Origin of the sequence: Nocardia coffeae (genome assembly GCF_019890715.1) — a bacterium.
Classification (GTDB): Bacteria; Actinomycetota; Actinomycetes; order Mycobacteriales; family Mycobacteriaceae; genus Nocardia; species Nocardia jiangxiensis.
Window position 1 is genome coordinate 1 of the sequence record NZ_JAINZY010000023.1, and the last position, 57,671, is coordinate 57,671.

At 67.7% G+C, this 57,671-nt stretch carries 44 protein-coding genes and 1 pseudogene (1 of these 45 running past the window's edge); 26 read left to right on the forward strand and 19 right to left on the reverse strand.

The genetic code is table 11. The features are described from left to right. The coding region (locus K7711_RS43880) for a hypothetical protein (protein ID WP_222978527.1) at positions 1-202 on the forward strand (202 nt) is incomplete at its 5' end. A 33-nt stretch (positions 203-235) separates the two neighbouring features. On the opposite strand, the gene K7711_RS43885 is transcribed toward K7711_RS43880, so the two are convergent. Continuing rightward, the gene (locus K7711_RS43885) at positions 236-1,837 is read right to left on the reverse strand and encodes a dolichyl-phosphate-mannose--protein mannosyltransferase (RefSeq protein WP_222978532.1); all 1,602 of its coding nucleotides are present in this window, start codon (positions 1,835-1,837) and stop codon (positions 236-238) included. 78 nt (positions 1,838-1,915) lie between these two features. Then, entirely contained in the window at positions 1,916-2,479 is a 564-nt protein-coding gene (locus tag K7711_RS43890; protein ID WP_222978537.1) for a peptide deformylase, read from the reverse strand. A 47-nt stretch (positions 2,480-2,526) separates the two neighbouring features. Here K7711_RS43890 and K7711_RS43895 point away from each other — a divergent pair, with 47 nt between their 5' ends. Further along, on the forward strand, positions 2,527-3,072 hold the full coding sequence (locus K7711_RS43895; RefSeq protein ID WP_222978538.1) for a PadR family transcriptional regulator: 546 nt from the start codon (positions 2,527-2,529) through the stop codon (positions 3,070-3,072). Positions 3,073-3,179: 107 nt separating this feature from the next. Here the strand turns inward: K7711_RS43895 and K7711_RS43900 are convergent, their stop codons facing one another. After that, positions 3,180-4,097 carry a LysR family transcriptional regulator gene (locus tag K7711_RS43900; RefSeq protein ID WP_222978540.1) on the reverse strand — a complete coding sequence of 306 codons (918 nt, stop codon included), beginning with the start codon at positions 4,095-4,097 and terminating at the stop codon, positions 3,180-3,182. Positions 4,098-4,172: 75 nt separating this feature from the next. On the opposite strand from K7711_RS43900, the gene K7711_RS43905 reads away from it, so the two are divergent. The 4 genes from K7711_RS43905 to K7711_RS43920 all read left to right on the forward strand — a co-directional run bounded on the left by K7711_RS43905 (position 4,173) and on the right by K7711_RS43920 (position 8,199). Then, positions 4,173-5,705 carry an MFS transporter gene (locus K7711_RS43905; protein ID WP_235748743.1) on the forward strand — a complete coding sequence of 511 codons (1,533 nt, stop codon included), beginning with the start codon at positions 4,173-4,175 and terminating at the stop codon, positions 5,703-5,705. A gap of 61 nt (positions 5,706-5,766) precedes the next feature. Next, on the forward strand, positions 5,767-6,666 hold the full coding sequence (locus tag K7711_RS43910; RefSeq protein WP_222978542.1) for an SDR family oxidoreductase: 900 nt from the start codon (positions 5,767-5,769) through the stop codon (positions 6,664-6,666). A gap of 34 nt (positions 6,667-6,700) precedes the next feature. After that, positions 6,701-7,066 carry a darcynin family protein gene (locus K7711_RS43915; protein WP_235748744.1) on the forward strand — a complete coding sequence of 122 codons (366 nt, stop codon included), beginning with the start codon at positions 6,701-6,703 and terminating at the stop codon, positions 7,064-7,066. A 182-nt stretch (positions 7,067-7,248) separates the two neighbouring features. Beyond that, a complete protein-coding gene (locus K7711_RS43920) occupies positions 7,249-8,199 on the forward strand; it encodes an FAD-dependent oxidoreductase (RefSeq protein ID WP_222978544.1) in 951 nt (316 codons plus the stop codon). Positions 8,200-8,227: 28 nt separating this feature from the next. Here the strand turns inward: K7711_RS43920 and K7711_RS43925 are convergent, their stop codons facing one another. Further along, positions 8,228-8,545, reverse strand: coding sequence for a hypothetical protein (locus tag K7711_RS43925; RefSeq protein WP_222978546.1), 318 nt, complete (start codon positions 8,543-8,545; stop codon positions 8,228-8,230). A gap of 306 nt (positions 8,546-8,851) precedes the next feature. Here K7711_RS43925 and K7711_RS43930 point away from each other — a divergent pair, with 306 nt between their 5' ends. Then, positions 8,852-9,655, forward strand: a complete 804-nt coding sequence (locus K7711_RS43930) for a helix-turn-helix domain-containing protein (RefSeq protein ID WP_222978548.1) — start codon at positions 8,852-8,854, stop codon at positions 9,653-9,655. Then, positions 9,652-9,852 carry a DUF397 domain-containing protein gene (locus K7711_RS43935; RefSeq protein ID WP_040830786.1) on the forward strand — a complete coding sequence of 67 codons (201 nt, stop codon included), beginning with the start codon at positions 9,652-9,654 and terminating at the stop codon, positions 9,850-9,852. The genes K7711_RS43930 and K7711_RS43935 overlap by 4 nt, the downstream gene beginning before the upstream one ends. A 211-nt stretch (positions 9,853-10,063) precedes the next feature. Here the strand turns inward: K7711_RS43935 and K7711_RS43940 are convergent, their stop codons facing one another. Continuing rightward, positions 10,064-10,555, reverse strand: a complete 492-nt coding sequence (locus K7711_RS43940; RefSeq protein ID WP_222978549.1) for a beta-class carbonic anhydrase — start codon at positions 10,553-10,555, stop codon at positions 10,064-10,066. 320 nt (positions 10,556-10,875) lie between these two features. Between K7711_RS43940 and K7711_RS43945 the strand changes: the two genes are divergently transcribed. After that, positions 10,876-12,186, forward strand: a complete 1,311-nt coding sequence (locus K7711_RS43945) for a DUF3089 domain-containing protein (protein ID WP_222978551.1) — start codon at positions 10,876-10,878, stop codon at positions 12,184-12,186. Between the two features lie 47 nt (positions 12,187-12,233). Here K7711_RS43945 and K7711_RS43950 read toward each other — a convergent pair whose 3' ends face one another. Further along, positions 12,234-12,863, reverse strand: coding sequence for a VOC family protein (locus K7711_RS43950; RefSeq protein WP_222978553.1), 630 nt, complete (start codon positions 12,861-12,863; stop codon positions 12,234-12,236). A 141-nt stretch (positions 12,864-13,004) separates the two neighbouring features. Between K7711_RS43950 and K7711_RS43955 the strand changes: the two genes are divergently transcribed. From K7711_RS43955 to K7711_RS43985, 7 genes are all read left to right on the forward strand, one after another. Then, positions 13,005-14,072 (forward strand): magnesium and cobalt transport protein CorA, encoded by a 1,068-nt coding sequence (locus K7711_RS43955; protein WP_222978688.1) that lies wholly within the window; start codon positions 13,005-13,007, stop codon positions 14,070-14,072. 16 nt (positions 14,073-14,088) lie between these two features. Further along, complete coding sequence (locus K7711_RS43960; protein WP_222978559.1) at positions 14,089-14,652, forward strand: TetR/AcrR family transcriptional regulator; 564 nt, start codon at positions 14,089-14,091, stop codon at positions 14,650-14,652. Positions 14,653-14,770: 118 nt separating this feature from the next. Beyond that, on the forward strand, positions 14,771-15,226 hold the full coding sequence (locus K7711_RS43965; protein ID WP_222978560.1) for an acyl-CoA synthetase family protein: 456 nt from the start codon (positions 14,771-14,773) through the stop codon (positions 15,224-15,226). A gap of 171 nt (positions 15,227-15,397) precedes the next feature. After that, the gene (locus K7711_RS43970) at positions 15,398-28,573 is read left to right on the forward strand and encodes a non-ribosomal peptide synthetase (protein ID WP_222978561.1); all 13,176 of its coding nucleotides are present in this window, start codon (positions 15,398-15,400) and stop codon (positions 28,571-28,573) included. Next, positions 28,570-29,550 (forward strand): ATP-binding cassette domain-containing protein, encoded by a 981-nt coding sequence (locus K7711_RS43975; RefSeq protein WP_222978562.1) that lies wholly within the window; start codon positions 28,570-28,572, stop codon positions 29,548-29,550. The genes K7711_RS43970 and K7711_RS43975 overlap by 4 nt, the downstream gene beginning before the upstream one ends. Further along, positions 29,547-30,365, forward strand: a complete 819-nt coding sequence (locus K7711_RS43980; protein WP_222978563.1) for an ABC transporter permease — start codon at positions 29,547-29,549, stop codon at positions 30,363-30,365. The genes K7711_RS43975 and K7711_RS43980 overlap by 4 nt, the downstream gene beginning before the upstream one ends. After that, complete coding sequence (locus K7711_RS43985) at positions 30,362-31,183, forward strand: ABC transporter permease (protein ID WP_222978565.1); 822 nt, start codon at positions 30,362-30,364, stop codon at positions 31,181-31,183. Before K7711_RS43980 ends, K7711_RS43985 begins: the two co-directional genes overlap by 4 nt. A gap of 12 nt (positions 31,184-31,195) precedes the next feature. On the opposite strand, the gene K7711_RS43990 is transcribed toward K7711_RS43985, so the two are convergent. Together K7711_RS43990 and K7711_RS43995 are read right to left on the reverse strand one after the other, a co-directional pair. After that, positions 31,196-32,824: a serine/threonine-protein kinase gene (locus K7711_RS43990; protein ID WP_222978566.1), complete on the reverse strand. Its 1,629-nt coding sequence runs from the start codon at positions 32,822-32,824 to the stop codon at positions 31,196-31,198. Positions 32,825-33,102: 278 nt separating this feature from the next. Continuing rightward, positions 33,103-33,300 (reverse strand): hypothetical protein, encoded by a 198-nt coding sequence (locus K7711_RS43995; protein WP_222978567.1) that lies wholly within the window; start codon positions 33,298-33,300, stop codon positions 33,103-33,105. A 189-nt stretch (positions 33,301-33,489) separates the two neighbouring features. On the opposite strand from K7711_RS43995, the gene K7711_RS44000 reads away from it, so the two are divergent. From K7711_RS44000 to K7711_RS44010, 3 genes are all read left to right on the forward strand, one after another. Further along, on the forward strand, positions 33,490-36,249 hold the full coding sequence (locus tag K7711_RS44000; RefSeq protein WP_222978568.1) for a tetratricopeptide repeat protein: 2,760 nt from the start codon (positions 33,490-33,492) through the stop codon (positions 36,247-36,249). Positions 36,250-36,274: 25 nt separating this feature from the next. After that, on the forward strand, positions 36,275-36,637 hold the full coding sequence (locus K7711_RS44005; RefSeq protein WP_222978569.1) for a hypothetical protein: 363 nt from the start codon (positions 36,275-36,277) through the stop codon (positions 36,635-36,637). Positions 36,638-36,700: 63 nt separating this feature from the next. After that, positions 36,701-39,193 carry an Hsp70 family protein gene (locus tag K7711_RS44010; protein WP_222978570.1) on the forward strand — a complete coding sequence of 831 codons (2,493 nt, stop codon included), beginning with the start codon at positions 36,701-36,703 and terminating at the stop codon, positions 39,191-39,193. A gap of 125 nt (positions 39,194-39,318) precedes the next feature. Here the strand turns inward: K7711_RS44010 and K7711_RS49585 are convergent. The 4 genes and pseudogenes from K7711_RS49585 to K7711_RS44025 form a co-directional block, all read right to left on the reverse strand. After that, positions 39,319-40,110, reverse strand: a pseudogene (locus K7711_RS49585) (LppU/SCO3897 family protein); the annotation flags it as partial. 276 nt (positions 40,111-40,386) lie between these two features. Beyond that, entirely contained in the window at positions 40,387-41,358 is a 972-nt protein-coding gene (locus K7711_RS44015) for a fumarylacetoacetate hydrolase family protein (RefSeq protein ID WP_222978571.1), read from the reverse strand. Positions 41,359-41,403: 45 nt separating this feature from the next. Next, a complete protein-coding gene (locus K7711_RS44020) occupies positions 41,404-42,969 on the reverse strand; it encodes a DUF6924 domain-containing protein (RefSeq protein ID WP_222978572.1) in 1,566 nt (521 codons plus the stop codon). A 61-nt stretch (positions 42,970-43,030) separates the two neighbouring features. After that, on the reverse strand, positions 43,031-43,927 hold the full coding sequence (locus K7711_RS44025) for an alpha/beta hydrolase (protein ID WP_222978573.1): 897 nt from the start codon (positions 43,925-43,927) through the stop codon (positions 43,031-43,033). A gap of 41 nt (positions 43,928-43,968) precedes the next feature. Between K7711_RS44025 and K7711_RS44030 the strand changes: the two genes are divergently transcribed. After that, a complete protein-coding gene (locus tag K7711_RS44030; protein ID WP_222978575.1) occupies positions 43,969-44,445 on the forward strand; it encodes a MarR family winged helix-turn-helix transcriptional regulator in 477 nt (158 codons plus the stop codon). Positions 44,446-44,521: 76 nt separating this feature from the next. Here K7711_RS44030 and K7711_RS44035 read toward each other — a convergent pair whose 3' ends face one another. Continuing rightward, positions 44,522-45,349, reverse strand: coding sequence for a helix-turn-helix transcriptional regulator (locus K7711_RS44035; protein ID WP_222978576.1), 828 nt, complete (start codon positions 45,347-45,349; stop codon positions 44,522-44,524). Between the two features lie 102 nt (positions 45,350-45,451). On the opposite strand from K7711_RS44035, the gene K7711_RS44040 reads away from it, so the two are divergent. Beyond that, positions 45,452-46,309 (forward strand): SDR family oxidoreductase, encoded by an 858-nt coding sequence (locus tag K7711_RS44040; protein ID WP_222978578.1) that lies wholly within the window; start codon positions 45,452-45,454, stop codon positions 46,307-46,309. Between the two features lie 16 nt (positions 46,310-46,325). Here K7711_RS44040 and K7711_RS44045 read toward each other — a convergent pair whose 3' ends face one another. Then, positions 46,326-47,375, reverse strand: coding sequence for a phosphotransferase family protein (locus K7711_RS44045; protein WP_222978580.1), 1,050 nt, complete (start codon positions 47,373-47,375; stop codon positions 46,326-46,328). A gap of 121 nt (positions 47,376-47,496) precedes the next feature. On the opposite strand from K7711_RS44045, the gene K7711_RS44050 reads away from it, so the two are divergent. Further along, positions 47,497-48,339: a DoxX family membrane protein gene (locus K7711_RS44050; protein WP_222978582.1), complete on the forward strand. Its 843-nt coding sequence runs from the start codon at positions 47,497-47,499 to the stop codon at positions 48,337-48,339. Positions 48,340-48,565: 226 nt separating this feature from the next. Here K7711_RS44050 and mbp1 read toward each other — a convergent pair whose 3' ends face one another. Beyond that, positions 48,566-48,817: a microaggregate-binding protein 1 gene (mbp1, locus tag K7711_RS44055; protein ID WP_222978584.1), complete on the reverse strand. Its 252-nt coding sequence runs from the start codon at positions 48,815-48,817 to the stop codon at positions 48,566-48,568. Positions 48,818-48,967: 150 nt separating this feature from the next. Here mbp1 and K7711_RS44060 point away from each other — a divergent pair, with 150 nt between their 5' ends. Beyond that, positions 48,968-49,780, forward strand: coding sequence for a SigB/SigF/SigG family RNA polymerase sigma factor (locus K7711_RS44060; RefSeq protein ID WP_222978586.1), 813 nt, complete (start codon positions 48,968-48,970; stop codon positions 49,778-49,780). Positions 49,781-49,842: 62 nt separating this feature from the next. Here the strand turns inward: K7711_RS44060 and K7711_RS44065 are convergent, their stop codons facing one another. The 4 genes from K7711_RS44065 to K7711_RS44080 form a co-directional block, all read right to left on the reverse strand. Beyond that, complete coding sequence (locus K7711_RS44065; RefSeq protein WP_222978690.1) at positions 49,843-51,072, reverse strand: hypothetical protein; 1,230 nt, start codon at positions 51,070-51,072, stop codon at positions 49,843-49,845. A 32-nt stretch (positions 51,073-51,104) separates the two neighbouring features. Further along, a complete protein-coding gene (locus K7711_RS44070) occupies positions 51,105-52,604 on the reverse strand; it encodes a tetratricopeptide repeat protein (RefSeq protein ID WP_222978588.1) in 1,500 nt (499 codons plus the stop codon). 83 nt (positions 52,605-52,687) lie between these two features. After that, positions 52,688-53,704, reverse strand: a complete 1,017-nt coding sequence (locus tag K7711_RS44075; RefSeq protein WP_222978590.1) for a hypothetical protein — start codon at positions 53,702-53,704, stop codon at positions 52,688-52,690. After that, positions 53,704-55,017, reverse strand: coding sequence for a hypothetical protein (locus tag K7711_RS44080; RefSeq protein WP_222978692.1), 1,314 nt, complete (start codon positions 55,015-55,017; stop codon positions 53,704-53,706). The genes K7711_RS44075 and K7711_RS44080 overlap by 1 nt, the downstream gene beginning before the upstream one ends. A gap of 179 nt (positions 55,018-55,196) precedes the next feature. Between K7711_RS44080 and K7711_RS44085 the strand changes: the two genes are divergently transcribed. The 3 genes from K7711_RS44085 to K7711_RS44095 form a co-directional block, all read left to right on the forward strand. After that, the gene (locus tag K7711_RS44085) at positions 55,197-55,736 is read left to right on the forward strand and encodes a lipoprotein LpqH (RefSeq protein WP_222978592.1); all 540 of its coding nucleotides are present in this window, start codon (positions 55,197-55,199) and stop codon (positions 55,734-55,736) included. Position 55,737: 1 nt separating this feature from the next. Then, a complete protein-coding gene (locus tag K7711_RS44090) occupies positions 55,738-56,538 on the forward strand; it encodes a hypothetical protein (RefSeq protein ID WP_222978594.1) in 801 nt (266 codons plus the stop codon). A gap of 258 nt (positions 56,539-56,796) precedes the next feature. Next, a protein-coding gene (locus tag K7711_RS44095) for an Rpn family recombination-promoting nuclease/putative transposase (protein ID WP_222978596.1) crosses the window boundary here: on the forward strand, positions 56,797-57,671 show its 5' portion. 115 nt of this gene lie beyond the right edge of the window; the window shows 875 of its 990 coding nt (coding positions 1-875); the start codon lies at positions 56,797-56,799; the stop codon falls past the right edge of the window.

Consider the following 57,671-nt stretch of genomic DNA (forward strand, 5'->3'; position numbering starts at 1 on the left):
AGAACTCGAAACCGCCATGGCCCGCCACATCGACGGCTACCGCGACGAATGGGCCGCGGTCCTCGCGGACGAGCAAATCCTTTCCCGGTTCGTCTCTTTCGTCAACGCGCCGCAGGAAACGGACGCGACCATCTCGTTCGACGACACCGGGGAACGCAAAGTACCGGTCCTGCTCGGCGTGCCCGGCGTACCGGCACACTGAAAAGCCTTGCAAGGCAACGCTTTCCGCCCGCGATCAGCGCCAACTCGGCAGCATCAGACGCGCATGCCAGTCGTCCACGCTGATCGGCATCCCGGTCAGAATCGGCCACAACCACACGAAATTCGCCACCACCGCCGCGAGATACAGACATACGACCGTCAGGCTCAACGTTCGCCGCTCACTGTGCGCCAGGAACCGATCCCCACCGGCCTCGCGCACGATCGGCGCGGGTCCGAGAATGTCACCGAGCACCAGAGCGACACCCATCGCGAGGAACGGCGCCATCGGAACCGCGTAGAAGAAGTACATCTCGCGATCCAGATCCAGGAACCACGGCAGGAATCCGGCGCAGTAGCCGACGAGCACTGCGGCATAACGCCAATCGCGACGTGTCACGCTGCGCCAGAGCGCCCAGGCCAGCATCGGCAGCGACACCCACCACAGCACGGGAGTGCCCACCAGCATCACCGCATCGACACAGTACGACTTACCGCAGCCGGTGACCCCGCCGTCCTCGTAGTGGTAGAGCATCGGCCGCAGGCCCATCGGCCACGTCCAGGGCTTGGACTCCCAGGGGTGATGGTATCCGGCCGAATTCGTCAGTGCCGTATGGAAATTCAGTGATTCGGCCTGGTTGTGCCAGAGCGACCGCAACGCGTCGGGCACCCAGGACCACGGGCCGCCCGAGCCCACCGGATGCTTTCCGGCATACGGGTTGCCGACCGAATACCGGTCGTAGCCGTCCTCACTGGCGATCCAGGCTCCGTAGCTGCCCAGGTAGACCAGCAACGGGATGATCAACAGCGCGTACAGCGCCGGTCCGATATCGCGCAGTGCGGTACCCCACCACGGCCGCGGCACCCGGTACGCGCGCCTGGCAGCCAGATCGAAACAGACGGACAGCACCCCGAACGCCGCGATGAAATACAGACCCGACCACTTGGTCCCACAAGCCAATCCGAGCAGCACGCCCCCCGCGAACCGCCACCAGCGCACCCCCAGCCGGGGCCCGTAACGACTCGTCGCGATCCGTCCCTCGGCGTCCGCTCGCGCCAGCCGGGCACGTACCTGATCCCGATCGACCACCAGACAGCCGAAGGCCGCCACCACGAACAGCGCCTGGAAGATGTCCAGCATGCCGATGCGCGACTGCACCATGCTCGTGCCGTCGCAGATCACCAGCAGACCCGCGATACCCCCGATCATGGTCGAGCGCGTCATGCGCCGGGTGATGCGAACGACCAACAGCACCAACAGCGTTCCGACCACCGCCGCACTGAACCGCCACCCCAGCGGGGTGTACCCGAACAGCATCTCCCCCAGCGCGATCATCTGTTTGCCGACCGGCGGATGCACGATGTACCCGTAGGCCGGATTGTCCTCGATCCCGCCGCCGGTGAGCATCTCCCAGCCCTGATGGGCGTAGTACTTCTCGTCGAAAGTCGGTGTGCCGCCGTCGGTCGGATAGCCCAGATTCCGGAACCGGGTGATCGCGGCGATCGCCGTCAGGACCAGGGTGACCACCCATCCGCGCAGCCGATCGGCCGGGCCGGGATCGGGCGAGGGACGCAGCGGAGCCGGGGTGGACAGGGCCGGGCGCGCGCCACCCACCGGGCGCTCGGTCAACTGGTTCACCGCGCCGATCGTATGCGGTCGTGGCGGCGGCCGTTCGGGCGGCCGTGGGTCACGCCCGATCTCCCACTGCGGCAACGACTATCGCGGATCCTCGGTGCCCGGCAGCCAGCTGCCGCCGGGCTCGGTCCAGCCCCGCTGCTTGATCATCTTGCGCGCCGCACGCTGATTGCGCCCGATCAGCCGGGACAGATACAGCCGGCCGGCGAGATGGTCGGTCTCATGTTGCAGGCAGCGGGCGAGGAAGCCGGTGGTCGCCTCCACATCGACCGGCGCGCCGGAGGTGTCCACGCCGGTGACCTTCGCCCAACTCGCCCGGCCGGTCGGGAACCACTCGCCCGGCACCGACAGGCAACCCTCCAGATCATCGTCCGGATCCGGCATGGTCTCGGGCAGCTCGGAGGTCTCCAGCACCGGGTTCACCACGTGACCGCGATGACGCACCCCGGTATCGACCAGGTCGTAGACGAAGACCGACCGCGGATCACCGACCTGATTCGCGGCCAGACCCGCGCCGTTGGCAGCGGTATTGGTCTCGAACAGATCCTCGACGAACGCGGCGAGGTCGTCGTCGAACTCGGTCACCGGAAGCGCCGGGGTTGCCAATCGGGGATCACCCGCGATGAGAATCGGTCGTATCGCCACTCGGCAGAGAGTACTCAAATCCGAGTAGTTGTGCCAGACTCGCAGGGATGAACGAGACCCGGCTGTTCGTCCTGGCGGCTCTGGCCAGACGGGGCCCGATGCACGGCCATCAGATTCGGCGCGACGCGCGGGTGGATCGGGCCGATCTGTGGTCCAGGGTGAAACCCGGTTCGCTCTACAGCGCCCTGCACCGGATGGCGGACGAGGGTCTGATCCGGCCGATCCGCACCGAACAGGAGGGCGCCCTGCCCGCGCGGACCGTCTACGAGATCACCACCGAGGGCCTGCGCGAACTGCGCGCCCTGCGCGACGAGGCGCTCACCGAGGTCGACATCCGCCCCGACCCGGTCGACCTGGCCCTGGCCGCGGCCGCCGACCTGGACCGCGACCTGCTGCGCGGCTACCTGGAAGACCGGATTACCACCCTGCGCGCCCGCACCGCTCGGATCGGCCACCAACTCGACCGTCAGTGGCCCGACCAGAGCCCGGCCGACGACCTCATCGCCGACCATGCCCGCATCCGAATTCAAGCCGAAATAGATTGGCACGAAAAGGTTCTCGCCAATATCGATAAACTCACTCCGCCGCGCTGAGGCCGGGGCGTACTGACACAGCGGAATCGCAAGGGTCCCGAATGATCTCGCAGCACGGGTCGCCGATCCGGCTGGCCTGAAGCGAAAAGCGCTCCCACACAATATGGTCAGGACACCGCAGGGGCCGAATCGTCGAATGCGGAGCGAATGGTGTCGCGGAGCCAGCGCTGGGCGGGGTCGGCGTCGAGGCGGGCGTGCCAGGACAGGCGAACGTCGATCTCGGGGAGCGGCAGGGCGATGGGGAACCAGCGGATGGCCAGGTTGGCGCCGTACTGCTCGGCCAGGCGTTGCGGGACCAGGCCGAGGTAGTGGGTCGAGCCGACCAGGAGGGCGGCCACGGGGTAGGTGGGGACGACCGCGGCCACATGACGTTGCAGCCCCTGGGATTCGAGCGCCTCGTCGAGAGGGCCGCGCACGCGACCGCGACGCGACACCGAGACGTGCGGGTGACGGCACAGTTGCGCGGGAGTCGGACGGCGATGGCGGCCCAGCGGACTGTCGGCGCGAACGATGCCGACGACGCGTTCGCGATACAGCGAGGTGCTGTGGATATCCGGGGCGGTGTCCTCCCCCGCACCGATGTCCAGGTCGATCGAGCCGTCGCGCAGGGCCTCGGCGCTCTCGTTGCCCTCGGCCACGAAACGCAGGATCACCCCGGGCGCGGCTGCGGACGTGGCCTCCACCGCAGTCGCGGCGAGCGTCGCTGCGACACCGTCGTTGATCCGAATCGTGAAGGTGCGCTTCAGCTCCGCGATGTTGTCCGCGCCCTCGGCGCTGATCAGCGCGGCGGCTTCGTCCAGCAGTGAGCGCACTCGCGGTGCGGTGCGCAACGCGAACGGCGTGGGAGCCATACCGCGACCGGCGCGCACCAGAATCGGATCGTTCATGGCCCGCCGCAGCCGCGCCAATGCCCGGCTGGTGGCCGGGATGGACAGGTGCAGGCGCTCGGACGCCGCGGTGACGCTGCCGTCCTGCAGTAGTGCGTCGAAGACCCGCAGAAGGTTCAGATCCAGCTGCTCGTTCACACTTGCACCATACGCAAATATCTGTTGTCAATGTTGCGTGGCACGGAATATCACCACTTCCCTACCGTCGAAGACATGCAATTCACCGTTCCACTTCGCGACCGTGGAGCGATCCTGCGGGACCGCGCGTCGCGTCCGGCCGCACAGCGCGGTCTGCTCGCCGTCATGTGTGCCTGCGTCGTCCTGGTCGTCGGGATGGTCGCGGCGATCAACCTCGCCGTTCCGATGCTCGCCGCGAGCGCACTGCATCCCTCGGCGTCGGCATTGGTGTGGATCGTCGACACCTATGTCATCTGCTTCGCCTGCCTGGTGATCCCGGGCGGGGCCGCCGCGGATCGCTTCGGGCGCAAGGGAGTTCTGCTCACCGGGCTGATACTGTTCGCTGCCGGTGCGCTGCTCTCGGCGCTCGCACCGAGCGTGTCGCTGCTCCTGGCCGGGCGCGCGATCACCGGAATCGGTGCGGCCGCCGTACTGCCCAATACGCTGGCCGTTCTGCTGCATGCGGTCCCCGCCGAGAATAGGGGCGCGGCGATCGCAACGTGGGCCGCGATGACCGGAATCGGCGGAGTCGTGGGCAATGTCGGCGGCGGCGCGGTGCTGAGCGGCGGATCGTGGCGCTGGCTGTTCGGTGCGGCCGTGCTGATCGCTCTGCTCCTGGCCGCGCTCGTGGGGTGGATCACGCCGGTCTCGCCGCGCAACGATCGCCGCCTCGATCCCCTCGGCACCGTACTGCTCGTCGGCGCGTCGGTCGCACTCCTGCTCGGCATCGTCCAGGGACCGGACGCCGGTTGGACCAGTCCGGTCGTGATCGCCGGATTCGTCTGCGCCGCAGTGCTGTTCACCGCGTGGACCCTCGTCGAACTGCGGGCCGAGCAGCCGCTGCTGGATCCCCGGTTACTCCGTCTGCCCGCCCTGCGCAGCGCCTGCCTGGGCATGACGGCCGTGTTCTTCGGCCTGTTCGCGCTGTTCTACATCAATGCCTCGTTCCTGCAGTACGGCAAAGGGTTCGGGGTACTTCGGACCGGGCTGGGTATTCTGCCGGTGACCGTGCCGCTGATCCTGTTGGCCCGGTACGTCGGGCGATTCGCCCAGCGCATCGGCCTCGAGGCCACCATCGCCCTGGCCTTCGTCTTCGTCGGCGGCGGGTTGCTGGGCCTGTCCACGAGCGATGCGGATACTCCCTATCCGGTCTATGCCGGATGGCTGGTCGTGTGCGGAATCGGTGTGGCGCTGGCCGTTCCGGTGCTCTCGGGAGCCATCGCCGGGTCACTGCCGAAGGCACAGGCCGGAGTGGGGGCCGGATTGCAGTCCACTACAAGGGAATTCGGAAGCTCACTGGGTGTCGCCGTGATCGGGACGGTACTCACCGCACGATTCGCCGCCGCACTTCCCGCGGACATCCGTACCCGGCACGATCCGCACACCGTCGCTCAGGCCCTGGCGGTGGCCGGTCCCGGACGCGCCGATGAGGTTGTCGCGGCATTCGTTTCGGGTGCTGATCTGGGATTGCGAGTGATCGGCGTGAGCGTGCTGATCCTCGGTGCGCTGGTGCTCCTGCAAGGGCTGCTGTCCCGACGTCACACCACTGGACGCAACCCGAATCGGTGACCGACCGGGTCATCGAACAACCGTCCGCGAGATGTCTCGCGGACCGACAAGAAGGATCGACATGCAGATTTTCGTCACCGGAGCGACCGGATGGATCGGCTCGGCCGTGGTCGACCGGCTGCTCGACGCCGGACACATCGTCACCGGACTCGCCCGCTCCGACGCCTCGGCCACCGCGCTCGAGCGCACGGGCGCGCTGGTGCGCCGCGGCGATCTGGACGACCTCGGGAGCCTTCGCGCCGGCGCCGCCGCGGCCGAAGCTGTTGTCCACCTTGCCAACAAGCACGATTTCGCGAATCCGGCCGGGACCAACAAGGCCGAGCGCGACGCCGTGGAGACCCTCGGCACGGAGCTGATCGACTCGCACCGGCCGTTCGTGGTCGCGTCGGGGCTGGCCTTGCTCACCCCCGACCAGGTCGTCACCACCGAAAAGGACCCTTCCCCGTTCCACGGCGTCGATACCATGCGCGGCGGCAGTGAGAACCTCGCGCTCGAATTCGCCGATCGCGGGGTCGGGACGATCATCACCCGCTTCGCGCCGACCGTACACGCCCAGGGCGACCCGGGTTTCCTGGCCGGATTGGTCGCCACGGCTCGATCGAAGGGTGTGTCGGCCTACGTCGACGATGGCGCGTTCCGCTGGGCGGCGATCCACCGCCGCGACGCCGCGCGAATCGTGGCCGCGGCACTCGAAAAGTCCGCTCCCGCAGGAACCGTGCTGCACGCCACCGCCGAGACCGGTATCGCGACCCGGGATATCGCCGAGGCCATCGGACGCGGACTCGACCTGCCCGTCGTCTCGATTCCGGCCGTGCGCGCCGGTGATCACTTCGGCTGGCTCAGTAAATTCATCGGCACCGATATGGCCGCGTCCAGTACGGCCACCCGTGCGCTGCTGGGCTGGAATCCCGAATATCCGAGTCTGCTCGAGGACCTGGACAGCGGTCGCTACTTCCACTGATCGATACTCCTGATTTCACCAGAAGGGAATCACCTTGTCCGACAACAACTCCGAAACGGCAATTACCGCTTTCATGTTGGTCAAAACCACTCCCGAATGGCTCGCCCTGACGGTCGAACAGCGGGTGCACGCCTTCGAAACCGACATCGTCCCGACCATCCGGAAGCGGGTGAGCGGCGTCCATTCCCGCTTCTACGACACGGAGTTCTACTCCGCACGCGTCACCGACGTCTGGATCTGGGAAGCCCCCGACCACCACACCTACCAACTCCTGATCGACGCTCTCCGCGAAACCTCTTTCTGGGACCGCTATTTCGAGGTCGTCGACATCCTGGTCGGCGTGGAGAACGGCTACGCACACAACTACGACATGCCCCCGGTCGCAACCATCAGCACATAGTTACCGAACCCCGCGGACCGGTGCCCCATTCGAGCCAGGGGCACCGGTCCGCACGCTCATCTGTACGAAAGCTGTTTCCGCAGAGATTATTTCCGGCAGGCAGTTGGAGTGAAATCCGCCCACCGGTGCGGGGGATATCCGAATGCTGGTTCTTCCCCAGCAGACCGCATAGTCTCGTCCGCATGCGAACGGTGGTTGTCGGAGCGGGGGTATCGGGCCTTTCCACGGCGGCGGAGTTGTTGCGCGCCGGGCACGAGGTCACGCTGGTCAGCGCCGATCCGGTCGCGGCAACCACGTCGTATCTGGCTGCAGCGGTGTGGTTTCCGACGGCCGCGGGCCCGCCGGACCGGGTGAATAGCTGGGGTACAGAAACATTCACCCATCTGGAAGAACTCGCCCAGAACAGCACTCCGGGCGTGCGCATGTGCGAATCGTTGGCGCTGTACCGAACACAACCCGGCCCCGTCGATTGGGCGCATTCGGTCCGAGAATTCCGCCCGGCGCGGAAATCGGAGCTGCCACCCGGTTACGCCGCCGGATTGCGCTTCGCCGTACCGCTGGTGGAAATGCCGATCTTCCTCCCCTGGCTCCGCAACCAGGTCATCGCGGCGGGAGCGCACTGGGTGAGCCGAACGATCGGCGAGCTCGCCGAAATCACCGACCTGACACCGGATGTGGTGATCAATTGCGCCGGCCTGCGCGCCGGTGAGCTCGTCGGCGACCCCACTGTCCACCCCATCCGCGGACAGATCGTCCGAGTCACCAATCCAGGTCTATCGATGTCGGTGCGCGACGAAGCCCATCCCCTCGGCCGCGCCTACGCCCACCCCCGCGCCACCGACTGCATCCTCGGCGGCACCCTGGAACCCCACCAATGGGACACCACCCCGAACCCCGAACTGACACAGTCGATCCTGCGCCGATGCCGCGACATCGCACCGCGACTCGACGGCTGCGAGATCATCGAGACCCTGGTCGGCCTCCGCCCCGGCCGCCCGAACGTCCGCCTCGAACTCGACCACACCACCCTCCCCGACACCCCCGTCGTCCACAACTACGGCCACGGCGGCGCAGGTATCACCATCGGCTATGGCTGTGCCCGCGAGGTGGCCGAACTCGTTGCCGCCCTCTGAATGTCGGGCGGCCACGACCGGGGTGCGGTCAGGAGACCTGGGAGCGGGAGTAGGTGAAGCGGGTGTCCACCGTGACGATGTCGGCGAGGGTCAGCAGTGCCGCCGGGACCTCCTCGGAGGTGAGGAAGTGGTCCAGGCTCGGGACGAAGACCGCGGTGGCGCCGATTCGGCCCACGACGTTGCACAGGCGCTGGTGCGGTTCGTCGGTGTGGTTCGAGAAGGCGACGATACGTGACAGGTCATAGCCGAATCGTCTTGCGAGAGACCGGATCTGTTCCTCGTCCCACGGCTGCCGAGTGCCGGACACGTCCCGGCGTAGGTACCCGATCGCTACCGGTCGGCTCATCGGCCCGCCCGCCCCTCGACGTCGTCACCCGACGGTCTGGACAGCCACTCTCTCCCCGCGGCGACGAACAGTTGTACGACCTCCGCCGGTAGCAGATCCGCCGTCACGCCGGATGCGAGGTGCGGACACATGTGCTGACCTGAAAACCGTTGTGGCAATTCGTACATCACAACCTTCGCTCTCGTGCAGGGCCTGGGTTGAAGGCACCCCGACCACGCATGACGAGACAGGCCTCGAAAGGCCGGGGAGCCTGTTCCATGTTGCCGATCTCCGATGATGTATTCAAGGCGTTTCTATGATGCGTTCATGCGACGCGAACGACTCATCGACGCCCGAAAAGCCGTCGGGCTCAACCAAGAACAGATTGCCGAGATGGTCGGTGTGGACCGGACCACCATCGGGAAATGGGAGCGCGGCGACTCCACCCCGCAACCCAACCAGCGTGGCACATACGCCGAGGCCCTGGGTGTGGAACTGCAAGAGCTCAACGCGATGCTGACCAGTATGCCGCAGGGCGACGGCGAGATGCCCGCCTGGTTGAGCACCTATCTCGGGATGGAGCAGTCCGCGACCAGGATCGCCTCCTACGAACCGCGATGCGTTTACGGGCTGCTGCAGACGCCGGCCTATGTCGAGGACATCGTCAGCCACGTCAGCTACGACGGCGTGTCCGAGGCGTACATCGCCCGCACCGTCGAGACCCGGCTGATCCGGCAGAAGCGGGTGCGCTCCGGCGAGGTGGAGCTGAGTCTCGTCCAGCCCGAGTCGGCACTGCGCTTGCGAATCGGCACGCCCGAGGTCATGGCGGAACAACTTTCGACCATGGTGGAACTGTCCCGGCTGCCCAATGTCACGCTGCGGATCACCCGGTACGAGGCCGGACAGTACGAGGCGCGCCGGTTGGGCGCGTTCTGCATCATGTCCCACCCCTGGGGCACGCCGCAGGTTCACATCGAAGGTTACGGAGGAGGACGCTTCATCACCGACGCCGAGGAGGTTCAGTACTTTCAAGGTGTGTACGAGCATGCCGCGAATCGAATCGCCCTGTCCCCCAGTGAATCCCGGAAGTTCATCACTGGCCTGGCAAAGGAATGGAGCAATAGACGATGAACAACACCGATCCGACCTGGCGCGTATCGACCTTCTCGGACAACGGCACCTGCGTCGAGGTGGCCGTGGCCCCCGACGGCGGTGCCCTGGTACGCAATTCGAACGCGCGTGAGGCCGGGACACTCGCGTTCACCCAGGCAGAGATGGCCGCATGGATCAAAGGAATCAAAGCGGGCGAATTCGACGACTGGACATAGCCTCCCCCGCGAGTGGGTGCGCCCCGGCTCGCCGGGGCACAACCGGGCACCGGAATCCGGCGCGCCACCGTGGCCCACCTCACATCAACCCCGGTGTGCAGGAGGCTGATTCGCCCGATGGCGACCACACAGCAAGCAGAGTACGACGGCCCGCCGAATGGCGCTCGTTCCGCCGGGCCGCCGGCGAACCTTTCCCGAACGCGAATTGCGCTCAGGCGGTGACTTCTTCGAGTTTGCCGGTGCCGACGTCGAAGACGAATCCACGCAGCGACGAGGTCTTGGTAATGAACGGACTGGTCTGAATTCGCCGAAGCGATTGCCGCACATCCTCGTTCAGATCACCGAAGGCTTCGGCGGCCCAGCCCGGTTTGATGCCGGTCTCCTCCTGGATGCCGCGCTTGAATTCATCGTCGGTGAAAGTCAGCATGCCGCAGTCGGTGTGGTGGATGAGGATGATCTCGGTGGTGCCCAGCAGCCGCTGACTGATTGCCAGGGAACGAATTTCGTCGTCGGTGACCACCCCGCCCGCATTTCGGATCACATGCGCCTCCCCCTCACCCAGGCCCAGAATCCGGTACACGTCCAGGCGGGCATCCATACACGCGACCACCGCCACATGCTTGCTCGGCGGCAACGGCAGCGGCCCGCTGAATTGCGCCGCGTAACGCGTGTTGTTGTCCAGAAGCTCATCGGTCACTGTCATGCGGAAAGACCTCCGATCGGAAGACGTCTCGATATGCGAATGTTCGCATCCATTCTCTCGGGTCACCCCCGGAATCACGATGGATAGAAACACCCCGAATCGAACTCTGGCGCGTCGCCCGCACCGCTTTCGCCCGCGCACCGGCGACACCGCGACGAAGTGTGATCGCGCACGTGGACGGCCCGGAGTGTGACACGCATTGCATGCTCGTAACGGGGCGGGCTCCAGAAAACATACTTGTCCGTGTGGAGCTGGACGGGAATGATTCGCAGCAGCGTGGTCGCGCGACCGCGCGCGCTCGCGGCCCCCGGGGGGAACCGATGACGCCGAATTCCGAACGCACCGCACGGGCCCCGCGGTGGCGACGGCTGGCCGGACTGGCCGCCGGAATCGCGATGCTGGCCGGGACCGCGCTCACCGCCGCCTGCGACGCGACGAGCACCGCGGAACCGCTCGCGCAGCCGGTCTGGCTGTGCCGGCCGGGGATGGCGAACAATCCCTGCAATCAGGACCGGCTCGGATCGCCGCAGACAACGGGCCGGACGTTCACGGTCGGACGTCCGCAATCACGTACCCGCACCGATCTGGACAGTACGGTCCTCGCGCGGGACGGCAGCACCACGGTCGAGCAGCTCACCGCCCCGGACCACCCGCCGGTGGACTGCTTCTACGTGTACCCGACCGTCGATCCGGTGGCGAATCCGCTGAATCAGCACGGGCATCAGCCGCCGAAACCGACCGATATCGAGATCAATACGACCGTGGCGCAGGTGGGTCGCCTGATCAGCGACTGCCGCATGTTCGTGCCGAACTACCGGCAGCTGCCGATGCGCCAGGTATTCGGCGGGAACCGCGGCACCCTCGACTTCTCCCGCGGGGCCCGGGACGTCGAACAGGCGTGGGATCAGTACTGGGCGCACGACAACATCGATCCGATCACCGGTCGTCATCGCGGGGTGCTGCTACTGGGCCACTCGCAAGGTAGCTACGACCTGCAAACCCTGATTCAGCAGCGCATCGAGGGGAATCAGCAGATGCGTTCGCATCTGATCAGCGCGATGCTGCTCGGCGCGAATGTGATCCTGCCGATCGGCCAGGACCGCGGCGGGAACGATACCGAGGCCACCTTCCGGAACCTGCCGGTCTGCACCCGCAGCGGAGCGAGCGCACCGCTGCCGACCGGTTGTGTGGTGGCGTTCTCGACCTACCGTCAGTCTCCCGGGAAGCTGCTGCCCACCAGCGCCCGATTCGGCCGGACCGACCGCACCCACGAGGTCGCCTGCGTGAACCCCGCGGCGCTGCTCGTGGGCTCGCCGTCGGGCTCGACGACCCCGGTGACCGCCGAGATGCCCACCATGTCGGTGACCCAGCACCGCACCGGACGCCCCTTCGGCACCGGATTCGTTCGTTATCCCGGGGCGCTGACCGCGGAGTGCACCGGCGGCATGGACGCCGAGGGCACCGCGCACTGGCTGCAGATCGGCGGCGAGGTCCAACTCGCCCGCCCGACCACCGGATCCGGCCTGGGCCTGCACATGGACGACTGGCAGTTCGCACAAGACGAGCTGGACGCGCTGGCCGTGGCCCAGAGCAAGGCGTGGCTGGCGACCCACACCGGCCCGCACGTGTAGTTCGATCCGGCTGCGGCACAGGCGATTCCGTACCGCTATCGAACTCATCAGGCGAGCGTCTCCCACTCGAATCCGTCCGGATCGGTGAACGTCCCGAGCCCGCCGCCGAAGACCACCCGATGCGATCCGGTGCCTTCCGGGGCCACCCCCGCATCCTTGGCGGCCGCACGCCGCCCGTAGAGGGCCAGCTTGACCGATTCCGCCGGGGCGGCGAACTCGACGTACTTGCTGCCGAAACTCTTGGCCACCGTCAGGCCGCGCTCGATATAGAACTGCTTGGTCGCCTTCACGTCCTCGACGCCGAGCAGGACGACGAAATCGTCCACCGTGCGGGTGGCGGCGCCGGAATCCTTCTTCGAGGAGGTGGCGATCTTCCAGAGCGTCCCGTCCGGAGCCTGCAGGACCCCGCCGTAACCCCAGAAACTCTTCTTGGCCGGTTTCACCGTCGTCGCTCCGGCCGCGAGCGCGGACTCGAAGAAACTGTCCACGGTGCTCGGCCCGGGGACCACCAGCGAGAGGGTGAAACCACGGAAACCGCTGGTCGGCGCGTCGCCTGCGCGCACCTGAAGCCGGGCGCCGAGACCGAAGGCGGCCTCGTTGAACGCGGCGGCGGCCTGCGGATCGGGCGAGGTGAGAATGACGGATTCGATACCGGTCGTGTTCTTGGTGATGTTCATGTCCATGACGTTATTCGCGGGCCGGTGACCAGTGCTTCTCGATTCCTGACCGGTCCGCGGGAAGCGGTGGCGGCGCCGCGTGACGCGCTGACCCGGGACAGGTGGCGGCGACCACGGGTTAGCATCCAGCCTGTGCCGACCATGCCGCAATTCCCGTTCCGAGGTCTCCGACGGACCGCCCACGCCACCCGTCCGCGGATTCCGGTGCCGACCGCGCGGGCCATCGTCGACTGCGCGGTCTACCGGGACGGACATCGGCTGCCGGGCCGGTTCACCCATGCCGCGGCCCTGGAGAACGTGCGGGAGAAGGGGACCGGATTCGTGTGGGTCGGCCTGCACGAACCCGACGCCGAGCAGATGGGCGATGTGGCGCGGATCTTCGGACTGCACGAACTGGCCGCCGAGGACGCGGTGCAGGCGCGCAACCGGCCCAAACTCGAACGCTACGACGACGTGCTGATCCTGATCCTGCGCACGGTCAAGTACGTCGAACACGAACGCAACGCGGTCAGCGAGATCGTGGAGACCGGCGAGATCATGGTCTTCCTCGGGCCCGATTTCGTGATCACGGTCCGGCACGGCGAGCACACCGGACTGGCCGGGGTGCGGCACGATCTCGAGGCGATGCCCGAGCGGCTGGCGCTGGGGCCGAGCACCGTGCTGCACGCGGTCGCCGATCACGTCGTGGACTCCTACGTGCTGGTGACCGGGGAGATCGAGGACGACGTGGAGGAGATGGAGGAGGAGGTCTTCAGCCCGCGCAGCCGCCTCACCATCGAGGCCAGCTATCAGCTCAAACGCGAGGTGGTGGAGTTGCGTCGCGCGGTCGCCCCGCTGGCGCTGCCGCTGCAACTGCTCAGCCACGAGACGAATCTGCCGCTGCCCAAGGAGATTCGGCGCTATTTCCGGGACGTGGCCGATCACCACACCGCCGCGGTGGACCGCATCCGCGACTTCGACGAATCGCTCAGCGCGTTGATCAACGCCGCGCTGGCGAAGGTGAGCGTGCAGCAGAACACCGATATGCGCAAGATCTCGGCCTGGGCGGCGATCGCGGCCGTACCGACCATGATCGCCGGAATCTACGGCATGAACTTCGAGCACATGCCCGAATTGCATTGGGTCTGGGGCTATCCGGCGGTGGTCGGGATCATCCTGATCATCTGCACCGGATTGTTCGTCACCTTCCGGCGCAACAACTGGCTGTGAGCACCGGGAGATTTCGATGACCGAACCCCGCCCGGCCGCGCGGCGCTCGGACGCCGAACGCAATCGCGCACGCATCCTGGCCGTCGCCCGCGACGCGCTGTCCACCTCCGGTGATGTCAGCCTGCACGCCATCGCCAAGCGGGCGGGGGTCGGACAGGGCACGCTGTACCGGCATTTCCCGACTCGGGAGGCGCTGGTGCTCGCGGTCTACCGGCAGGACGTGGGTGAGCTGGTCGACGCCGCGGACGCATTGCTCGGCGAGTACGAGCCGTGGGATGCGTTGTGCCACTGGCTCGATCGCCTCGCCGACTTCGGCCGGGTCAAGCACGGTCTGGCCGGTGTCCTGCAGACCGCCACCCGCTCCGCGCTCTCGGACGAGCACTACCAGCCGGTCGTCGACGTGATCGACCGGCTGCTGCGCGCCTGCCGGGCAGCCGGGCGGGTGCGGCCGGACATCGAGGCCGAGGAACTGCTGCTTCTGGTGGGTTTCCTGTGGCAGAGCGAGCAGGACGCCGCCTGGGAGCAGCGCTCCCGGCGCATGCTGAGCGTGGTGTTGGACGGCCTGAGCACCCTGGGGTGAGGTTCCGACCCCCCTCGGAGCGCGGGAGTCATCACGAGGGGTGCTGTCGAGGGGGCGTGCGGGCGGGGAGATTGGAGATACGAACTCCGATGCAACCCGGACCCGAGGGGAATCGCCCATGCACACCGAGACCGCACCGCTCGCCGACCACCTGCGCGTCGTCCCCGCGGCGCGGGCCGTGCCCGAGGTCGATCCGAACGCGGTTCTGCGGTCCAGGCGCGACGGCGATCTCACCGTCGATGAACTGGACAGCTGGTCCAATCGTCTGGCCCGACTGCTGCTGCAGGATGGCGCGGGGCCCGGTGCGCGCATCGTGATCGCCATCGACGCGCCGATCGAGGAACTCGTCGCCGAACGCGCGGTGGCCAAGGTCGGCGGCGTAGCGGTGCTCGCCGGTCAACCGCCCGCCCGCGGGGCACGTCAGGGAATCACCACCCGGCAGTCCCGTCCCGAACCGGACGACACGATCGACTGGCTGGTTCTCGACGACCGCACGACGTTGCGGCGTTATCCGACGGGATCGGACGCCCCACTCACCCCGATCGATCACCCGGTGCTGAGCCGGACCGCCTGACCCGGTTCCCCTCGACCGCCCCGGCCGGACACCGGGGCGCGATCGAGCAGCATCACCCACACATCTCTTGCCGCGCAGCGACTCCGGAGTGGACTCGGTGCGCGACGCGACTACGCCGTGTCCCGGTGTGTATCCCCGCGCCGCGGCCCACAACAGAATTCAGGACCCGTCATGCCGCAATACCCCGCCACATCCGACCGAACAGCAACTCCCCCGGGAACTTTCGAACTCTCGGCCGCCCAGCGCGGCATCTGGTTCGCCCAGCACATCGCGGGTGATGTCCCGATCTCGATCGCCCAGTACGTCGAGCTGATCGGCGATGTGGACATCGAGATGCTCGCGCGTGCGGCACGGCGGGCGGGCCGCGAATTCGGCACCGGATATCTGCGGTTGGCCGAGGTCGACGGCCGCCCGTTGCAACTGGTGGACTCCGGCCTCGACGACCGCGTGGACACCATCGACCTGCGCGGGGAACCCGATCCCGAGGCGGCCGCACAGGCGTGGATGCGGGCGGAGTACCGCGCACCGCTGGATCCGCTCACCGATCGCCTGGTCGCGGTGACGATGCTGCGGCTCGCCGCGGATCGCTGGTTCTGGTACTCGCGCATCCACCACATCGTGCTGGACGGTATGGGTGCGCTGACGCTGGTGCAGCGCACCGGCGAGCTCTACAACGCAGCGCGCGAGGGCACGCCCGCACCGGCGTCGAAGGCCGAGGATCTGCGTGCGGTCGTGGAAGCCGATCGCGCATACCGTGATTCGGACCGTTTCGCCGCCGATCGGGCGTACTGGCTCGACCATCTCGACGGCATGCCGGATCCGGTGAGCCTGGCGGGACGGCTCGCCGCGGCCGACGCCCATCCGAACCGCGTCACCGACGCACTGCCGAAAGACACCGGGGCACTGCTGGATTCGGTCGCGCACGCGGCCTCCGCCGGTGTCGCGCCGACCGTGGTCGCGGCATTCGGGGCATACCTGGCCGCGATGACGGGCGCACCGGAAGTGGTTCTGAGCCTGCCAGTTTCGGCCCGCACCACGGCTGTGCTGCGCCGTTCGGGCGGCATGATCGCCAATGTCGTCCCGTTGCGTCTGGTGTTGACACCCGACGCCACGGTGGGCGAGCTGATCGGTGCGGCACAGCGCGAACTCACCGGCGCCCTGCGCCGGCAGCGCTACCGGCAGGAGGACATCTTCCGCGATCTGGGCCGGAAGATGGACGAGGCCGCATCCTTCGGCCCGTCGGTGAATCTGATGATGGTGGACACCAGGATTCAGCTCGGCCCGGTGACCGGACGACTGCACGTGCTGACCTCCGGACTCATCGACGATCTGTTCCTCAACCTGTATCCCGGCGTCGGCGGCGAAAGTACGCACATCGACTTCCAGGGCAACCCGAACCTCTACAGCGATACCGAATTGGCCGGCCGGCACGAGCGTTTCCTGGGCTTCCTGCACCGGTTCCTCGCCGCCGGGCCGGACGCGCCGCTGTCGACGGTGAGCACCCTGTCCGAACCCGAACGCGCCGAGTTGGCGCCGGTACGCGGCGACCGGGATGCCGAGGTCCGGACGTTGCCCGAAATCCTTTCCGCGGGTGCGGCAATCGACGCACAGGCCGTCGCGCTGGTGGATGCGGACACCGAGCTGACCTACGCTCAGGTCGAGGAGTACACCAATCGGCTGGCCCGGGTGCTGCTCGACGCCGGGGCCGGGCCGGAACACACGGTCGCGATCTCGATTCCGCGTTCGGCCGGATCGGTGCTGGCCACGATCGCGGTGGCCAGGACCGGAGCGGCGTTCGTGCCGATCGATCCGACCTATCCCGCGGACCGCATCGAGCATATGGTCCGAGACAGCGGCGTCGTCGCGGGTATCACGGTCGGATCCGCGCGAAAGTCCTTGCCCGACACCGTGAACTGGCTGATCCTGGACGATCCGTCCACCGAACCGGAGACGGCCGTCCGGTCCGCCGCGCCGATCACCGATGCCGACCGGCCACGCTCGGTGCACCCGGACCAGACCGCGTACATCATCTACACCTCCGGTTCGACCGGGTTGCCCAAGGGCGTACTGGTCACCCATCGCGGTCTGACGAATCTGATCGTGGGTTCCGGTGACCGATTCGGCGTCGATGCCGATTCTGTTGTCGCGCACGCAATCTCACCCAGCTTCGACATCTCCGTCGAGGAGATCCTGGTGACCCTGGCACGTGGCGCGACACTGGCCGTGGTCCCGCCGACGGCGTACGCGGGCGAGGAGATGACGCGGGTGCTGCTCCGGCATCGGGTCACCCATCTGGACCTCACCCCGGCGGTGGCCGGCTCCTTGAATCCCGCTGACCTGCCGCAGTTGCGCACGTTGGTGGTCGGCGGCGACGCCTGCCCGCCGGAACTGGTGACCCGCTGGTCCGGACGCACCGTCCTGAACGGCTACGGACCGACCGAGACCACCGTCACCACCACACTGAGCCGGGCGCTGGTTCCCGGCGGCCCGATCACGATCGGCGGGCCGACGCGCGGGGTGTCGGCGGTGGTTCTGGATCCGTGGCTGCGTCCCGTACCCGTCGGCACGACCGGCGAGCTGTATCTGGCGGGGGCGGGTCTGGCGCGCGGCTATCACCGTCGCACCGGGCTCACGGCCGAACGTTTCGTCGCGAACCCCTACGGTTCCGGCGAGCGGATGTACCGCACCGGTGATCTGGTCCGCTGGCGTGTGCACGAGGGTCGTCACGAGCTGGAATACCAGGGCCGCAGCGACTTTCAGGTCAAGATTCGCGGCTTCCGCATCGAACTGGGCGAGATCGACGCCGCTCTGCTGAGTCTGCCGGAGGTCGAATTCGCGCTGACCCTCGGTGCGGAAACCGGCGCCGGAACCACCGCGCTCGTGTCGTACGTGCTGCCGCGCTCCGGGGCGCAGCTGGCACCCGAGGCAGTGAAAGCCGCTGCGGGGCGGTCGCTTCCGGCACACATGGTGCCCGCGGCGGTCATGGTGATCGATCACGTCCCGCTGACCCCGCTGGGCAAGGTGGATCGAAAGGCGCTGCCCGCACCGGACTTCCGGGCCGAGGCGGGCTCCGGGCGCGCTCCGTCCACGTCGCGGGAGAAGGTGCTGGCCGGACTGTTCGCCGATGTGCTGGGCCTGCCGTCGGTGGGTGTGGACGACAGTTTCTTCGCGCTCGGCGGCGACAGCATCGTGTCCATCCAGTTGGTCTCCCGGGCCAAGGCCGCCGGACTCGGGTTCAGCGCCCGGGATGTGTTCGAGCGCAAGAGCGTCGCGGCACTGGCCGCGATCGCCACGGATGTGACCGATGCCGGTGTGCGCGAGCTGCCCGGCGGCGGCATCGGCCCGATCGAGCTCACCCCGATCGTGCACGCGATGCTCGAGCAGGGCGATACGTGGCGGCGGTTCGGTCAGGCCGTACTCGTCGGACTTCCCGAGGATGTGGACCGGGCACGGCTGGTCACGGCCACGCAGGCCCTGATCGACCGGCACGACGTGCTGCGTTCGACATTGCGCCGGACCGGCGCGGACGGCTGGGAATGGTCTGTGGGCGAACAGGGTTCGGTCGACGCCGAGACCCTGGTTCAGGTCGCGCACACGAATTCCGGTGACGAAGCGGCGATATCGCACGCACTGGACGCGGCCGCGGATCTGCTCGACCCCGAAGCAGGTGTCGTCGCGCGATTCGTCCTGATCGAGCGCGCCGACGCCACGCCGCTGTGCTGGCTGGTACTGCACCATCTGGTCGTCGACGGGGTGTCCTGGCGGATTCTGCTTCCCGATCTGGCCATCGCGGCGCAGGGCGGGGGCCTCGACCCCGTCGGCACGTCCTTTCGCCGCTGGGCGCATGAACAGGTCGCACAGGCGAGCGAGCGATCGGCCGAAATTGCTGTCTGGCAGGCCATTTCGTTCATCGAGGACCTGCCGCTGGCCGTGGATCGCAGGCCGATCGCGGCCGACGGGCAACATGTCTCGACCCCGGTATCGAACACCTACCGGCTCGATCCCGCGACAGACGTCGTGGCCACCATGGCCCAGCGGCACACCGTCCTGGACCCCGAACTCGCGGACCTGGTCCTGAGCACTGTTGCGGACCGGTTCCACTGCGGCGCGGACGATGTCCTGCTCGCCGCGCTCGCTCTGGCGGTGAGTCGCTGGCGGGACCGTTCTCGCACGGTGTTCACCCTGGAGGGGCACGGTCGCGAGGAGACGCTGCTGCCCGGGGCGGATATCGCGCGCACGGTGGGCTGGTTCACCAGTGTGTATCCGGCCGCGATCGATCTGTCCGACATCGATCGCGCCGAGGCGTTCGCCGGTGGCGCGGCGGCCGGAACACTGCTCAAGACGGTCAAGGAACAGCTGCGGGCCCTGCCTGACAAGGGCATCGGCTACGGCATGCTGCGCTATCTGAACCCGGAGACCGCCACCGTCCTGGCCGTGGACCCCACCCCCCAGATCAGCTTCAACTACCTGGGCCGTGCACTGACCGGATCCGACGAAAACCACTGGCTGCCACGACGTTTCGCGGCCACCCAGAACCAGCGTGCTCCGCTGGCCGCGGCGATCGATGTCAACGCGGTGCGCACCGACGCCGGTCTCGAGGTGACCTGGGCGTACGCCTCACGACTATTCGACGCCGAGGACCTGGATCACCTCGCCGCACTGTGGCACGAGGCATTGCGCGCTCTGGCCGCACACGCGAACACCGCGCACGCGGGCGGGCGCACACCGTCGGACTTCACCCTGGTACCGGTGCGTCAGCCGCAGATCGACCGCTGGGAACGCGACTATCCCGAACTGACCGATATCTGGCCGCTCTCCCCGTTGCAGTACGGCCTGCTGTTCCACGCGGTCTACGACACCGACACCGCCGACGGCTACACGGTGCAATCGCTGCTCACCCTCTCCGGCTCCGTCGACGCACACCGGCTGCGCACCGCCGCGCAGGCCGTGGTCGATCGGCACGAGAATCTGCGCGCAGCCTTCGTGGAGACCGACGACGGACCGCGTCAGATCGTCTCCGCGCATGCCGAAATCGATTGGCGGGAAAGCGATCTCACCTCGATCACCGACTCCGAATCGCGAGGTCGGGAGCTGGACCGCATCGTCACGGTGGATGCGAACACCCGATTCGAACTGACCCGCGCGCCGCTGCTGCGATTCACCCTCATCCGGATCGATACCGACACCTACCGTTTCGTACTCACCAATCACCATCTCGTGCTGGACGGCTGGTCGACTCCGCTGCTGGTGCGCGAACTGCTGACGCTGTACGTCACCGGCGGCGATGCCGCCGCGCTGCCGCCCGCGCACTCCTACCGGGAGTTCCTGGCCTGGCTCGACGCCGCCGACGACGCCCGCTCCCTCGCGGCCTGGACCGACTACCTGGCCGGGATCGACACCCCGACGCGGGCCACGCCGAGCCTGGCCGATATCGCGTCCACCGACACCGGCATGGTCTCCACCGAGCTGTCCCGCGACGTCGTCACCGCACTGGAGAACACCGCGCGGGAAGCCGGTGCGACGGTCAACACGCTGATCCAGGCCGGGTGGGCGATGGTGCTGGCCATGCTGACCGGCCGCACCGACGTGGTGTTCGGCGCGACCGTCTCGGGACGTCCGCCGGAGCTGGCGGGCGTGGAGGAGATGATCGGCCTGTTCATCAACACCGTGCCCGTGCGCATCCGGCTCGACCCCGCCGAGCGAGTGCTGGACCTGCTCGCCCGGGTGCAGGCCGAGCAGGCGCGGCTGATGGACCATCAGCACATCGGACTCGCCGCCATCCATCGGGCGGTCGGGCTGGCCGAATTGTTCGACACCCTCACCGTTTTCGAGTCCTATCCGATCGACCGCGAGGCGCTCACCGAGTCGCTGGACGTGGCGGGTATGCGGGTGCTGGATGTCGAAGGCACCGACGCGACGCCGTATCCGCTGAACCTGATGACGGTGCCGATCCGCGAGGAAGACGGCGACACACTGCGCGTCAGCCTGAAATTCCTTGTTGGACACCTCGATTCGCAGGCAGCGCAGACGCTGCTGAATCGCTTCGTGCGGCTGCTGACCCAACTCGCGGACGATGCGCAGCTGCCGGTCTCGCGGGTGCAGTACTGCGACGAGACCGAACATGCGGCGCTGCTGCCGGTGCGCGGCCCGGAATCGGTTTCCCCGCGTACCCTTCCGGAGATTCTCGTCGACGGTGCCCGCATCGATCCGTCCGCCGTCGCGATCACCTCGGGCGAGTTCAGCATGACGTATCGGGAGCTGGATGCCTGGTCGAATCGGTTCGCGCGCATGTTGTTACGGCGCGGCGTCGGGCGCGAGGTGTTCGTCGTGCTGGCGATGACACGTTCGCTGGAATCGGTGGTCGCGGTGTGGGCGCTGGCCAAGACCGGTGCGGCGTTCGCGCCGCTGGATCCCAGCCACCCGGTCGAGCGGATCGAGCACATGCTCGACGACTCCAAGGCGCCCATCGGCGTCACGGTGACCGAGACCGGGGACACCCTGCCCGGCAGCATCGACTGGCTGCTGCTGGACGATCTGAGCACGATCCGCCGCGTCATGACCGTCTCCGACGCACCCATCACCGATACCGAACGTGGCGGGCCGATCGATATCGAGCAGACCGCCTACCTCATCTACACCTCCGGCTCCACCGGTAAGCCCAAGGCGGTACTGCTCAGCCATCGCGGAATCGCGAATCTGGTCTCCGCACAACGGGAATCGCTGGACACCTCGCCCGGACCCGCGGTGCTGCAGGTGGCCTCCCCCAGCTTCGACGCCTCGGTCTTCGAACTGCTCACCGCGCACGGCGCGGGCGGCCGCCTGGTGATCTCGCCGCCGGAGGTCTACGGCGGGGCCGAGCTGGAACGGTTGCTGCGCGCCGAGCGGGTGACCCACGCGGTGATCACCCCGTCGGCGCTGGCCACCATGGAACCGACCGGGCTGCCGCAACTGCGGATGCTCGCGGTGGCCGGTGAGGCGGCCACACCCGAGCTGATCGAACGGTGGGCACCGGGCCGCCGGATGCTGAATCTGTACGGGCCCACCGAATTCAGCATCTGGGCGACTGGTCCCGCCGAACTCGTCGCGGGCGAGCGGATCACCATCGGCGGTCCGATTCGCGGTGCGGCGGTCACGGTGCTGGATACCTGGTTGCGACCGGTGCCGGCCGGAATTCCGGGTGAGCTGTATCTGGCCGGGCCCGCCCTGGCCCGCGGCTACTTCAACCGATTCGCCCTGACCGCCGAACGTTTCGTCGCCGATCCGTACGGCGCGCCCGGCGAGCGGATGTACCGCACCGGCGACATGGTCCGGTGGATACTCGACGAGCACGACCGCCCGGTCCTGGAATACCTGGGGCGCAGCGACTTCCAGGTCAAGATCCGTGGTCTGCGGATCGAACTGGGGGAGATCGACGCGGTGCTCTCGCGCGAGCCGGACATCGAATACGCGGTGACGATCGGCCGCGCCGGTCCCGCCGGGGCGACCGTGCTGGTGTCCTATGTGTTGCCCGCCGAGAATCTCCGGCCGGCCGCCGATCATCTGCGGCAGCGGGTCGCCGCGCAGCTGCCCGGATATATGGTTCCGGGATATATCGTTGTGCTGGAATCGATTCCGCTGACCCCGGTCGGCAAACTCGATCGCGCCGCCCTGCCGGTACCCGATTTCGCCGAGACGCAGCGTCCCTACCTCGCACCGCGGACACCGGTGGAGAACAGCGTCGCCGAGGTGTTCGCCGAGGTGCTGGAGGTCGAGCGGGTCGGTGTGGATCAATCCTTCTTCGAGCTCAGCGGCAACTCCCTGAGTGCGACCAAGGTGATCTCCCGGATCAACTCGGCACTGGGATCCAGTGTCGCACTGCGTGATCTGTTCGACGCGCCCACCGTCGCGCAACTGGCCGCACGGATCGTGCCCGCCGCCGGGATATCGGACCGCCCGGCTCTGGTGCCGCGGATTCGCCCGGATCGCATCCCGCTGTCCCCTGCGCAACAACGCATGTGGGTGCTCAACCGGGTGGATCCGAACGCATCGGCCTACAACATCGTGGTCGCCCTGCGACTGACCGGTGCACTGGATCTCGTGGCGCTGGGTGAGGCGCTCGCCGATCTCGTCGCCCGGCACGAGAGCCTGCGCACGGTGTACCCCGCGGACGGCGAGGGCGCGCACCAGATCGTCATGGACGCGTCCTCGGGAACCCCGGAGATCACGGTGATCGGCAGCGCGGACGGTGCATCGCTGCGAGCCCGGATCGCCGAACTCGGCAGTGCGGGTTTCGATCTCACCGAGGAACTTCCGCTGCGCGTCGGCGTTTTCGCGCTGCCCGACGTGGATCGCACTCCGGTCCACGTCGTCGCACTGGTCATGCACCACATCAGCGCCGACGGGGCATCGATGGCTCCACTGGCCGCTGATCTGATCGCCGCCTACGCACGACATTCGGCCGGTGTGGGCACGGCTCCCGCGCCGCTGGCGATTCAGTACGCCGATTTCGCGATGTGGCATCGCGATCTGCTCGGCGACGAATCCGATGCGGAATCGACAGCGGCACGACAGATCCGGTACTGGCAGCAAACCCTGGACGGTGTGCCCGATGTCCTGGAGCTGCCCGCCGACCGGCCGCGCCCGGCCGTGCAGTCGATGCGCAGCGCCGATATCGCTCTGACCCTGGACGCCGAAAAGCACCGCGCCCTGGTGGATTTCGCGAACGAACACGCGGCGACCCCGTTCATGGTCGTGCACGCCGCACTCGCGGTGCTCAGCGCGCGTCTGAGCGGAGCCGGTGACGTCGTGATCGGCACGCCGGTGGCCGGACGCGGCGACCGGGCGCTCGACGCGCTGGTCGGCATGTTCGTCAACACCCTCGCCCTGCGCACCCCGATCGACCCGTCCGTAGGATTCGCCGCCTTCCTCGACACCGTCCGCTCGACGGATCTGGACGCTTTCGCCCACGCCGACGTTCCGTTCGAGCGGCTGGTCCAGGTGCTGGACCCGAACCGCTCGACCGCGTATCACCCGCTGTTCCAGGTCTCACTGAGTCTGCAGAACTATGTGGAACCGGTCCTGGAGCTGCCCGGACTGCGCATCGAGGTCCAGGAGGCGGACCGCGGCTCCGCGCAGTTCGACCTGACCTTCGACCTGCGCGAGCACTTCTCGGACGAGGGCCCGGCCGGACTGGACGGCGTGCTGACCTATGCCACCGACCTGTTCGACGAAATGACCGCGCGCACCCTGACGACCCGCTGGCTGCGGATCCTCGATGCGGTACTCGCCCGACCGCAGACGCCGCTCGGGGACATCGACATCCTCGACGCCGCCGAACGAGCCGCGCTCGTCCCGCTGCGTGGATCCGAATCACGCGGTGCAACAACACTTCCCGCACTGCTCGCGAAGTCCGTGACCCGATTCCCGGATCACCCCGCGCTCGTCGCGAACGGCCGAACGATCACCTACCGCGAACTGGACCACCGGGCCGAGCGACTGGCCGCCCTGCTCAGCGACGCGGGACCGGAAACCGTAGTGGCACTGGGTCTGCCGCGTTCGCCGGAACTGTTCATCGGCATCTGGGCGGCGGCGCGGATCGGCGCGGCCTTCCTGCCGGTGGATCCCCGGCATCCCGCCGAACGCATCGAGCACATGCTCGCCGATTCCGGCGCGCGCGTGGGGATCACCCTCGCGGCCCATCGCGCGCAACTGCCCGACACCACGGACTGGCTCGTCCTGGACGCCCCCGAACTCACCGAGGTCGAGCGAACCACACCGCGGCACAACCCGATTCACCCGGACTCCCCCGCCTGGATGATCTACACCTCGGGCTCCACCGGCCTGCCCAAGGGCGTCTCGGTCACACACCGGGGCATCGCCGATCTGGTTGCCACACAGGCCGATCGACTCGGCGTCGGAGAGAACTCACGGGTATTGCAGGTGGCCTCACCGAGTTTCGACGCGGCGGTGTTCGAGGCACTGATGGCCTTCGGAGCCGGTGGCGCACTGGTGGTCTCGCCACCGGAGATCTTCGGCGGCGCCGCACTTGCCGCGCTGATCGACACCGAGGCCGTGACCCATGTGGTGATCACACCATCGGCCCTGGCCACGATGGATCCGGACGAGGTCTCCGATGTGCGCGTGCTGGCCGTCGCCGGTGAGGCGATGGGCCCGGAGCTGGTCGAGCGCTGGGCGGGTGGCCGCACGCTGATCAATATGTACGGTCCGGCCGAATTCACCATCTGGGCGACGAGTTCGCCGCTGGCCGCCGGAGAGCCGGTCGCCATCGGCACACCGGTGCGCGGCGCGTCGGTGCTGGTACTGGACGATCGGCTGCATCCCGTCCCGGCCGGTGTCGCGGGCGAGCTGTATCTCGCCGGGCCCGCCCTGGCACGCGGTTATCACGCCCGTCCTGGCCTGACCGCCGAACGTTTCGTCGCCAATCCGTTCGACGCGGCCGGTGAGCGGATGTATCGCACGGGAGATCTCGTGCGCTGGAACCGATCCGGTGCACAGCCACAACTGGAGTATCTGGGCCGCACCGACTTTCAGGTCAAGGTACGCGGTCAGCGCATCGAATTGGGCGAGATCGATGCGGCGCTGCGCCGGATCGACGGCGTCGACTTCGCGGTCACGCTCGGCGTCCCCGGTCCCACCGGCGCGACCGCTCTCGCGGCCTACCTGGTCTCCGACACCGGCGTCGAACTCGATCTCACCCGAATCCGGTCCGCTGCCACCGACGTCCTGCCCGGCTACATGGTGCCCGCGGCGTTCACCGTGCTGGACGCCCTGCCCATCAACGCGGTCGGCAAACTCGATCGGCGTGCGCTGCCCGAGCCGCGATTCGAGGCCGCACGCACCGAATACCGCGCCCCGGCCACTCCGACCGAGCGGATCCTCGCCGAGGTCGTCGGCGAGTTGCTCGGACAAGAGCGGGTGGGAGCCGACGATTCGTTCTTCGCACTCGGCGGCGACAGCATCATGGCGATCCAGCTGGTGTCGCGGGCCGAACAGCTGGGGGTGAGCTGCACACCGTTGCAGGTGTTCGAACATCGCACGGTCGCGGCGCTGGCCGCAGCAGCCGATCTCGACGGCGAGACGCTCACCCTGGAGGAACTGCCCGGCGGTGGTGTCGGCGAGGTGCCGCTCAGCCCGATCGTGCACTACATGCTCGAAAGAGGCGGCGACTACCGGCGTTTCGCACAGACCGCCGTGCTGGAGCTCCCGCTCGGCATCGCCCGCGACCAGCTCGTCGCGACCCTGTCCGCGGTGATCGACCGGCACGATATGCTCCGCGCCCGGCTCCTCACCCGCGACGCACATCCGCACCTGGTGGTGGCCGAACCGGGTTCGATCGAGGTGAACGCCCTGGTCCACCGGATCGAATGCGATGCCGAGGACCGGGCCGAACTCCGGAAACACGCTGCGAGCGAACTCGATTCGGCAGCAGAGCGCCTCGATCCCGCGGACGGCGTCGTCCTGCAGTTCATCTGGCTCGATCCGGTTCGGAAGGCGGGCTCGCCGACGAAGCCGGGACGACTGATCATCCTCGCCCACCACCTGGTGATCGACGGCGTGTCCTGGCGCATCCTGGTCCCGGATCTCATGGCCGCCTGGGCGCAGGTCCGCACCGGGACCACTCCGGTCCTGGCCGAGACCGGCACCTCGATACGCCGATGGGCGACCGCACTGACCGAACAGGCACACACGCCTGCCCGTGCGGCCGAACTCGACTACTGGCAGAAGGTGATCCAAGGACCCGATCCGCTGATCGGTTCGCGCGAACTGGATCCGGGCATCGATCGTGCGCACACCCTGCGCACGATCGATAGGGAAGCCGACGCGACAGTCACCGATGCCCTGCTGACCACACTGCCCGGCCTGTTCGGCGGTGGTGTGCAGGACGCCCTGCTGGCCACTCTCGCCCTGGCCCTGCGACGCTGGCGCGATACAGCCGACCGCAGCGTACTGCTTCGGCTCGAGGGTCACGGCCGACAGCAGGAAGTGGTTCCGGGAGCGGACCTTTCGCGCACGATCGGCTGGTTCACCAGTCTGTATCCGGTCCGGCTCGACCTGGACGGCATCGATCCGGCCGAGGCACTGGCCGCGGGTCCGGCGATGGGTGCGGCGATCGCCGCGGTCCGGGAGCAGCTTCTCGCGTTGCCGGACAACGGAATCGGCTTCGGTCTGCTGCGCTATCTCAACCCCGGCACGGCCGCACAACTGCCGCAGCGACTTCCGGGCCGAGTCAGCTTCAACTACCTGGGCCGGTACGCATCCGGCGACATCCCCGCGGGGCTCGAAGGACTCGGCTGGCTGCCCACCGACGACCTCGGCGAGCTGTATGCCGCCGAATCCCCCGATGTACCAGTGCAATCCGCCATCGACGTGAACGCGATGGTCGCCGGGGATCGGCTGCGCGCGAGTTTCAGCTTCCCCGGCACGCTGCTACGCGACGACACGGTCACCGAGCTGGCCGACCTGTGGATCGATATGCTCACCGCGGCAGCGCGTTTCGCCGAATCTCCGCAGGCCCGGACCATCGCGGCGCAGTACGCACCGACCGAACCCGGTCCATCCGGCGGCCTCGGACTCGACGTGGTGCTGCCCATCCGCCCCGGCGGCACGGAGCCGGCGCTGTTCTGCATCCACCCCTCCTCCGGAATCTCTTGGACCTACCTGGGTTTCGCGGAATCGCTCGCACCGGGCCGCCCGATCCACGGTCTGCAGGCCCCGGATCTCGGCGGACGCGAATCCTCCCCCGGCTCGATCGAGGAATTCGCCGAGCGCTACATCCGGGAGATCCGCGCGATCCAGCCGCACGGGCCGTATCACCTGCTGGGCTGGTCCTTCGGCGGGCTCATCGCGCACGCGATCGCCGCCCGGCTGGAACGCGACGGGGACCCGGTCGGCGTGGTGGCCCTGCTGGACGCCGACACCGCCGATATCGACGGCGACAGTATCGAACGCCTCGACGCGGGCGCGTTCGTGCACGAATTCGGTTCGGTGTTCGGCATCGAGGACGTCCCCGCCGAGGCCACCGCACAGGATGCCGCGGAGCTGATCCGCGACCGGCTCGACGGCCTCGAACTCGTGGACGCGGCCACCCTCGAACGCATGGCCGCCTCCTACAACGCCGCCGCCCGCACCCGCACCGGCTACCGGCGACCGGTATTCCACGGTGACATCGTGTATTTCAGCGCGACCGCCGACACCTCCGAGATCTTCGGCCCCGACGGCTGGCGGCCGTACGTAACCGGCGAGATCACCACCCACGAAGTCGATGTCGCACACGACGACATGACCGCCCCGCACGTGCTGCCGATCATCGCCCGCGTGCTCGACCAACATCTGGGAGGCCACCGATGAATTCCGGACACGGAGTGCTCGTCGAGGGGATCGAGAAATCCTTCGGTGCGGTGTCCGCACTGCGCGGCATCAGTTTCACCGCGGAACCGGGCGAGGTGCTCGGCATCCTCGGACCCAACGGCGCGGGGAAGACCACCACCGTGAACGTGCTGTCCACGCTGATCGCGCCCGACCGCGGCCGCGCTCTGGTCGCCGGACACGATGTGGTCGCCGATCCGGCCGCGGTGCGCCGATCCATCATGCTCACCGGGCAGTACGCCGCACTGGACGACATGCTCAGCGGTTTCGAGAATCTCGTGATGTTCGGCCGGCTGATGGGTCTGCGCAAACGCGCCGCCCGCGCCCGCGCGCAGGAGCTGATCGGCGAATTCGACCTCGCCGACGCGGCGGGCCGCAGGGTGGGCACCTATTCCGGGGGCATGCGTCGGCGGATAGATATCGCCTGCGGGCTGGTCGTGCGGCCGGAGGTGGTGTTCCTCGACGAACCCACCACCGGCCTGGATCCGCGCAGCCGACAGAGTGTGTGGGATCTGGTGTCGGACTTCAAGAATGCGGGCATCACCACCCTGCTCACCACGCAATACCTCGAGGAGGCCGACGCCCTGAGCGACCGGATCATCGTCATCGATCACGGTGTGGTGATAGCCCAGGGCACGGCCGACGAACTGAAATCCCGTACCGGAGGCAGCTATTGCGAGGTGGTGCCGGTCCAGCCGACGGATCTGCCCGCCCTCACCGACGCGCTGTCCGGACTGCTGCCGCCGGAATTCCGCGTCCCCGTCGAATCGGACCGGATCGCCATCCCCGCCCCCGACGGGCACCGCACACTCGCCGAGGTACTGCGCAGGATCGATGCCACAGGACTCGACGTGGTCGACATCGCCCTGCGCAGACCCTCGCTCGACGAGGTGTTCCTCCAGCTCACCGGCCATCCGGCCACCGAGGAGAACGCACAACCCGCGAAGGTCGCGGTATGACCGCGCAGATCTGGCTTTCTCGTACGGGCGCCACACCGCGACGAACCCAGCAGTGGTGGGTGCTGACCAGCCGGACGATCGTTCCCGCACTGCAATCCGGCGAGGTGCTGACCTCGATCCTGGCCCCCGCCGCCTTCACGGCCAGTTTCTACCTCCCGCTGAAGACGATCATGACCTTCACCGGCACCGGATTCAGCAGCTACGCCCAGTTCATGATGCCGCTGGTGATTCTGCAGGCGGCGGCGTTCACGGCGGTCTCGGCCGCGTTCCGGGCAGCCTCCGATGCGGTCGCCGGACTCAACCGGCGGTTCGGCTCGATGCCGATCGGCGCGCTGATTCCGACCTCGGCGCGGTTGTGCGGCAACGTCTTCCGGCTGGTGATCGCGCTGGCCGCCGCGCTGATCTGTGGGCACGTCATCGGATTCCGGTTCCATCTCGGCACCGCGCGGACGATCGAATTCCTACTGTTCTCGGTGCTGGTCGGGATGGCGTTGATTCTGGCCGCCGACGTCATCGGCACCGTCTCACGCAGCCCGGAGACGACCGCGCAAGCACTGGTACTGCCACCGCTGATCTTCGGAATGCTCTCCACCGGTCTGGCCCCGGCAGACCAATTCCCCTCCTGGATACGACCTTTCGTGCGCAACCAACCGGTATCACAGTGGGCGGAGGCACTGCGCGCACTGGCCGGTGACCGGTGGCCGCACGGCGATCCGGTGAGCATCCCGCTCATGACTCCCCCGATCGTCTGGGCGATCGCGATTCTCGTTATCTGCCTGGGGTTTTCGATCCGTCTCGGCAAAGGAAGGTCATGACCACACTCATCGCCGATCGCGCGCCGCGACCGGTGGCCGGGCCGGAGGGTTCGGTCGCCGCGCTGATGCTGCACACCGTGATCCAGACTCGACGGCTGCTGCTGCGCTGGGTGCGCAATCCGGTCGCCCTGCTGGAGACGCTGATCATCCCGTGTCTGCTGCTGATCATGCTGAACACCGTGATCGGCGACCAGATCCGCCGATTCACCGGCACCGACGCCCTGGACGGTTCGGTGCCGCTGGCCGCCGTCGTCGGTGCGCTGTCCGGGGCGGTGGCGAGCGGAATTCTGCTCGGGCGCGAACGGGACGCGGGACTGCTGGCCAGGTTCTGGGTGCTGCCGGTCCACCGCTCCTCCGGCCTTGCCTCGCGCATACTCGCCGAAGGCTGCCGCATCCTCGCCGGGACGCTGGCGATCATCCTGGTCGGCTACGCGCTCGGCTTCCGGCTCCGCGAAGGCGTCTGGGCCGCAATCGGATTCGTGTGCGTCCCGGTGCTGTTCGGGGTCGCCTTCGCCGCGGTCGTCACCGCCGTGGCGGTCTTCACCGCGAAATCCACGCTGGTGGAGGGCATCACGATCCTCACCTCGCTGATGATGTTCTTCAGCACCGGATTCGTGCCGCTTGCGGCCTATCCGCAGTGGATCCGGCCCGTTGTGCACGATCAGCCGATGTCGACGGCGGTCGACACCATGCACGCGCTGGCCGCGGGCGGACCGCTGGCCCGGCCGCTGACCCTCACGTTGGTCTGGTCCCTGGGTGCGATCGTCGTCTTCGCCGTCCCGGCGGTCCTGGGCTACCGCCGCGCGAGCCGACGATGACGCTTGGCGAGATCAATCGCCGCGGTGCAGAATTCCGGTCAAATTGGTGGCCAGGCCGTTGGTATAGGTGAGGGTGCCGTCCGGATTGCGTTCGAGCGTGGTGATCACACCTATGCGCGCACAACCCTTTCCGGGCGGACCGTTCTCAATAGCCTTGTTGCGCAGGGTGATTCGCGCGGGCCCAGCGAAGGCCAACATCTGCTTGCGAGTGCACGTGCCCTGTTTGGCGCGACCGGTGGTGACGGCGGTGCCGATCTCCTGACCGACCTTTCCGGACTGCAGGGTCACCACGACGTCGAAGGTGCCGGCGCCGTCGGTCGCGCTGCCCTTCCAGGTGCCGACGTAGCCGGGCGGAAGCTGTTCGCCCGCCGCGGCCGCCGGAGAACCGCTGGCCACGGTGCCGGGATGTGCCGTGCCCGGATTCTTGGTAATGGGATTCTTGGTCGCGGGACCGGCGGTGGCAACCGCGGCCTGTTCGGTGTGTCCCCCGGACCCGCGGTCGGCGACGGCGACGCCGATCGCAGCGGCACCGAGCAGCGCCAGCACGGCCACGGCCCCGAGGACCAGCGGACGCCGTCCACGCCGCAGCCCCGACATCGCGCGAGTATCGGGCCGCTCGATGTGCGGAACCGAGGAGGTCGCGGTGGGCTGCTCACCCGAGACGGGCCCGGTACTGACCGCTGTGCGAACAGGAGCGTTCCGGTGCGGCGGGACTGCTTCCAGATCGGCCAATTCGGCTGCGCGGCGATGGATCTCGGCCAGAATCGGGGCGGGCAGCCACCGGTCCGGTCCGGGCGGATGCAGCGCGGCGAGCCGCCGGGCGATCTGCGCCGGGGTGGGCCGATCGTCCGGATCCTTGGCCAGACAGGCCGCCACCAGCTCGCGCAGACTTTCCGGAACACCGTCCAGCCGCGCGTCCTCGTTGATCACCCGCCACAGCATGGAGATCGTGTCGCCGGTGCCGAACGGCGCGACGCCGGTGGCCGCGTAGACGAGCACGCCGCCGAGCGCGAAGACGTCGCCCGGCGGTCCCGCTGCTCCGCCGGTGATCTGCTCCGGGGACATGTAACCGGGCGAGCCGATGATCTTGCCCGTGGTGGTGAGCGCGGTCTCGTCGTCGGTCGCCCGTGCGATACCGAAGTCGATCACCCGCGGACCGTCCTGCGCCATCAGCACGTTCGACGGCTTCAGGTCGCGATGCACCATCCCGGTGGCGTGCACATCGATCAGCGCACGCGCCAGTCCCGCGGCCAGGGCGATCAGCGAGGGTTCGGGCAGCGGGCCGAAGCCCTCGACCGCGTCGGTGAGCGAGGGGCCCGAGACGTATCCGGTGGCCAGCCACGGCCGCGGACCGTCGACGTCGGCGTCGTAGACCGGCACGGTGTGCGGCCCCGCGACGCGCCGGGCCGCGGCCACCTCACGCCGGAACCGGGTCCGGAAGGTGTTGTCACCGGCCAGATCCGGACGCACCACCTTGACCGCGACCGTATGCCCACCGCTGTCGCGACCGAGGTAGACGCAGCCCATCCCGCCGGCGCCGAGAATGCCCAGCAGCCGGTACGGGCCCAGGGTCTCCGGATCGCCGACACCCAGCGGGCGGGTCGGGACGCGCGACCGGCGCGTTGCGACCGTCTCACTCATCGCGGGCTGATTCATGGGGACACACTTTCCGTTCGACCGCGGACATCGATCAGGTCCGGATCGACCGGATGATCGGCGGTGAACGTGACGAGGTTTGCCGGATTCGAGCCGGTAGGACCGGCGGGACCGATTGTCAACAAACGCGATGGGCGGTTCGCACCGCAGGAATTGCCACGGGAGTGAGCAGATATCGATGGCACGCCATGACCACGAGGATAGCGGCGATGCCGATCGCGACAGCCGGGCTCCATTCCGGGCTGCACCCTCGCCGAGCCGGGCTACAGGTCGAGGCCACCGGCCTCGGCCTTGTACCCGTCGCCGACCCGGCCGGTGCCGCGCCGACTGCGGTAGCGGTGGTTGTCACGACGAGTACGGCCGAGTTCGCGCGCCACGCGATCGGCGCGCTGCTGCACGGTCGGCTTTTCCTCGACACGGTCATGGCGGCGGAATACCGCGAACAGACGGCGGATGTTCATACCATCCGAAATCCCCCTGAGCCACAGCGGTTCCGGCGTTCCTACTGTGCTGCCCGCACCCGATGCCGGAAACTCCGTGGCATCGCCCGAGACGTCCGGCTACCATGTCCAGCACGGGAGGGGCGGGTGCTGGTGCTGGTATCCGCTTGGGCTGTGCGGCCGTTCGATCCCACGGGTGAACGGGGGGCCATGACAACTCGCGAAGAACACGAACGCGCCGCCGCGACAGGCGATGTCGAGGCGATGCACGATTTCGGCCAGTTCCTCGAACGGTCGACGCCACCCGACCTCCCCGGCGCACTGGACTGGTACGAGCGGGCTGCCGCGGGCGGACACCGTTGTGCGATGAACGATCTCGGACGGCTCGCCGAAGGCGAGAATCCGCCCGACCTGAAATCCGCGCGCGAATGGTACGAGCGGGGAGCGATCGCGGGCGACGCCACGGCCATGTACAACATGGCCGGACTACTGGCCGACCGCACGACTCCGCCGGACCCGGCCGGAGCGCGCCCGTGGTACGAGCGCGCGGCCTCGGCCCAGTATCAGGACGCCTACTTCAAACTCGCCTACCTGCTCGCCGAACGTCTCGATCCCCCGGACCCCGCCGCCGCGCGCAAGTGGTACGAGAAAGCCGCCGAGCACGGCGATTCCGTGGCCATGTACAACATCGGCCAGCTGTACCGATACACCCTGCAACCCAACGATCCGGCCGCCGCGCGCCACTGGTACGAGCGCGCGGCCACCGACGGATACACCAACGCGAAATTCACGCTCGGCCTGATGTCCGAGGCCGACAACGACGTGCCCGACGCACTGCTGTGGTACGAGAAGGCCGCCGCGGACGGCCACGCGGGCGCGATGAACAACCTCGGCACACTGCTCGAGGTCAAGCTGGCCACGCCGAATCTGCCCGCCGCCACCGAGTGGTACGAACGCGCCGCCCTCGCCGACAATCCGAATGCGAAAACCAATCTCACCCGGCTGCGCGGTGACGGCGACGCCGCGCCCGCAGGGCCGAGTGTCGAACGAACCGTCCCGCCCGACCGCGTGGTTCGCCCAACCGGCGGCATCCCACCGAAATCCGCGACGGACTCGTCGGGCATCGGAGCGGCACTCGATGCGCTGGTCGAGGATACGCCCTATCGGCACAACGCTTTTCGGCTCGCCGGGTTGCAGACCGACGCCGATTCCCGTCAGGTCCGCAAGCGCGTCACCGAACTGGAGGCGGCCGAGAAGCTCGGCGCTCCGCTGACCCGGACCACCGCCTTGGCCGTATCGCCGGCGCCGGATGCCGCCGATGTGAAAGCCGCGCTCAACCGCCTGCGCGAGCCGGTGAATCGCCTTGTGCAGGAACTGTTCTGGCTGTGGCCGTGCACCGATGACGATCCCGCGCTCGCGGCACTGTCCCGCGACGACACCGCCGCGGCGGAACAGATCTGGCTGGACCGGATGGGCCAGGACGCGATCGCGGCGCACAACATCGCGGTGCTGCGGCACATCCAGGGACTCGAGACCTCGCGCGGTCAGGCCGCCGAAACCTGGCTCGACGCGCTGACCGCATGGGGTTCGGCCGTCGGCGCCGACGCGGTGTGGAATCGGTTGCGGGACCGCGCCTCCCGCATCGACGATCGCCGACTCGATAGCACCGCCGTCGACGAGTTGCGCGGCGCGCTACCGGCGATGGTGCTGCGCATCCAGGCCGCACTCATCGTGAACGCCACGGCGGACGACGATTTCGCGGCCGCCGACCTGCACATCACCGTGCTCGACCGGTTCGCCGACCAGGTGGCGACCCATCCGGGCGGATTCGACGCCGACGCGATCGACGACGCTCGCGGCTGGGCGGTCCGCAAGCTCGCCGCACGCCTGAAATCGATTGCGGACGAGGCACATCGGGCCGGATCCCAGCGCCCCGCCGAGGCGGCCCAGGCCGTGCACCGGATGCTCGATCGCTCCCGGGTGCCGTTGCGGGTCATCGACCGGTTGCGCCCGCCGACCGATCCGCTCGGCGCCGGTGCGCACGACGATATCGTCGGCACCGCGATCTTCTGCGATATCCAGCACTACAACGAGGTCCGGGATATCGCGTCGAGTGTCGCGATGCTCGAGCGGCTCGGTCCGATCGCCACGACCACGGCCATCCGCGACCGCCTGGCCAAGGAGTGGTCCGCCGCGGCGACGCTCCAGGTGGACAAGCTCTGCGCCGAGGCCCGCTCCGGCACCGAAGCGAACAAGAAGCAGGGCCTGCAGGCCGCGCGCGATCTGCTGGACCGAACCCGGTTGCCCTTGGCCAGAATTCGCGCGGGTGAGGATCCCGGCGGCGAGCGGATCGCCCGCGCCCAGGACCACATCGCGACGACAGCCACCTCGTGCGCGGTGTCCTACTGCAACGACACCGGCGATCTGGAGTCCACCGAACAGGTGCTGCACCGGATCCAGCCGCTGCCCGTCGGCGCGGAGACGCGCGCCTTCGTGCAGGAACAGATCGCGGTGCTCGCGGGCATGCTGGGTGAACGCAACGCGGCGGCCCGGCTGCGGAACACCTGCTGGTTCTGCCAGGACCGGCCCGCGACACAGGGACAGCACTACCCGTTCGGCCTGCACCGCGACGTGACGTACTCCGGGAACACCAAGCGCTGGCGCACACTGACCGTCGAGGTGCCGCGCTGTGACCGATGCCGCCAGCTGCATCTCCCCCAGGAGACCAAGCGCGGCAATCTCGGCACCGTCGCCGCATTCGGCTGGGTGGGGGCGTTCGGCAGTCTGGTCTTCGGTTTCGCCGTGCATCCGCTGTTCATCATCACGGCGATCTGCGTAGTCGTGGCGATCGGCGCCGGAATCGCCACGCTGTCGCTGGGGACCGACGAGGTCAAGAACCGGGCATTGACATACCCACCCCTGACCGAATTGCTGGGCCAGGGCTGGCGAAAAGGCGAGCGGCCCGCATAGCCGCCCGAAGAAGGGGAGAATCTGTATGGCGGACAAGGATTTCCGGCCACTGCTGGCCGATCTGGCAACCGGTGTGTGGCGGTTGAGCAACAAGCTCGCCGACACCGACGCCGACGCGGATCCGGCGAAACTGCTACGCGCGGTGGCCCGCCAGGTCACCTCGATGGCGGATGCACTGGCCGAGGCCGGGATCCAGGTGCAGTCCCATACCGGCGAACCGTTCGACGGCGGTCAAGCGGTGCAGGTGATCGCGTACGCGCCCTCGGCCACGGTGGACCGCGAGCGGGTCGCCGAGACGATCATGCCCACGGTGTACGCCGACGGCCTGGTCGTGCAGATGGGCCAGATCATCGTGGCCACACCGGAGTCGGCGGAACAGGAATCCTGAGTTCGCGCACGCGAATCAGAACGGGTGCCGCCACGTTGTGGCACAACCATTTTCGGAGGAGATATGGCACGGTCGACGGTTGATTTCGGAATCGATCTCGGCACCACCAACAGCGCCATCGCCGTTCTGCACGGCGTCGACGCGGAGGTGATCAAGAACAACGAGGATTCCGACACCACGCCGTCGGCGGTGTGGATCGACAAGCGCGACCGGCTACGGGTGGGCCGGGCCGCCAAGGAACGCAGCGAATCCGATCCGGACAACACCACCTCGGAGTTCAAACTGCGGATGGGCACCGCACAGGAGTCGGTGCGTTTCGCCGCCAGTGCCCGCGAGCTCACCCCGCAGCAGCTCTCCGCCGAGGTGCTCAAGACATTGTGCGCGGATGTCGAACAGCGGCTCGGCGAGAATATCGAGGCCGCGGTGATCACTGTCCCGGCCGCGTTCGACATGAGCGCCTGCGATGCCACCCGCGCGGCGGCCGAGGCCGCGGGCCTGCGCTTCTCGCCGCTGCTGCAGGAGCCGACCGCGGCCGCCCTGGCCTACGGTTTCCAGGCCACCGACGACAACGCCCGCTGGCTGGTGTACGACCTGGGCGGCGGCACGTTCGACGCCGCGGTGATCCAGTTGCGCGACGGCGAGTTCACCGTGCTCAACCACCGCGGCGACAACTATCTGGGCGGCAAACTGATCGACTGGCGGATCGTCGAGGAGTTGCTGATTCCCGCGGCCCGGGAGGAATTCGGGCTGTCCGACCTCACTCGCGGGGCGGCCCGCTGGCGGCCGGTGGTGAACAAGCTCAAGCTCGCCGCGGAGAAGGCGAAGATCCAGCTCTCGCGCGCGCCGATGGAACCGATCGAGATCGAACTCGACGACGGCGCGGGCGAGCGGTTCGAGTTCTACTACGAATTGCAGCGCACGGATGTGGAGCGGCTGGCCGAACCCCTGTTCACCCGCTCGGTCAACCTGTGCCGCAAGGCGCTCGAGGAGGCGCACCTGTCGCCCGGCGACATCGACAAGCTGATCCTGGTCGGCGGTCCGACCCTGTCGCCCTATCTGCGCGAACATCTCACCGATGCGACTCGCGGCCTGGGGATTGCGCTGGACACCAGCCAGGACCCGCTCACCGTCGTCGCCCGCGGTGCGGCGATCTTCGCAGGGACACAACGGATTCCGCAGCTGTCCGCACCGGTGGCCGCGCCCGGCGGATTCACCGTCCAGCTGGAGTACCAGCCGGTCGGACCCGATCGCGAGCCGCTGGTGGTGGGCCGCATCGCCGGGGCCGACGCGGGCGCACTGGACGGCGTGGCCGTCGAGCTGGTCAACGCGGGAGCGCAGCCGCCGTGGCGCAGCGGCAAGATTCCCGTCTCCGACACCGGCGTGTTCACCACGACGCTGTGGGCGGAAACCGGTCGCACCAACACCTTCGAGCTCGAGCTCACCGATGCCGCGGGGCGTCGTCGGGAGGTCACCCCCGCCACGCTGACCTACACCGTCGGCGCGGTCGAGACGCAGCCGCCGCTGATCCACACGATCAGCGTCGGCCTGTCGGACAATACGACGATCCAGTTGATCGAGCGCAATACTCCGCTGCCGGCTCGTGCCCGCAAGCGGCTGCGCACCTCGGTCGCGGTCCATTACGGCGCACAGCGCACCGGGCTGATCCGAATTCCTGTGCTGGAGGGCGAATATGCCCGCGGTGACCGCAACCGCACGATCGGTCATCTGGATATCACCGCCGATCAGATCGAGCGCAGCATCCCCGAGGGCAGCGATCTGGAACTGACCCTGGAGATCGACGCCTCACGCATTCTGCTCGCTCGCGCCTATCTGCCGTATCTGGACGCCGAATTCGAGAACGTCATCGATCTGCACACCGAATCGCGCCCGGACGCAACCACATTGCGCAGCAATACCGAGGCCGAGTTGCAGCGGCTCGACCAGGTCCGCCAGCAGCACGGTGAGTTCGGCAATCCGACCTCGGAGCTGCTGCTGAGCCAGCTCGAGCAGGAGCAGACGGTCACCGACACCCAACACCTGGTGGCCGCGGCGGCCACCGACCCGGATGCGGCCATCGCCGCCGAACAGCGATTGCGTGATCTGCGTGCGGCGATCGATCAGGCCGAGGACGAACTGCTGTGGCCGAGTCTGGTAGCGCGAGCGAAGGAGACGCTCGAATACACCCGCATGCGCGTCCACGAGTTGAACGACGATATGTTTCGGCGCGAATTCGATCAGCACGAGGTCGCGATCCGCGAGGCGATCGACTCACACGAGCCGGATCTGTTGCGGCAGCGCACTTCCGAGCTGGCTTCCATGGTGCGGCGGATTCTCGATCGAACCGGCGAGTTGCAGATCCTCATCTTCGAGGAACTGATCAAGTACCGCGCCGAGATGGTCGACATCGTGCTGGCCGATCGGCTGATCGCCGAGGGGCACTCGGCTCTGGACGCACAGGAGATCACCCGGCTGCGCAATATCAACACTCGCCTGCGCACGCTGATGGCCGATCCCCCGCCGGAGCCCGACCCGTTCAGCACGATCCGATCACTGTGACGGTTCGATCGCGATGATGTTCCGGATGCCCTGTGCCCCAGGGCATCCGGAACGCGTTCCCGGCGAGGCGGGCCGAATCCCGTCCGGCCCGTCGTCGACTCTTGCGGTGATCCCAGGCAGAGATAGGTCTCGAGGATCTCACCCGGCGACTGGTAGGAGTACGTGGCGATGACGCCGGATACGTTGTCGCACAGGGCGGACAGGCCCACGCTCCGCAACACCTTGTATTTGGCGTCCGGGCTGGTGCAGTCGACGACCCGGACCTGATTCGCGCCGGTCTCCTGCAGACAACTGCCGACCTTGGCGTTGTCCACCGTGCGCGAGGTGTCCGCATCTTTGGCCGCCAGGCAGAAGGTGATGCCCCGACCGAGTCCGGCGCCGATGCCCTTGGTGACCTTCAGCTCGAAACTGTAGGTGCGTTCGGTGCCTTTGACGTCCTTGCACGCCATGTTCAGCCCGATCATGCTCTGGGTGTCGCGAGCGAGGACCCGGTAGCGAGCGGTCGCCTCGGTGCAGGTCACCTTCTGCACCGAGGAGCCGTCACTGCCGGTCAGACAATCGCCGATCTGCGCGACGTTCACCGCGTGCGCGGGATCCGCGCCCTTGTCACCGACGCACACGTAACCGTCCTCGTCGCTGTAGTCGTACTCGGTGCCCGCGACATCGATGCAGTCCCCGTGCGGGTGACCGGATCCCGCCCGATCGAGCACGACATAGGCTGCGGCCGAATCGGAACAGGACACCTTGTCGAACGAATCACCGTTCTTCTTCAGGCAATCCCCGTGCTGCACCGAGCCGCTGACGCTACTGCATGCGACGAGGAAGCCGATCGCCGGAAGCACTGCGAACAGAACTGCAGCGCAACGTATTACCGACCGCAACCGCTCCCGCCACGGAATATCTACCGCCCCGATCATGCCGACACCTTCGGCGCACCAGCACAATCGGAGGTGTTCACGATCGGACTCACCACGCCACAACGATGGAAATGCATTCGGTTGTAACCCCCGCGCTCTGAATCTCACCCTGTCGAGTGAGCCACGTCATCCTGACGGCACAGGAGATTACCGACCTATCGACAACCGCAGCCACCCAATTCCACACGTCCGCCCCGATCCGCATCCACTCCCCCGAACCCCACGGCACGACAACTGGTGAGCCTCCGGGATCGTGCCCGAACGATGAGGCAGCCGCTACCGGATCAGGTGCTCGATGACGCCGATTCCGTCGATCTCGAGGCGGAGTTCATCGCCGGGGACGAGCCATCGGCCGAGTTCCATCCCGCTGCCGCCGGGGAGCGTGCCGGTGGCGAACAGTTCGCCCGGGTAGAGCTGTTCACTTCGGGAGACGTGCGCGATCGCCTCGGCGATCGAGTAGCGCATATCGCTGGTTCCGGTGTGTGCGAGGGTATTTCCGTTGATGCTCACCGTCGCGGTGAGCCGGTCGAGACGATCGGCGACCGCCGCGCCCGAAACCGCGGTGGCGGACATCGACGACAGGAAGTGTTTGGACCGCTGCGGGCCGAATCCGGACCGCATCTCCGGCAATTGCACATCGCGAGCGGAGAAGTCGTTCACCACGACCACCGCACCGATCGCAGCCGCGGCCTCCTCGACGCTCGCGTCACGCAGCGGCACGGACAGCACCACGCCGAGTTCCAGCTCGAAATCCAGTGCGCGACTGTAGGTCGGGAACCCGACGGGCATGCCGGACGGGACGATGGTCAGCGCATTCGACATGTAGTAGATCGGCTGGCGATACCACAGCGCGTTCGGGCGGAATGCGGGAAATGTCCGCCGCGTCAACGTTTCGTAGAGCTGTCCGACCCGATACCCGGCAGGCACGAACCGTCGAGCCAGACCACGCGCGGCATCGATGGCGTGCTTCTCGAAAAGCATGAAGTCCCGGAACGACACCGGGCACACCGGCAGCACCACATCCCCGTCGCCCAGTCCCAGACGTTCGTACCGCGCGACTTCGAACTCCGCAGACAGTGCCGCCGGTATCACGAAAGCACCTTCGGCACTGGCGTTTTCGACGCCACTCCAACCGGAGCCACTATCGATCTGCGACTCGATCCGCCGCGCGGCGAGATCGAGCACCCGCCGCAGCCGCGGTGGCGCAACGGGCGCCCCCTTCTGCGCCGCATCGTCCGCAGGACTCATGACATCTCCGTTTCTCGGCTCGGCACCGAAGCTACTCGGCCGAGACTAATCGGCGGTGGAGGTGCGGAGTATGCCGTCCTCGTCGACGGATTCGCTGAAGTCCTCCCAGTCGAAATTCGCGATCGAGAGTTGGAGCACGGCATCGAGCAGGGCGTGCGGGGTGGCGCGGAAGGAACGGGGCTTTTCTTCCGCTTCCTCCGGCTCCGGATCGAGCTCGGTGACGAGTACGGGATGCTCGGGTGAGGCGAGCGTGACCGCATCCACGGTCAGCACGACCGCGTGCATGTCCACTTCCGACAACATCGTGGCCAGGTCGGCGCCGGTCCAACCGTCGAATTCGGGCAGGGCGACCAAGGTGGCGTCGAGCACGATTTCATCGTCCCAGTACTCGCGGGGCAGGGTGATGTCGCGCCACGCCGTCTCCCAGGCGTCGTCGTCGGAGAAATCGGTGCGCACGATCGGGGTCGATCGGGTGTTGAACACCGCTTCCAGCGCGGCGGGAGTGAGCGGACGGGCCGGGTCGACCGGGATGGCGTCGGGACCGTCGAAAACGTATCGGCCGGCGCGCCACAGCACGTCGCCGTCGTCGGTGCGGAGCCGGATCTCACCGCCGGGCACGACGACGAGGTGGTCGGCCGGGCCACCGAGTTCCTCGAGCACAGCCCCCTGCGCATCCCGGACCCGCAGGAATCCATCGTCGTCGAGCGCGAGTTCGGCCGCCGCCCGGACCGAATCGGAGATCCACGCCTGATACCCGTCGGGCTCGAACAGCCGAATCCCGTTGCCGGGCTGCTGGCACAGCACAGCGCCACCGTCCGCGGAGGTCAGGGACTGGCCTCGTAGCGCCTGTCCCCGTCGCAGCATGTCGCCGCGCGGCGGGGTGTGCCCGGTCGCGGCGCAGGGCGCGTGCCCCCCGATCTGCCAGACGGCCGTTCCCTCGGCGTCCAGCAAGGCCAGGGTGCCGTCATCCTGGACGGTCAGTTGTTCCACCCCCTTGCCGGCGGTGTCGGACTGCCAGACCGACGCGCCGCACGAGGTCCGCAGGACCAGGTCGCCGTCGAGCGTCAGATCGACCCAGCCGTCTCCGATCCAGTCCGTGCCGGTCGCCCACACGGCGGTGCGCGTGGCGTTGCAGTAGAGCACCAGATCTCCGTTGTCGTGGTGCAGCAGTGTGTGCGAGCCGGACGGAGAGGTCAGCGACTGGCGACGAAGACGCGAGCCCGGTCCCAGGGCCGGACCGTTGTGATCGTGCGGTCGCGCAGGTGGCGGTATCTCGGTCCACGCCTCGGACCTGGTGCGCCACAACATATTTCCCTCGGCGTCCAGTAGGCATACCGCGAGCTCACCGTCCTGTGACCTGGGCCGCCAGGTCAGGACCGCGCCGTCCCGCGTCATCCACCGCGCCAGTTCGGCAGCGGCGACGAGATAGGAAATGTTCCTCTCCGCACCGCGTAGCGAACCGTCGGGACCGCGTTCGATCCGGTGCGTCACCTCACCGCTGTCGTTTCCGCGGTGGAGTGGGCGTTCGGGGGTGATCCGCGCGACCGGTGCGGAATCCTCGAATGGTGGTTGCGGAGCGCTGGAATCGTCGTCGACGTCGTGCGAGTTCACGCGACGATTATCAGGCACCATGACAATCGTTGCCGGTCAACGTGATCGGCGGCGGGACAGCTCAGCCGCGAATTCGTTGACGCAGGAACAGCGCGGCCCGATCGAGCGCTTCACCGGCCTCGTCGAGCGCGTCGGTGAAGGACTGGAAGACGTGCGGCACCTTGGCGGTGATGTCGAGGATGACGTCGACGTCGGCATCGGAGGCGCGCAGCGCGAGGCGGCGGGCGTCGTCGAGGAGTAGTTCATTCGTGCCGACCTGCACCAGGATCGGGGGCAGGCCGGTGAGGTCGGCGGTGACCGCGGGGCTGAGCAGCGGGTTGCGACGGTCCTGGTCGCCGACGTAGAGGCTGCTCATACGGTCGATGCCCGCCCTGGTGAGCAAGGGGTCCGCGGCGGCCTTCGTCTGCATGCTCCGGCCGGTTCGGGTCGCATCCACGCCCGGGGAGAACGCGAGGATCGCCGCGGGCATCGGCAGTCCGGCGTCGCGGGCGGCGAGCGCGCCCGTGATGGTCAGGCCGCCTCCCGCGGAATCGCCTGCGAAAGCGATGGATTCGGGAGCGTGCCCCTGTTCGAGAAGCTCCCGGTAGGCGGCGACGACGTCCTCGACATCGGCCGGGAACGGATGCTCCGGCGCCAGCCGGTAGTCCAGGGAGATGCCGGAAATCCCGGTCCTGACCACCAAACCGCCGGTGAGACCCAGAGCCGTGCGCGGCGAGCCGACCACATGCGACCCGCCGTGGAAGTACAGCAGGGTTCCGGGGCGAGCGGCGGCATCCGGGGTGACGCGCAGCGCGGGCCGTCCGCCCAGTGAGATCTCCTGTACGCCAATCTCTTCCGGCACCGGCATCGCACTCATGAGGTTCACGAAGTTCGCCCGCGCCGCGTCGACGGACTCCTCCTCTCCGACACCGCCGCCGCGCAGCTGCGCATCGAGGTGTTCGCGCTGAATTGTGGACATCGCCATTCCCTTCGGAGGTTGATTCCACTACAGTACATGCCATGGCAGATACTGCAAGAGAAGATCTTGCCGCCTTGGATACCCTGTTCACCGACCTGGTGCGCGCGGAGACGCGGCTCTACAACGCGGTCGCCGAGCGTCTGAAGGGGCGGGCCGGTGTCGCAGCCGGACACTTCGAACTGCTTCGCTACGTCCGGGATCATCCGGACGCCCGCGTCGCGGATGTCGCCTCGACCTTCGCGATCGGCGTCGGAACGACCAGCAAGATCGTCGACCGGATGGAGAAGCAGGGCTGGATCGAACGTCGCCCGAATCCCGCCAACCGCCGCTCGTCACTGCTCGCGCTGACGCCCGAGGGCGAGGCGGTCGTATCCCGAGCCGAACCCGTCTGGCAGTCCGCCATCCACGAGATTCTCGGCGCGGCCGTCTCACGCGATCAACTGACGACGCTTTCCGCGACCTTCGACGCCCTGCGCGCGGACCTCGAGCGACGCGACCTCGGACTCCCGACCGGATGAGACGAACTCGCGGGAATCGATCACACCGACGGCCACGGTAGATCGAACAGGTTGCGGCCCAACTATTTCGGCGCAGTCACTCGAAACGCACCGGACTGCCTTCCCCCGCCGCGAACTCGGCCAGAGCACGCGCTGTAGGAGTACCGGGTTCGGGGTGCAGCGCCAGAAGTTCGAGACCACCGGCACCCGCGTAACGGAACTTCTCGGCGAGCAGGGTCAGGGGTCCGGCGGTCGGATGGACGATCCGCACCTCGCCCCCGGTGGCCGCGTGCACATCGTGACGCGCCCAGAGTGTCCGGAACTTCTCACTCTTGACCGAGAGCTCCCCGATCAGCCGATGCAATCGCTCGTCGTCCGTATCCGTCCCGACCCGGGCGCGCAGGTGCGCGATCGCCGCGGCGGCGGTCTGCTCCCAGAGCGGGTTCATCTGCTGCGCCCGAGGATCGGTGAATTCCCAACGCAGCCGGTTGGTTCCCGGAATCATGCCCGGAATCAGCGCCTGCGCAACGGCATTGGCGGCCAGGACGTCACCGTACTCGTTCAGGATCACCGCGGGCACGGTGACGGTGCGCAGGAACAGGTCGAGGCTGTACGGCACATGATCGCCCGGCCGTTTCACCGTCCGCGGGGGTTTGCGTCCGGCCAGGGACATGAGATGCTCGGCGCTCTCCGCATCCAGCAGCAATGCCGCAGCCAGAGCGCCGAGCACCGCCGGTGACGGCGTCCGGTCGCGACCGCGTTCGAGCCGGATGTAGTACTCGGTACTGATCTCGGCGAGCATCGCGACCTCCTCCCGCCGCAGCCCCGGAACACGACGAACCGAACCACCGACGGCAAGCCCCACCTCTTGCGGAGTCACCAGTTCGCGACGAGCGCGCAGGAACTGACCGAGGGCATTGTCCATATCCCCACGCTACGTCGCCTTCGAAGCGGCAGGGTGGCCGAATTCTTACCAGGGAACACAGCGGTCTGCCGCACTCGGCGAATCCCGGCCACGCTGGGCGACATGACAGATCGGAACTGGTTCATCACCGGCATCAACAGCGGATTCGGGCGGGAGATGACCGAGCAGTTGCTCGCCCGCGGCGATCGCGTGGCGGGTACGGTCCGCACACCCGGTTCGGTCGATGACCTGGTCGCTCGGTACGGCGAGGCCCTGCGGGTCGCACTGGCCGACGTCACGGATGCCGACCGGCTTCGCGCGGCCGCCGATGACGCGGCCGCCGCATTCGGCCGGATCGATGTCGTCGTGGTGAATGCGGGCTACGGCCTGTTCGGGGCCGCGGAGGAATTCACCGACGAGCAGATCGAGCACCAGATCGACACGAACCTGCTCGGCTCCATCCGGACCGTACGCGCCGCGTTGCCCCACCTGCGCGCGCAGGGTGGCGGCCGGATCATCCAGATCTCGTCGGTCGCCGGTCTGACCGCGAACGCCGGAGCCTCGATCTATCACGCGAGCAAATGGGGAGTGGAAGGTTTCGCCGAGGCGCTGGCCCGGGAAGTGGCGACGTTCGGCATCGAGGTCACCCTGGTCGAACCCGGTGGAGCTCGAACCTCGTTCGCGCACAGCGGTCTTCGACTCGCAGAGCCCATGTCCGCATACGACGGCACGCCCGCCGCGTTCGTGCGTGCGCTCCGGGGCGGCAACGTCCCGATTCCGGGGGATCCGGTGCGGATGGTCACCCGCGTCATCGACAGCGTCGACGAACGTCCCGCTCCGGCGCGTCTGGTACTCGGCAGCGATGCGTATGCGGGAATCACCGTGCAACTGCAATCGCGCCTGGATCAGCTCCTGCCGCAGCGCAGCAGCGCCGCCACAACCGATTTCACCGATGCGGAATCCCCGGAGGGCGTGCACTGAGTTCTCCCCGGATGCCTCACCGATTCTCGTGCAGCACAGCGATTCCGGACTGCAGCAGCGGCTCGACCGTCGCGCCGATGGCTTCGAAACCCTCGCCGACGGTCTGGCCGTTCAAGTGCCGGAAGTGGATACCTTCGCAGATCACCGCGAGTTTGAACGAGGCCAGCGCGATGTAGAAGCCGATGTGCGAGAGGTCGCGGCCGCTGCGTTCGGAATAACGTTCCAGCATTTCGGTTTCGGACAACTGGCCGGGTGCGGCGGCCGCATCGTTGATTCCGGCCAGCTCGAATGCGCTCATTCGCTTGTAGACCTGCAGCAGGCCGACATCGGTGAGCGGATCGCCGAGTGTGGCCATCTCCCAGTCGATCACGGCGGCGATCCGATCCTGCTCGTCGACCAGGACGTTGTCGAGCCGGTAGTCACCGTGCACGATGCCCGTACTCGACTGCGCTGGAACATGTTTCGCGAGCAGAGCGTGTAATTCCTCGGCGGCGGGCAGATCCCGGGTGTACGAGGCGTCGAGCTGTTTCTTCCAGCGCCGGACCTGACGTTCCAGGAACCCCTCGGGCCGCCCGAATTCCGCCAGCCCGACGGCGGCCGGATCGACCCGATGCAGGGCGGCCAGGGTATCGATCAGATCGGCGGAGATGGCTCGGGTGCGTTCGGCGCCCAGCGATTCGAGTTCGGCCGCGGTCCGGTACGGGGTGCCGAGGATCCGTTCCATCACGTAGAACGGCGCACCGATGACGTCGGCGTCCTCGCACAGCGCGTACGCCGCGGGAACCGGGACATCCGTGTCGGCCAGCGCGTTGATCACGCGATATTCCCTGGTCATATCGTGTGCGGTGGCCAGCACATGCCCCAGCGGCGGGCGACGCAGAATCCACACCGAGGTCCCATCGGTGATCTCGTACGTCAGATTCGACCGGCCACCGGCGATCAACCGCCCACGCAACGGACCCCCCACCAGCCCCGGTCGCGCATCACTCAACCATGCGGTGAGCCGATCCGGATCCAGCCCGGGTAGTTCCGCTTCGCCCGGCACCGCATCACCGTGTTCACTCATTCAGGCAGTGTAGAGCGGCGGGGTTGTTCACCCGACCGGGAATAGATGGCAAGCTGCGGGGTAGAGCGAGGAAACACGGCCCAGATCGGACCCAGTCGGATCCAACCCAACGGAGTCGATAATGCTGCTGCGCAGAATTGCCCGCCCCCTGCTCGCTACCGCATTCGTGGTGGACGGAGCGACCATGTTCATCCATCCCGAACCGCTCACCGAGAGCAGGATCGCGGCGAAATCACCGACGGACCCCGCCCGGCTGGTGTGGATCATCGCCGCGAGCCGAATCGGCGGCGGACTGCTGCTCGCACTCGGCGCCGCGCCGCGGGTGGCCGCACTCACCCTGACCGCGACGACGATCCCGGTACTGCTGGCCGAACAGGAATTCCGGTCGGAGAGCGATCCGGAGCGCCGATCCGCCAGGGCGACCGCATTCGTCAAGGACATCGGCCTGCTCGGCGGACTGCTGCTCGCGGTGGCCGACACCGAGGGCAAACCCTCGCTCGGCTGGCGTGGACGGCGTGCGGCACGCGAGGCCGCGGACGCGATTTCCGCCGCGCTGCCCGCGAGAGCGGTCCCGGCAGGCGACAACGCGGTGGCCCGGCATACCCGCGACGTCTTGGAACACCGCATGCACGACGCCCTCGACACCGCCCGTACCTTGGCCGAGCAGGCCCGTCACGAGGCCGTGGACTTCACCAACGCCGCTCGCCCGATCATCACCGATACCGCCAGAGAACGCGGCGCCGAACTCGCCGAAACCGCGCTTCGCCACGGTGAACGCCTGCTCGAGAGCACCCGCACCCGCGGCGCGGAACTCGCCGAAACCACTCGAAACCGTGGCGCGGAACTCGCCGAAACCACCCGGCACCGCGGCGCCGAACTCGCCGAAACCACCCGAAACCGTGGCGCCGAACTCGCGGAGACCGTCAAACACCGTCTGCCCAACACCGCCGCGACGGCCGGTTGACGCGGAATTCCCGAGGCCGGGCCCGTGCGGCCCGGCCTCGAATTCACTCGACCGCCCGTCACCCGACATGTCCGGCCGAAGCGGACAACGATGGGATAACCGCAGGTCATCTCTCGAAACAGGGTCCGTCGTCCGCGGTGGCGCAATCCCACGGCAGGCTCCTGCCGCACGAAAACAGGCCGTCCCGCTGTCGGGACGGCCTGCTGGCACAGGTTCGGTATGCGGATCAGTCGCCGTCGTGCTGGTGGGCGCGCTGGCGCTCCTCCTGGGCCGCGGCCTTGGCGCGCTCCTTTTCCGCCTCGGCCTCCTTCTGGGCCGCTGCCCGCTGCGATTGCGCCCGGTCCTGCTGGGCCCGGCCCTCGCGGCGCAGTTCGTCATCCTCCACGACGACGCCGGCGACCTCCTTGGCCTTACCCTTGACACCTTCGACGGTGCCCTCCAAACCCTCACGGACACCGGTCTTTTCGTGCTCGGACAAGACATCCACCTCCAAATGCCGGATTCGCTGACGCCCTCGCCCTACCCGGGCCCGGCACGCCCAAACATTCCCGCCCCCGAAAACTTTTCGGCAACCGCCACTGTGGGTACCCCAGAACTGTCGCATCATGTGGCAACGAGAGGATCCCCAATGGTCCACGACACAATCGTGGCCGAGGCCGGGCCTCCCCGGTCTCGCCATGGCCCCAACAGCTACGACGACATCGACGCCTGGTTCGACAAACTGGCCGGCTGTGCCGACGACGACCACCACCGCGAGGAGATCCGCACCGAGATCATCCGGCTGTGTCTCCCGCTCGCGGAACATATCGCGCTGCGCTACACCGGCCGCGGCGAGAGTTATGAGGATCTGTATCAGGTCGCCCAGCTCGGACTGGTGCTGGCGGTCGACCGTTTCGACCACACGCGTGGCACATCGTTCCTGTCGTTCGCGGTTCCGACCATCATGGGCGAGGTGCGGCGGTATTTCCGCGACAGCACCTGGGCGACCCGGGTCCCGCGCCGACTCAAGGACCTCCAGTCGCTGGTGGGTCCGGCCACCGAGCGGCTGGCGCAGGACCTCGAGCGCATGCCGACCGCGCGAGAACTCGCCACGGCGCTGTCGGCCGACGTCGCCGACGTCACCCAGGCGCTGGTCGCCGGTAACGCGTATCGGTCGAGCTCACTCGACGACGTGGTCGACGACGAGGACAACGACCTCACCGCCGCAGGCGCCCGGCTCGGTGTCGAGGAACACTGCTACGAACTGACCGAGGACGCGCTGGCCGTGCGTCCGCTCATCGCCGATTTGCCCCGCCGCGAGCGCCGCATCCTGGTGATGCGCTTCTTCGAGTCCAAAACACAGACCCAGATAGCGCGAACCCTGAACCTCTCCCAGATGCAGGTTTCGCGCATCCTCACCCGCACCCTGCGCGAACTCCGCGAACGAGCACTTCCGGCCTGAATCGGTACACGCTCGGGCAACCGGTCACCGCCCGATATCGGCGGTCTGTGACGCTGCCGCAATCATCGCGTGGTCACCGTGGCGAATGCCGCCCACAGTAATGGGGAATCGCATATCGATCGCTCCGCACGCCAGGCGGCCGCACGTTCGCGTTGCCAGCGCATGAGGGACGCGACGGGGTCGGGGTGGTCGTGTGCGGCATCGATGGCACAGATGTTCTCCTGCAAGGGATGTCGGTCTGTGGACGTGCCTGCGAAGCGCTGGTAGGCCAAGTCGGTGGGCAGGGGCCAGCGGCCTGCGGTGACGAGTTCCGCGCCACCGTTGAGCATGGCGGCGAGTAGGCCGAGTGTTTCGCCGAATCGCAGGTCACCGCCGCTCTCGCAGGCGATCAGCGCGACGCGGCTCGGGATCGGCCACAAGTCGGGGCCGTGTCGGGGCTCACCGTCGAGGGTGTGGGTGCCGAGGATGAGGTCCTTGGCCGAGAGCGGGCGATGGGTGCGCTCGGGCGGGGCGAACCCGTGGATCTCGGCCGTGCACGCCAGGTGCAGTCGGGCGTCCTCACTGCGGCCGGACTCCGGCGCCGCCGCGGTCACGTGGCCGACGTAGAGCAGTCGGGATGCTCCGGCTCGCAACGTCTCGCTCAGCCACAACCGATCCTGGTCCTGGCGGCGGAAGACCGCGACCGGATCCGAAACCGCCGGTCGCAGGCGATCATTCGGGAGATATCGGCCGATGTGCCCGGCGAGCGGCAGATCCGCGGACATCCGGCCGAGTACCGAGCCGAGGCCGGAATCGGCGCGGAATCCGGGCACGCGCGGATCCAGGACGGTCACGATCGGCAGCTCGCGCGTCTGCTCCCAGGATCGCGTGGCGAGACCGGGCGCGGGCACCAGACCGGCCGGTGCGAGCTGGCTGACATCGGCGATGTCGAGTAGGCGCAGACCGGGATCCGGGGCCAGCAGTTCCCAGGGAATCTGCGCCGTCCGAGGCGAGGGCTGCCAGCGGATATGTGGACGCACACCACGCACGTGCAGGTCGTACAGCTGGGTGGCGAGCCCGTAGGGAAGCAGGGTGCGCGCGAGAGCCTGGGCCAGATCGTGTTCGGCGTCGTAGTCGGCGAATTCCCCTGTGGTGAGCGACCTTTCGACACCAACAGCCGACGCGTCCGGAAGTGCGGCCCGCACGCGGGCCACGATCGGATCCACCTGCGTCTCGGGGATCACCGACACTCCCGCACCGGCGAACTCGTCCTGCCATCGCCACGATACGTAGAGATCGCCGGCATCGGCCATGCGGACCAGCACCGTCGGCTGTCGCTCCTCGATCACAGCACCAGCACCCGGTCGTCGCGAATACGGCGGCCGTAACGGCGTTCGGCCTCGGCGATGTAGTCCGCCAGGACGATGCGGCCACCGGGTTCGTATCGCAGCCGTGGCGGTGGCGCGATCGAGATCCCCTCCCCCGCAGCGACTTCCGCCAGAGCAGCAGCCAACGTGAGTGCCCCGGTCAGCGGATCGGGTGGTTCCTGCGGCATATCCCAGCGCTCGGCCGGTCCGCCGGGAGCGGGATCGGTGAATTTCACTGTGGCCCCGGCACATCGGGTCTCGATCAGGTCCGAGACCAAGCCTGCCTCGCCGCTGCGAGCGGCGAGCCGGAAGGCGGATCGCATTGCCGGCTCGGCGAGTTCGCGATTCCAGCGGTGCCGTTGTTCACCGCTGAGGAAGGTGTGCCGCACGGCGTCGATCGCCAATGCCGACAGCACCGCCAGGCGCAGCGCCTCCGCGAGCCGGTGCGGATCGGGTCGGGTGTCGTCCAGTGTCGACTCGAGCAGCTGCGCATGCCAGAAGTCGACCTGCGCACAGTGCAGGCCCAGCCCGTGTTCCGCGAACACCCGGAACGATTCGGCGAACAGCCGACTCGCCTCGTCGCGCCGACCGAGCGTGAATGCCACAGTCGCCACCCGAATTCGCGCGTCGGCGGCTTCCAACACCGCGCCGGAGGCGATGAACTGCTCGAGACTGCGCCCGTACAGTTCGTACGCCCGCACATGCGCGCCGTCCAGCTCGGCGACGAAACCCTGTGCCTTGAGCCCGATTCCGGTACGCGGCCCCAGTCCGGACCGTTCGAAAAACGGCTGGCTCGCCGCGAGCATCTCCCGCGCCTGCCCCGCCCGCCCGGACCTGATGTGCATGAGGGCCAGATTCTGCTGTGCTTCCGCGACGCCGTTGTGATCCTGTGCCGCGGCGAACGCCTCGAGCGCCTGCTGTGCGAAGTCCGCGCCCAGCTCACCGCGTCCGGTCTCGAAGTAGGCGGCAGCCAGATTCATCAGCGGATGCCCTGCCAGATGTGGCGCGAAATACCTTGCGGTATCCAATGATTCGGTAGCCAGGTCGATCGCCTCCGCCCACTGCTGATGATGGATCGCCACCGCGGTGCACGACAGCAGGCAGGCCACCCGCAGCATGCCCTGGTCCGGATCGTCGGCGAGCAAGGTTCGCGCCTCGTTCAGCGCCGTCTGCGCTCCGTCCAGGTCGCCGAGATGTTGCAGTGCCTGCGACATGTTGACCAGAGCGGTCGGCCGCATCGCGCCGATACCGCCGGGCATCTCGGCCAGGGCGGTCCGGAACCAGGTCACCGCACGCTGATGGTCACCGAGCTCGTCGGCCATGCTCGCCGCATTCACCATGGCCGACAGCCTGATTCGTCCCGAGGTGGACTGCACGGCGGCCTCGAAGATGCGCAGGGCTCCGGCAGCATCCCCGTTCCGGTAGGCAGTGGCGCCTGCTTGGAGTGGTTCGTGCTCGTCGGACTCGGCGTCGGTCATCTCACGACTCCATGGATCCGGTGATTTCCGCGCTGCGACGCCCGCGCGGCAGGACCGGCGATCGTGCGAAAGCCGTCCGCATGTCAGAAGTCCGTCTCGGTGGCGGCGGCTGCGATCTCGGCCAGCAGCAGAGTGTCGTCGGGCGCATCGGCCGCATCCCGTAAGCGGGCCGTCACGAAATCTCGAATCTGCCCGCGAATTCGCAGCTCGTCCCGGTCGGTAGCAGCGGAGGTGCCCACGCCGGGCACATAAATGCCAACTGCCACAGCGGATTCCCATCCGGTCGGCGCGGGTGCAGTACCGGTCCACGTGTCGTCGGTGAGAGTCAACTCGACCTCGGTGGCGGCAGCGGTGGTGCGCACCAGAGCTCGCGGCCGCAGATGTGGCGGCACACCGGAATTCGTCTGCGGTGCGGCCACTACGACGACCTCGACCGCCGTATCACCCGATCGCCGCCGCGCTTCCCAGGACACCGCGCGTTCGGAGGCATCGACGATGCCGGGCGGGCAGCGACGCCAATCCCAGCCGCCGACGCCCCGGGCGACAACCAGAGCGTCGGTCGCAGCTGCACCCGGCCCCGCGGCGAGCGCGTAGTTTTCGGCGCGATCCGCGATGACAGGCGCACGTTCCTCCGGCTCGACCGCATCGGCCCCGTCCACGAGACGCTCGCATTCGGCGGTGAGAGTGGCGATGTCGAGTTCGACGAGCCGCTGCTCGAGCGGAGGAATGCCGTCCAGCGTGGAAGCGGGCCACCACCGTGAAGCCCAGTGCGCGTAGCCGAGTTTGCGCGCACTCGCCCACAGCGCGGGCAGGCCCGGCTCGGCCACGGATTCCGTTGCTACACCATCGAAATCATCGACAGCGAGCGCGACCTGCTCGCCGTACACCGCCCAGATCCACTCCTGTGCGATATCCGGATCATCGAGTACGGCTGTCGGAATCGGTTGTCCGGTAAGGACACTCCACGCCAGATGCCCGCCGCGCACCTCCAGCACCGCGACATCCAGCCCCGCGATGCCCTCTCCCGGCACCGGGCCTGTCTCGGGCCCGACGATCAGTGTGCCCGCCGGGCCGCTGCGCACGATGATCCGATCCGTCATCAGCTGGCCCTCGATTCCGTCGAATCCGACTGTTCTCCTGATGGATTCGCACTCAATGCCTGTTTCACCCGCATCCGGTGATCGAGCATCACGGATCTGGCGACGCCGTCGAGAACATCCCAGAACTCACCGATATCCGACAGCGGCAACTCACGCACGTCACGGCCGTGCAGCCGAACCCACAGCCGCCGCAGATAGGGCCGCCACGGCATCCGCAGATCGGCAGCCACCACGGCCAACGGACCGCCGGGCTCGTCCTCGGGCCGCACCGCGAGCCGACGAGCCTGCAACACATACGCCTCTCGACGCCAACGCCCGTTGATCACCTGCTGCGCAACCGATTCGCCGGTCGGGGCATTCTCCAGCGGCCGAAGTCCCAGCGCCAGAACAACACCCGCAGCGGCCGCAAGTCGCAGCGATTCGTCCAGCAGCGCCCACGGCGCACAGCTGCGCGCGATCTCCGCGCCGACCAGATCGGGCACGGTCGGCAGATCGGCCCGGTCCAGCGCCGCCTGCAGCACGGTGAAGACCCGTTCGTAGATCGACCGATCGAACGGCCGGGCCAGTGTGGCCGTGGACGCGGTCGACCCGAGCGGCGGAGGCGGCGGGACCGGATGTTCGGTCAGGCCGAGATACTCCGCGCCGGGCTCTGTTTCGGCCGACCACAGCCGGATTCCCGAATGGGTTCCGGCCCGATCGGCCAGCAGTTCGCCATGTACCGAATCCCCCTCGGCCCGAACGGTTCGACCGCGCGTGGCGGCGCAGACGTCGAGTAGCGCATTGAATTCTGCTGTGCGGTCGCGGAATTCGATCTCATGCAGCGGCCTTCGCCCCCAGGCGACCCGGATCGAGCCGAGCAACTCCGCCGCACGAGCCGGTTCGGTGAGGTACTCGCGCAGCGCCCGGGTGGTGCGCCCAGCCGTGAACCCGTGCAGCTCCAGCAGCGTCGATTCGGCGATCTCGTTGTCCCGCAATCGGTCCGGTACCCCACCGGCGGTCGCGAGCTCGAAACACCGCTGGAAGTACAGATCCTGCGGATTGCCATCGGTGATCCGCAGCGTGCGCCGGACCTGTTTGAGCAGGGTGAACCATTCGGCGGTGGCCCGCAGCACCGGCCCTGCCGCATGCAGCCGGGCAGTCACCTCGGTGACGCCCTCGGCCGTGAGGATCGGGCCCGCGCACAACGGATTCTGCACCGGGCGCAGCACCAGCGGGTCCAGGATCAGTTTGACGGTGCGGCGCAACGGCCCGCCCTGCGCCCCGCTCAACGCCGCCACACCGTCGAGGGCACGCCAGGCCTCGTCCAGCACCATGTCCCGTGGGCGTCGCATTCGCTCAGGTTAGACGGTATTTCCGAGGCGCTCCACCGAGGGGCGCGCGACCGCGAATCCCACGGCCGGACACGGAAAACCTGGGATCGGTAGGGAGCGAATCGTTTCTAGATTTTCGGCATCGGCTCCACCCCCGCGAGCCACACCGATCCGGAGGAATCATGAACACCACATCCGCTCGCCTGTACGTCACCGCTCTCGCCGCCTCCGCCGGCCTCGTTCTGTCCCTGACCGGGTGCAGCAGTTCGTCATCGCCCGCACCCGCACCCGCGGCCTCTGCCACGCACCCGAGCACCGCAGCAACCGCGCCCGGCTCCTCGACCCTGTCCGTCGACGGCAAGTCGGTATCCGGCACCTTCACCACCACCTGCGTGAATCAGAGCGGCCTGCTCGCCCTGGCGCTGACCGATACCGGTAACGCCATCTACGGCAATCTGGCTGTGAGCGCGACCGTCTCGGGCGGCAATTCGGTTCAGGCGGTGGGCATCACCGGCAGCAAGGGCGGTTCGTCGAGCCTGCCGTACGCGATCGGATTCGGTAAGGGACTGCCGGGTGGTTCGGCGGCGGTCACCAAGAACGGCAACACCTTCCACGTCACCGGCGAGGGCGTCGGCACCCCGGACCCGAGCAATCCGATGGCGCAGGTCAAGTCCTCGAAGTTCGACATCACCTTCGCGTGCCCGACCGTGATCGGAGGCTGAGATGACCACCAGAATCCGCGCGCTGACCCTCCTGGCCGCGGTCGCGGCGATCGGGTACTACCTCTGGCACGGGCTGACCTACCGCTCCGAGGGGCTCGCAGGTGACGAGCTCGGCTGGGGCGGCTGGCAGATGGCACTGCCCATCATCGCGCTGACCACCGTCCCGATCGTCTTCGCGTTCACCGGAGAAGGTATCGCCCAGGCGTTCACCGGCCGCAACAGCGCGGCGTTTCGTACCGGGCCGGTCGGCATCGCGACGGTGACCTCCGTCCAGCAGACCGGGGTGAGCATCAACGATCAACCCCAGGTCCGCCTGGAGTTGACCGTCGAGGCCGCGGACGGCCACACCTTCGATTCCCACGCGAAGGTCATCGTCCCGCTCACCGAACTCGCGCTGTTCCGCCCCGGCGTCGTGCTCCCGGTCCGCTACCTGCCCGGCCGAACCGACAAGGTCGAGATCGACCGCTCCGGCGATCACACCGCAGCGCAGAGCGCCTGGAACGAAACCATGATCCGCCGCGGCCTGACCACCCCCGCCAAACTGGACATCGCCGCCCGGGGAACGCCCGCCCAAGCGGTCGTCCAATCCCTCTCGGTCCCCGGCGAAATCCGCGACGGCTACACCAAGGTGACCCTGGACCTGGCCGTAACCCGTCCCGACGGCACCACCTTCACCACCCACACCGAAAAGTTTCTTCCCCCGGCCGGCATCGACCTGGTCCAGATCGGCCGAATCGTGAAGGTGCACTACCTCCCCGCCGACGAACAGGACGTCGTCCTGTCCCTGCCCGTCCAAACCTGAACCAGCACAGCGAAATCCGCTGCCGCTCCCCGAGCCGCAGCGGATTTCACATGCCCGAACCACATGCGCGCACACCACCAGCGCTCGATACGAGTCCATCGGCACCGTAATTCGATAGCTGACTCCGAAATAGATTCTATTGAGCAACTTCATATTTGATATCAGTCCATTTGCCTCAGCGATGAATTGGAATGCTCAAAACACTTGGCGCACAGCAATTTTGGGTATTTTCTGGCGTTTTCGCGTACGGTGTCCGACATGACGTCCGATCCCTCCAATCCGCACGACGCGCTGATTCGCAAATTACTGTCGAACCCCGATGACGCCGCGGCGGAAATACGGCTGATATCACCGAAAGATATTGCGGACCGGCTGGATTGGGATGCAATGGAACGGATGGACGGCTCGTTCGTGTCCGCCGATCTGCGGGCACAGTACAGTGATCTGCTTTTTCGCACCCGGATCAAGCGGGGTCGGCAGCGCGCGTTCGTCTACCTGCTGCTGGAACATCAGAGCACGCCCGATCCGTTGATGGCCTTCCGGATACTCGAGTACCAGATCGCCATCATCCGAAAACATCTGCGGGACTTCGGGAAACGTGGAAAGAAGAAGATGGATCGGATACCCGCGGTCCTGTCCCTGGTCGTGCACGCCGGACCGAAGGGAGTGCACTGGAACGCCCCCTTGGAGGTCAGCGAACTGTTCGACCTGGACCCGGACACCCGTGCGGCGATGCAGGACTACCTGCCTCGCATGCGGTATCTGCTCGACGATGTCAACGCGATCGACACACCCACACTGCTGGCCCGCCCCGGCACTCCCCGCAGCCGACTGGCACTGGCGCTGGTCAAGACCACCGGTCGCGGCCGCATGATCCTGCTACCGACCCTGCCCGACCTGGTCCCCGACGTGCTCACCCTCCTGGAAGGCCCCGACGCCAGGGAGGATTTCCAGGTGATCGTCACGTACATTGAGGGAGTCGGCAAACTACGCCCCGACGAGCTCGAATCCTTCGCCGATCAACTCGACCCCATCGCCAAGGAGATCATCGTGACAACCGCCGAAATGCTCCGAGCAGAGGGGGACGCACGTGGCCGCGCGGCAGTACTACTCGAGTTGCTGACCGACAAGTT

Bases quoted from the DNA above. Each gene is read 5' to 3' on its own strand.
- K7711_RS44075 (WP_222978590.1), bottom strand. From the start codon at position 53,704: ATGACGGATCGGATCATCGTGCGCAGCGGCCCGGCGGGCACACTGATC.
- K7711_RS44065 (WP_222978690.1), bottom strand. From the start codon at position 51,072: ATGGCCGATGCCGGCGATCTCTACGTATCGTGGCGATGGCAGGACGAG.
- K7711_RS44050 (WP_222978582.1), top strand. From the start codon at position 47,497: ATGCTGCTGCGCAGAATTGCCCGCCCCCTGCTCGCTACCGCATTCGTG.
- K7711_RS43945 (WP_222978551.1), top strand. From the start codon at position 10,876: ATGACGCCGAATTCCGAACGCACCGCACGGGCCCCGCGGTGGCGACGG.
- K7711_RS44015 (WP_222978571.1), bottom strand. From the start codon at position 41,358: ATGAGTCCTGCGGACGATGCGGCGCAGAAGGGGGCGCCCGTTGCGCCA.
- K7711_RS43940 (WP_222978549.1), bottom strand. From the start codon at position 10,555: ATGACAGTGACCGATGAGCTTCTGGACAACAACACGCGTTACGCGGCG.
- K7711_RS43955 (WP_222978688.1), top strand. From the start codon at position 13,005: ATGCCGCAATTCCCGTTCCGAGGTCTCCGACGGACCGCCCACGCCACC.
- K7711_RS44070 (WP_222978588.1), bottom strand. From the start codon at position 52,604: ATGACCGACGCCGAGTCCGACGAGCACGAACCACTCCAAGCAGGCGCC.
- K7711_RS43950 (WP_222978553.1), bottom strand. From the start codon at position 12,863: ATGAACATCACCAAGAACACGACCGGTATCGAATCCGTCATTCTCACC.
- K7711_RS43995 (WP_222978567.1), bottom strand. From the start codon at position 33,300: ATGAACATCCGCCGTCTGTTCGCGGTATTCCGCCGCCATGACCGTGTC.
- K7711_RS43960 (WP_222978559.1), top strand. From the start codon at position 14,089: ATGACCGAACCCCGCCCGGCCGCGCGGCGCTCGGACGCCGAACGCAAT.
- K7711_RS44080 (WP_222978692.1), bottom strand. From the start codon at position 55,017: ATGGTGCTGGACGAGGCCTGGCGTGCCCTCGACGGTGTGGCGGCGTTG.
- K7711_RS43990 (WP_222978566.1), bottom strand. From the start codon at position 32,824: ATGAGTGAGACGGTCGCAACGCGCCGGTCGCGCGTCCCGACCCGCCCG.
- K7711_RS44025 (WP_222978573.1), bottom strand. From the start codon at position 43,927: ATGTCCACAATTCAGCGCGAACACCTCGATGCGCAGCTGCGCGGCGGC.
- K7711_RS43980 (WP_222978563.1), top strand. From the start codon at position 29,547: ATGACCGCGCAGATCTGGCTTTCTCGTACGGGCGCCACACCGCGACGA.
- K7711_RS43895 (WP_222978538.1), top strand. From the start codon at position 2,527: ATGAACGAGACCCGGCTGTTCGTCCTGGCGGCTCTGGCCAGACGGGGC.
- K7711_RS44030 (WP_222978575.1), top strand. From the start codon at position 43,969: ATGGCAGATACTGCAAGAGAAGATCTTGCCGCCTTGGATACCCTGTTC.
- K7711_RS44045 (WP_222978580.1), bottom strand. From the start codon at position 47,375: ATGAGTGAACACGGTGATGCGGTGCCGGGCGAAGCGGAACTACCCGGG.
- K7711_RS44005 (WP_222978569.1), top strand. From the start codon at position 36,275: ATGGCGGACAAGGATTTCCGGCCACTGCTGGCCGATCTGGCAACCGGT.
- K7711_RS44010 (WP_222978570.1), top strand. From the start codon at position 36,701: ATGGCACGGTCGACGGTTGATTTCGGAATCGATCTCGGCACCACCAAC.
- K7711_RS43905 (WP_235748743.1), top strand. From the start codon at position 4,173: ATGCAATTCACCGTTCCACTTCGCGACCGTGGAGCGATCCTGCGGGAC.
- K7711_RS43920 (WP_222978544.1), top strand. From the start codon at position 7,249: ATGCGAACGGTGGTTGTCGGAGCGGGGGTATCGGGCCTTTCCACGGCG.
- K7711_RS43965 (WP_222978560.1), top strand. From the start codon at position 14,771: ATGCACACCGAGACCGCACCGCTCGCCGACCACCTGCGCGTCGTCCCC.
- K7711_RS43975 (WP_222978562.1), top strand. From the start codon at position 28,570: ATGAATTCCGGACACGGAGTGCTCGTCGAGGGGATCGAGAAATCCTTC.
- K7711_RS44090 (WP_222978594.1), top strand. From the start codon at position 55,738: ATGACCACCAGAATCCGCGCGCTGACCCTCCTGGCCGCGGTCGCGGCG.
- K7711_RS43930 (WP_222978548.1), top strand. From the start codon at position 8,852: ATGCGACGCGAACGACTCATCGACGCCCGAAAAGCCGTCGGGCTCAAC.
- K7711_RS43910 (WP_222978542.1), top strand. From the start codon at position 5,767: ATGCAGATTTTCGTCACCGGAGCGACCGGATGGATCGGCTCGGCCGTG.
- K7711_RS44040 (WP_222978578.1), top strand. From the start codon at position 45,452: ATGACAGATCGGAACTGGTTCATCACCGGCATCAACAGCGGATTCGGG.
- K7711_RS44000 (WP_222978568.1), top strand. From the start codon at position 33,490: ATGACAACTCGCGAAGAACACGAACGCGCCGCCGCGACAGGCGATGTC.
- K7711_RS43970 (WP_222978561.1), top strand. From the start codon at position 15,398: ATGCCGCAATACCCCGCCACATCCGACCGAACAGCAACTCCCCCGGGA.
- K7711_RS44060 (WP_222978586.1), top strand. From the start codon at position 48,968: ATGGTCCACGACACAATCGTGGCCGAGGCCGGGCCTCCCCGGTCTCGC.
- K7711_RS43925 (WP_222978546.1), bottom strand. From the start codon at position 8,545: ATGAGCCGACCGGTAGCGATCGGGTACCTACGCCGGGACGTGTCCGGC.
- K7711_RS43985 (WP_222978565.1), top strand. From the start codon at position 30,362: ATGACCACACTCATCGCCGATCGCGCGCCGCGACCGGTGGCCGGGCCG.
- K7711_RS43935 (WP_040830786.1), top strand. From the start codon at position 9,652: ATGAACAACACCGATCCGACCTGGCGCGTATCGACCTTCTCGGACAAC.
- K7711_RS44035 (WP_222978576.1), bottom strand. From the start codon at position 45,349: ATGGACAATGCCCTCGGTCAGTTCCTGCGCGCTCGTCGCGAACTGGTG.
- K7711_RS44085 (WP_222978592.1), top strand. From the start codon at position 55,197: ATGAACACCACATCCGCTCGCCTGTACGTCACCGCTCTCGCCGCCTCC.